This window comes from Alkalibacterium kapii (assembly GCF_007988865.1).
Classification (GTDB): Bacteria; Bacillota; Bacilli; order Lactobacillales; family Carnobacteriaceae_A; genus Alkalibacterium; species Alkalibacterium kapii.
This window is the reverse complement of the sequence record NZ_BJUY01000008.1, coordinates 1-57,671: the sequence shown is the minus strand read 5'-3', so window position 1 is coordinate 57,671 and position 57,671 is coordinate 1. Positions and strand designations below refer to the sequence as shown.

The following is a 57,671-nucleotide window of genomic DNA, read 5'->3' as shown; positions in this document are numbered from 1 at the left end:
AGCGACTTCATTCTGAATAGCTTCATAAAAGTAATGAGCTGTGATACACGGCATGACTGCTACTGTGGCTCCGGCGTTTTCCAAATTCTTTGCTGTTTTAATCATTTCTGAAACGGGAGAAGGTCCATTATAAAGTATAGCCTCTGTCCGGTCAGGTATTTTAGGATTACTGTCAATGATCGTGCGGTAATGATCCTGATCATTTTCGACTTTTGTTTCTTTAATAATCTTCATATAAAAACTTGCTGTTGCTTCTGGGCCCATTCCTCCTAGTATCCCAATAACTCGCTCGTTTTTGTTCATGCTGGCCCTCCTCTTTGGTTATTTATGTTTTATACTGATTTTACTCTATTTTGTTTTTATGGTTAACCATTTTATTCGTATACGCTAAAAGTAGTAAATGTTTATATGTTTGCCGTTTTTATAGAGAGTAGTTCAAAGGTCTCTTTGTCTGAAGTGGACGACAGTTCGAACGCCTGCTGGTAATTTTCATGACCTTTCCCTGACACAACAATAAGTGTCTTTTGTGACGCAGTATTGACCGTTTTTTCAATGGCGCGAGTCCGATCCAGTATGACTTTTATAGTCGCTTCACTATATCTTTGCTGTTGTTTTTCGTATTCAGCTTTCATAATATCAACACTCACGCCGTTCAGATCGTCTAGAGTCAGTATCGTTTCATCACAGTATGATCTGGAAATATCGACCATTTTATCTCTTTTTGTGCTGTCTCGCTGACCTCTGAATCCGAATATATGAATGATCCTGTAATCACCATGCGATTCTCTGATCGTTGTAAAAAGAGCCTGTAATGCTTCCGTCGTATGGGCGTAATCGACGATACCATATACTTTGTTAGAGAGATCATACGTTTCGAATCGTCCAGGCAGTGGACCGATACCTCTCATGATATTGGATATACCAGATAAATCATGCTGCATATCATTTAAAACCGTCAATCCCAGTGCCAAGTTTGCTAAATTATATTTACCGGGTAAAGGAAGTTCGATCTCATAAGTATTATTCTCCATCACACAAACGCCATGGCCATTATTTTTCATATGATACACGACATTCTGGTCATCTTCTCCTACTGTAATTACGCGTTTGTCTTCCTCCCGCAACAGTTTCGACAAGCGTCTACCCCACTCATCCACTTCATTGACTACAGCTGTTCCAGATACTTTAAGTAAAGAGAACAGTTCTTTTTTTGCTTGAAAGTAGTCTTCCATGGACTGATGGTAATCCAGATGATCATGCTGTAAATTAGTGAACAAGGCGTAATCAAAGCTCATTCCTTCCATACGGTATTGTGATAACCCCTGGGAAGAAACCTCAATAACAGCAACTTGATCATCTGATTCAGCTAATGATTTTTGAATCATCAACGAGCTTGGTGTGGTCGTTTGGCTTTTTGTCTCCTCACCGTTTATTTCATTGAAAACAGTACCGAAAAATGAAACACTATAGCCTTTTCTCTTTAGCAGATGTCTGAGAAATAACCCTGTCGTAGTTTTTCTATTTGTTCCAGTAACACCAATGACTACTTTGTTTTTTGAAGGATAACCATAAAAGCTTGCAGCCAGTTGTCCCAGTATTTTCCTTGAATTTTCTACTTTTATATAGGGTCTATTTATCTTATTGATCGATTGCTGGCCGATGACTACAGCAGCGCCTTTTTCGACAGCTTCTTTGATATAATCATGGCCATCCACCGAGAATCCTTCTACTGCAACAAAGACATATCCTTCTCCAACTTCTCTAGAATTGTCTGTGATTCCTTTGATTTCCTTTTTATCCGGAAAAAAAGGATTATTTAACTCTGATATATTACGTATCAGTTTTTTCCATTTCACTATAAAATCTCCTTATTCATGACTCATCTGCTTAATATTTTCAGTATATTCATCACCTGTTGCTTTCTTATATTCCTAAGATTATTCATTGTCCAAGAACGATTCATCAATACCCGCTACACGTTCGCCTAGTGGTTTTAAGACCTCTTTTGCATTCAAGTCCGGACGCTTTTGTACAAGCTGATTCAAAATATATTTTGCCCCAAAATCCATTCCCTGCGCGCCGCCAATCAAAATAACATCGCCTGTTTCTACTTGTTCCAGACTTGATTCAAGCGCATCGGGCATTTCCTTGTGCAATTCTATTTCCACTCCGACTTTATCCATCTCTTCTCTAAATGCAGCCATTTCTTCCGGTAAGACATCATCTTTATCGATGACATGTGACTCGCTCAAAGAAACGATGACTTTTTTTATACCTAAATCAGGGACCCATTTGGCAAGTGTTTGAGCATTCTCCCGATTCGTTGTGACACCGCGGTTGCCTCTGATCGCATAAACGATGTGTAATTTTTTATAATCCATCTTTGTCAATGTTTCCAGAGTGACTTCGATATTTCCGGCATTGGCAAAATGATCATCGACGATTTTGAAATCATTCTCATATATAAACTGAAAACGACGTTCAACACCCTTGAAACTTTCGATTCCAGATTGAATCGTTTCGGTATCCACACCACTGATCAAACCTATAGTGATTGCAGCCATTGAGTTATATACAGAGTGATAACCTGCAACAGACAAGCTGATTTCAAAGCTGGTTTTCTCCACTGTATTACCGTTGATCGTTTTGAATGGCTTATTTATTTCGACTGTGAAATTTCCACGTCCAGTAGACAGATCGACATCTTTACATTGTAGATGTCCTGAGGTGTCTTCGATACCATAAGTAACGACAGAGGCCTCCGTTTCTTCGATAAGCGATCGAGAATACGAATCATCAAGATTCAGTACAGCAAACTGATCCGGTCTGGCTTTTTTGATCAGACTCGCTTTTGCATTGTAATACTCTTCAAAGGATCCATGCAGATCGATATGTTCTCTGCTGATATTGTTAAGAGCCACTATATCAAAAGCAACGTTGCCTACTCTAGAGAGTTCGAGTGCCGAAGAAGACACTTCCATCGTCACATGAGAAACGTTTTCTTCACGCATTTTATCAAAATAACCGTGTAAGTCCAGAGATTCCGGCGTGGTCAAAACACTAGGAACAAGCGTATCGCCAAATTTGACCATGACTGTACCAAGAAGGCCAGTTTTCAGCTTATGGGCTTCCAGGATAGCGTTGGTCATAAAAGATGTGGATGTTTTCCCATTTGTCGCAGTGATTCCTATGATCGTCAAAGCTTTGGATGGATGATCATAATATTCATCTGCAATAGCAGCAAGTGCTTTACGGGTGTCTTCCACTTTGAATTGAGGTGTGCTGACGTCTGGTATAAACTCTTCGACCACAAGAGCAACCGCACCATTGTTAACAGCGTCCTGGGCATACTGGTGTCCATCTGTTTGATACCCTCTGATACACACGAATAAAGACGCATCTTCTGCGTCTTCTGAATGATACGCAATGGTTTTTATTTCAACATCTTTGTTGTTTTTAACTTCCAATACTTCTGTTGATTTTAATAGTTTAGATAATTGCATACGTTTGGTTCCCCTCTTTTAAAATCTTCCATTGATAAATGAAATTTCATTTTTTATCTTTTGATTAGTCTATTCCGAATTTTATCTGCTAAACCGCCAATGTAGTAAAGTCCGGGCTTGGGGTCATTCATTGCCCAAATCGATCCGACTCTTTTTTCGGTATAAGTTTTCAAAATGTTTTTCCAACTGAGTTGACCTGATTTTAAATAAGCTCGAGAAGCATGCAGATCTTCATACATATAATGAAAAGCCAGGTCAGTAGTCTCTTTCAGACTGTTTTGTCCTATTTCTTGTCCTGTCAATTCTCTATACGCGAGCAGTGGCATATTAAAGCCCAGTTCTGTCAGCATTTGATTGAAGTTCGTAGTACGTACATTGATCTCAATTAAATAATAGTCGCCTGTTTGTTCATCTTTCTTGAACTCTATTTCAGCGAATCCCTTGTAGCCGATTGCTTCAAGAAAGGGAGCCCCGATCTCATGAAGTTCTGGAACATATTTTTGTTTAATATAAACAGACGCCCCAAAATTTATCGGATACTGGCGTTCTTTTTGAGCTGTCAGCCAGTGGGTCACTTTGGAGTTCTGATCTAAATATGCATCAAAGGTATACATATGATCATCAAACCCCTGAACCAGTTGCTGGACGACGACCTCGATGCCTGCTTCTTCTGTCTTTTTCAACCCTTCTTCCAGTTCCTTACGGTTCGTCACTTTGAAAAGTTTTTTTCTGAAGGTCGATACAAAACTTGAAGAATCAGATGGCTTAATAATACATGGGTAGCCTAATTCCTGTTCAACTTCCTGGACGATATCAGGCCGGTTTTTGATTTGAATCGTTTTTGGCACCAGGATACCATGGTGTTGGGCCAGAACGTACAATTTATCTTTATCGATCAAATCACTCCAGAATCCTTGTTCTGTCTGATTGATCAAGAAAAATTCTTTCAACTCATCTAAATACTTATCGATAAATAACACGTATGGATCCGCCGTAGGATACAATACCGGCTTATGATCCTGATTTTTCGCATAGCTGATGAGAAAGTCTTTCAACTTATCAGGTTCTTTGCTGTAATGGGGTCCGATCAGTTTTTCAGTTACATACTTGGAGTGCCTGGCATAAGCCCCCTCTTCCTGATAGTCTAAAACTGCTACAGGTATACCGTGTTTACCCAAACTGCGTATGATACTTAATCCAATGTAGTAATTATTCCCCAGTACGACCGCTTTATGTTTCGTTTCCATTCATTCACTCACTCTCTCTTTAGCGTCGCTTATCTTCTTTTGCAACTTCAGTATTTATAGTTTTAGCATACATCAACCTTAGAATTTCTAATTATCACGTAACTAGAATGATCAAAAAAGTTGATCGAAGCATGCTTTTTTACTTGACTATTCACTTTTCTATTATACCGTATTTTCATTACTTATTCTTTACATAAATCAGTTTCTTCTCTGCACTTTTACTTTTACAACAGGTTTAATTTGTTTTTCTTTTCAATAGTCATTCTCTATTTTAAATACTTTAATCGGTAATGTCTACAATCCCGTCTTTACTTTAAGAATACGCTTTTTTTACATTTGAGAATGCGCAGCTGGGGACGCTGACTTTCCTTGGTAGATAAAATTAGCCTATCTAGTTTTAATCATATTCTCATTTTTCATAATTTGTTTACATTTTCAAAAATATCCTGTTATATCAACGAATGGCTCTATTCATGAAATGAAAACGGATAAATATGATTTGATTATTTTTATTCACAAAACCGTCACTTTCACTTGGCGAATTCACTTGCAATAAATTTAAATGTGCCTATACTAGTCCAAAGACTTAAGTATTGAAACTTAATGAAAACACGTCTTAAAAGACATGAACAAGGATTAACGGAGGATTTTATTTATGAATCAAGACATGACAAAAGGTAGTCCCTTAAAACTTATTTTATTATTTGCTTTTCCATTAGTGATCGGAAATATATTACAACAAATGTATCAAATGGCCGATACCTATATCGTCAGCCAGACCCTGGGCGTCAATGCCTTTGCAGCAGTGGGTTCGACACACAGCATCAACACGCTGGTCTTGGGATTGGCTATCGGGTTGACATCCGGCTTATCTGTCATCACTGCCCAGCGGTTCGGGAAAAAGGATGAGAAAGCTATTCGTGAGAACCTTGCAGCAAGTGTGATGATCGCCGGTTCAGTCAGTGTTTTACTGACGCTTTTCGCTGTTTTATTCAGAAGAAGCATTCTGGAATTCATGAATACGCCACATGAACTCGTCGGTTTTGCGAACGATTATTTGACCATGATGTTTATGGGGCTCAGTGGTATCGTATTGTTTAATCTGGTTTCCAATCTGCTTCGTGCCGTTGGAAATACAAAAGCACCGCTCGTTTTTCTAGCCATCGCTTCAGTATTGAATGTTGTTTTGGACTTAGTCTTCATTCTAGTCTTCAATATGGGAGTTGCGGGTGCCGGCTTAGCTACAGTCATTGCACAGTTTATATCTGGTTTGATCGGGCTCGTCTACATCAAGCGCAGCGTCCCCCTTTTCAGAATTCATAAAGAAGACTGGGCTGCAGGTTTTAAACAAATCAAGGAACATTCAGCTATTGCTTTTCCCATGGGCTTTCAAACTTCTCTCATTGCAATCGGTATGATCGTTGTCAGTATGACACTGAATACTTTAGGACCTGAAGCTGTTGCGGCAACCACTGCTGCTCAGAAAATCGATTCTTTAGCTACGAAGCCGATCATGGCTATCGGAGTGACTATGGCAACTTTCACCGCTCAAAATTATGGTGCTGAAAAAATCGAACGTATTTGGGAAGGTGTCAAAAAAGTATTGAAGATCATGACTGTTTACAGTATCGTCATGGGCCTTCTCCTCATTTTCTTTGGGCAATATTTCGCGCTGCTTTTTGTGAGTCCTGAAAATACTGAAATTTTAGAATTGACACGCTTATACTTTATTACCAATTCAGCTTTTTATGTATTGCTATCGTCTCTGATCATTCACCGTTATACGCTGCAGGGACTCGGGAAAAGTACTGCTCCAACGCTTGCCGGTCTGTTCGAACTTTTCGGCCGTGTCGGCGCTGTCCTGCTCCTGTCAAAATCTCTAGGTTTTGTTGGGGTCGGCTTATCCAATCCTATCGCCTGGATCGGCGCATTGATTCCGCTTCTAGGATCGTACTATTCGTTGAAACGCCAGTTGACTGGTAAAAAAATATTCAATCCCTTTAGAAAACTAGCTAATGTTATAAAATAATGAAATGTACTCACCCAACTGTCAACTATCAAGTAGGCAGTTGGGGTTTTTTTGAATATTTTTATTCTAATAGGCTTATATTATTCTTTCATTAACTCACTCTGCGTCTGATTGCTTTTGAGTTGGGGGATACAGTGCTTACGTCACCCTACTCAGCTTCTGGTCACTCCTGAGTCGGAGGATATAATGCCTTCTTCAGTTCTCTCAACTACTATTAACCCTTGAGTTAGGGGATGTGATGCCTGCTTCAGCCCACTTAGCCTCTGGGCGCTCTTGAGTCGGGCGATGTGATGCCTGCTTCAGTTGACTCATCTGCTGTTACACTTGAGTTAGGGGATATGTCACTTATATCAGCCCACTCATCCTCTGGGCGCTCTTGAGTCGGGCGATATACCACCTGTTTCAACTTAACCAGTAAGAGGTGGCTGTATTTCTGTCAAACTAACCCCACCTGGCTATGCCACAGTAATATACAAGAACATCAGTAGTGTTTTCTTTTGATATATAGGGCTATTCAATAAGGGCTTGATCAGGCTGCGGCCTGATCATTCATTTTTGAAGATCATTTTTGTGTTGACAGATAAACTGTATTAAGTATATAATACATCAAAGAGGTGTACTAAGTGAGTAATACACATCTTTTTGCTCTATGTGTACTAAGTGAGTAATACACTTTAGCTTAATCAAATTTCAGAAAGGACTGAACCGTTTGAGCGTATCCTTTAATAAAAGAGATCCGATTTATCTGCAAGTCATACAGCATCTTAAACGACTGATCGTTTCGGGGAAATTACGTCCCGGTGAAGAAATGCCTTCACGAAGACAGCTGGCCAATGATTTTAAAATAAACCCAAACACTGTTCAGCGGGCATACAGCGAAATGGAGGAACAAAGATTGATTTATACAGAACCTAATCGTCCGAGCCATATTACAGAAGATCCTGCCGTGCTGAATCAGTTGAAAAATGAATGGCTCAACAAGGCGATGGCTACTTTTGTTTCAGCTATCGAGCCTCTGGATATTTCTTTGGATGAGCTGGTTCCTCTGCTCGAAGAAAAATTACAAAAAAGAAAGTAGGATGACGAATGATCGAACTGAGAGATGTACAAAAAAGTTACGGACGCAAAAAAGTCCTCGACGGCATTACTTTTACGGCCAATAAAGGGGATATCACCTGTCTCGTGGGAGTCAACGGCGTAGGAAAAACAACGATTTTAAATGCGATAATGAATCTGACACCTATCAAAAAAGGCGATATCCTGATCGATGGAGAAAAAATGACGACCGAACTGTACAATAAGGTAGCCTTCATCCCAGATGTGGCGATCATGCTGCCGGGGATGACTGTAGGAGAAACTATGGATTTTATGAAGGATTATTATGACACTTGGAATGGCAAACGTGCCAAGGATATCGTCCGGTTCTTCAGATTGAACACAACAGACAAGCTGTCGGAATTATCTAAAGGGAATCAGGCCAAAGTGAACTTGCTGATGGGACTGGCTTTAGATGTGGATTACGTCTTGATGGATGAACCTTTTTCGGGAATCGACATATTTACCCGCGAACAAATAACAGAAGTGTTCAGCAGTCGTTTAGTGGAAGACCGCGGCGTACTGATCACGACTCATGAAATCGTAGATATCGAACATCTTATCGACAAGGTGGTCCTACTTGACAACGGCAGGATCTATAAAGAGTTCAACGCTGAAGAAATGCGTGAAACAGAAGGAAAATCCGTCGTTGATGTCATGAGGGAGGTTTATAACGGATGAAGAAATCATTAAATGCTCTACTGAAACTTACTAGTTTTGAACTGGATCGCTTATCTAAATTTCTATTTACTCTGATGGGATTAACTCTGGTAATCAATCTGGCTGGCTATATCTACACACCAATGAGACATATGAATAAGATCAACCAATTTATGACAGAAAATTCTGCAACAGCAGAAGAAGCTCTTCAAACATTTGGACGTTTCTCCTTTTATAACGCGCTGAACAGTTTCTGGATAGTCGGACCCATCGTTATAGGTATCACCGGCATGCTCTTTTACTCAGTGTTTATCTGGTATAGAGAATGGTTTGGAAAGAACACATTCGCATACCGTTTACTCATGCTGCCCGTGTCCAGAATGACTCTATTCTTTTCCAAGTTTATCGTGATATTCATCGGTATATTCACGCTAATTTCCATCCAGATGGTCTCTTTATTTGTAGGCTATCCCATCGTTTCAGCCATAATCAGCGATACCTATGCAAGTGGTTTAAGTTTGATGGAGGCAATCCATGCGCATCCACTGTTCCTGTTTCTTTTCCCGCTGCAGCCGAGCTACTTTATGGTCATCATCACTGCAGGTGCCGTAATGCTTTTGGTGCTGTTCACCATTATTCTTATAGAGCGAAGCTTTTCTGTTCGAGGTATTTTTATTGGTATAGGATACGCTGCACTTTCCTTGGCCATCGTTCTTTTCCCTCTATTTCTGCCTAATTTACTGAAAAACAACTATCTGTTTTATAGTTCAGAACTTCTGATCATTGAACTGATTCTGATGACGGTCGTAGGTATTTGTTCACTCTTTGTGAGCCGGTACTTGATAAACAACAAAATCACTGTATAGAAAGGAAGGATGGAAATCATGAGCAAATATATTAAATTATCAAGCATTATTCTTTTTATTGCTGTCATCATGACTGGCTTTGGAATTTATAAAATCCAAGCAAAGACTCCCCAGCCGGACATGAAAATCGTTACCGCAGAAGGCATGCCAAAGTATATAGGACCTATAGAGTTATATGGTTTTGTTGCAGATTCTAATGGCGGCTTCAATTATCCAACGGTTGAATTAGATAATGGCAACTTTACTTATTTAGAAGAAAGATCATTCTTAAAACGGTTGGATTTTAACTATAATCCTATGATCGATGAATTGATTATAAATTACCGTTCGTTTATGCGCGGAAAAAGTCCTCAACCCAAGCAATTTGCCGAAACAGCACAACATGTTGTATATGTCGGATCAGAAAGCGACGTCCACTGGAGCACATCTCTTTCAAATCAGATGACTATCTCTGTATTGGACAAAGAAACCAAAGAAGAAAAGACATTCTCAGTTAAACTAGAAGATAGCTCTTCTTACAATGATATAAGGGCTGTTTACACTGACTACCCGAGCTTGACTCTTCTTGTCAGTACAGACGCTAATTCGGATAGTATACAGACGCATGCTTATACTTTCGATTTAGAAAATCCAAAAGACACCTTAACTGAGGCAACCAATCTAACTAAGGAGATTGGAACAAATGACTATCTATATGTTGGAGAGACCTACGACAAGACCGAACGGTATGTCACTTTGCAAACAGCAAAAGAAAATATAGATTCCATGTATGGTTACTCTGAAGAAATCACCGGCTATTATGCCTATGACACTATGACACAGGAAGTTATTAAGCTGGATGGTTTTGACGAAGGTACACGCTTATTCACAGATAACGATACACTTTACGTCGGTCAAAAAACGAACAGTGGAATCGAACTTTATGAATTAAATCAGGATGATCAAAAGAAAACGCTGCTTGGAGAAATCACTTTATCTATACCTGATGCACAAGAAGAAATGTCCTATTATGGCACTTTCAATCAAAATATGTCGATTTTGAATGGGAAACTATACGCTTATGGCTATACTGAAGATGGCAGTAAACCAGCACTTCAAATTAGCGACATAAATACTCAAGATGCGCTTTTCAAAGGAACGATCGAGTTGAAGGACGCTAAAAAGAATGATTCCACGAGTGTTGATATTATTGAATATCGATTAAATCCTTTAATCGATTAACGTTTTGCCCTTCTCTTACACTTTTGAGAGGGGCTTTTTTTATGAGTATTATATCTCCCTATTCTGGTAATAAGTAATATAACTTGTTATAATGTGGAAAGTTATCAAGCGATTACGATTTAACTATATAAAGAAAGAATGATTGAATATGACTAATGAAACAAGAAATAAAATCAGAGAAAGTAAACGTATCGTCATAAAAGTCGGTACCAGCACGATCATGTACCCAAACGGTGCAATCAATCTCAAACAGATGGAAAAATTGTCCTTCGTATTGAGTGATTTGAAGAACCAGGGCAAAGAGGTGATCCTGGTATCATCCGGAGCTATAGGAGTGGGCTTGTCGCGGATGAATCTGACTGAACGTCCAGTAACGATCCCTGAACAGCAGGCCATTGCAGCCATTGGCCAAACGGAGCTCATGCGTTTGTACAGCAAGTTCTTTTTCCATTACGGTCACCAGATCGGACAAGTTCTTTTAACGAAAGATGTGACTGATTTTCCAGTCAGCCGGAAGAACACCGTAAACACCTTTGAACAGCTCCTTTACAAGCATATCGTTCCGATCGTCAACGAAAATGATACCGTATCTGTGGAAGAACTCGACCATCTGACGCGCTTTGGCGACAACGATACCCTGTCTGCTATCGTTTTGGAGCTGACGGAAGCTGATCTTTTGATCATGCTTTCTGATATCGACGGCTTTTATGATAAAAACCCGATGGAGTATCAAGACGCAGAGCGCTTTGACATTATTCATGACATTACGGATGATATTTTAGATCTGGCTCAAGACTCAACGACCAAGTTCGGTACAGGGGGTATGATCACTAAACTGAATGCCGCACAAATCGTTCTAGAAGCCAGAAAGCGTATGGTGCTGGCAAATGGATCAGATATCAGTATATTATTTGATGTTTTGAAAGGTAAAGATGTGGGAACATTATTCTCTACAGAATAAATGAGAGGAGAAGGATCGATGGAAACCTTGATAGAACTCGGAAAAAAAGCGAAACAGGCCGAACGGTATCTTGCACAAGCTTCTACAACAGCAAAGAATGAGGCGCTGCTTTTAATGGCCGAAGGTTTACTTGATGATAAAACAGCTATTTTAGAAGCCAATCATAAAGACTTAGAACAGGCTGAAGTAAATAATACGTCAGAATCTTTAATGGATCGGCTGACTTTAACAACGGAGCGCGTAGAAGCGATGGCGCAGGGACTTAAAGACATCGCCAAGCTGCCTGATCCGATCGGTCTGGTGGAAAGTATGTGGACCAATGAGGCGGGACTCAAAATAGGAAAACAGTCGGTGCCTTTAGGTGTCATAGGCATCATTTATGAAGCACGTCCGAATGTTACCTCAGATGCTGCCGGGCTATGCTTTAAATCGGGCAATGCTGTCATTCTACGTGGCGGAAAAGATGCGTTCCATTCCAACCTTGCTGTTGTATCCAGTCTGCAAAAAGCTCTAAGTGCCTGCGACTTACCGGAAACTGCCATACAGCTGGTCGAGGATACCTCACGTCACTCAGCTAATGAGATGATGACGCTGAACCGCTATCTGGATGTTCTAGTTCCTCGTGGCGGTGCCGGGCTTATAAAAGCAGTCGTTGAAAACGCGACCGTTCCAGTAATTGAAACAGGAACGGGAAACTGTCATGTCTACATCGACCAATCTGCTCAACTTGAAATGGCAAAGGATATCATTGTGAACGCCAAGACCGACCGTCCGTCTGTCTGCAATGCCGCTGAGACCCTTTTGATCCATAAAGACGTGGCAGAGGAATTTCTGCCTGAAATCGAAGACGCTTTGAACAAATGGGACGTTGTCCTGCACGCAGATGATAAAGCACAGAAACATTTAAATGACTCCCTGCCTGCTTCAGAGAAAGATTGGGAAAAGGAATATCTTGATTATGAATTAGCTGTAAAAGTAGTGGATTCTTTAGATGAAGCAATCACTCATATCAATAAATACAGTACAGGTCATTCAGAAGCAATCGTGACGAATGATTACTTCTCAGGTCAGCGTTTCCACAAAGAAGTGAATTCCGCAGCCGTTTATGTCAATGCGTCGACCCGCTTTACAGATGGTTTTGCTTTCGGATTCGGTGCCGAGATCGGAATCAGTACGCAAAAACTGCATGCTAGAGGACCAATGGGGCTTCCAGAGCTCACTTCATCCAAGTACATCGTTTTTGGCGAAGGTCAGATACGTTAATATTTGTTTTATAAATCAAATCAACTGGACAGTTTCTCTGCTGTCCAGTTTTTTTATGGCGCAACGCGTTAATCGATTGTGAACAAATGGAAGCATTTACTTCATTTTTGAAAGCGTTATTTTCAACTAAAAGCCGGTTTAATAGTATTTACAGTGTTTAATGACGATATAATATGGTATGATAGTTCTTTATGGGCTCTGTGTTTAATCAAAGCACTGGAAAAAAGGAGAAGATATTATGCAATTGAGTAATAACAACAAAATCAAGTCATTCAATCCCTTGAAAAAGCTGATTGAAAACAAAAAACTTCTGAAAGATGACTTTCTTTCAGGTCTGACAGTCGCCTTAGCTTTGATACCCGAGTCCATCGCTTTTACTTTCGTGGCAGGCGTCAGCCCTATTTTAAGTCTTCAGACAGCCGTTATGATCGGATTTATCGCCGCCATTTTCTCTGGCAGACCTGGGATGATCAGCTCTTCTACTGCTGCCATATCAGTCGTATTCGCTTCACTGATCGCGGTACACGGTCTGGAGTATTTAGACGATTATTCTCGCGTGCGTAATCAACGACTTTATTCAGTAACAGGTCACCAACGCCTTGACCTCTTAATTCATCCTTAACTAATGTATGATCGATGATCATCTGTTTTTCACCATTTAACACGAAGGTCATTTCAGCTTTCGGATCTTCTGGGTTGTCCCCAAAGTAAAGTTTATTATCACCTTTTTTGATTTCCACTTTACTCACTCCTATTTAAATGTATTTTTCTCTAAAAAGTATCAAAATGAAGCGTATCACCATTTTTTCTAACTAGTTGAGGCAGGTATGAAGTTAGTTAAAATAATTGATGCCCATCGCTTCTTTCACTTCAGCCAGTGTTTGAGCAGCAACGGCTTCGGCTTTGAGGCTGCCTTCTTTCAAAATTTCAAGCACAGCTTCTCGATCCTGCGCAAATCTTTCCCGGCGTTCCCGGATCGGTTTTAACTTTTCTTGCAGTACATCGTTCAGATAGCGTTTGATCTTAACATCTCCCAGACCGCCTTGGCGATACTGGTCTTTCAGCTGCTGGACTTTTTCCTTGTCATCATCAAAGACATCCAGATAAGTAAAGACAACATTGCCTTCCACTTGACCCGGATCTTCAACGCGAACATGATTTGGATCTGTATACATTTTCATGATTTTCTTTTGAATCTCTTCTGGACTATCAGATAAATAGATGCCATTATTTAAAGATTTACTCATCTTTCCTTTCCCGTCGATACCAACGAGACGGCCTTGGCCTTTTGGCGGAAGAATGATGTCCGGCTCGATGAGCACGTCTTCACCATATGTGCGGTTAAAGTCACGTGCTACTTCTCGGGTCTGCTCGACCATCGGTTTCTGGTCTTCTCCAACTGGAACGTGGGTCGCTTTAAACGCGGTGATATCTGCCGCCTGGCTCACTGGATACATGAAAAAACCTGCAGGGATACTTTGATTGAACCCTTTTTCTAAAATTTCAGATTTAACTGTCGGATTACGCTGCAACCGTGCAACAGTAACTAAGTTCAGATAGTACATGGTCAACTCTGGTAATTGTGGGATCTGAGACTGAACAAAAATCGTTGTTCTTTTTGGGTCGAGACCCACTGCCAGGTAATCCAGCGCCACTTCGAGTAAATTCTGCTGAACTTTTTCAGGATTTTTTGCATTATCGGTCAACGCCTGCTGATCCGCTATCATGACAAATACTTTATTATCTGGATCTTCTTGTAGTTTTACACGATTCTTTAGAGACCCTACGTAATGCCCCAGATGCAGTTTACCCGTCGGGCGATCTCCCGTTAATATAATTCGTTCCATGTTTAATAATCTCCTCATAATAAATCTTATTATTTTTATTGTATCTTAATTATATAGGAAAAAAAAGGAGAAACCCCCTTTCTCCTTCACATCATATTTATTCACCAAATCCCTTTTTCATCCACCAGCTATTCAAAAAAATGAGAACAATCAAAACGCCCCATTCTGCATATGGAATAAAGGATTGAAACATTACCATAACCAAGGAAATGATAAATACGGGCAGAAAGAAAATCAGGCTGGACATACACCCTTGATTAGCTTCCGAGGCAGCGTATTTTCTAGAAAAAGGCAAATGCTGTCCTGTCCGTTTCATTTCAACATATAAGACGACACTCATGAGTAAAAAACCGTTGATCAGCTGGACACTATGAGTAAATCCTGTCATTATAAGAACCAGAACGCTGATAAATCCATACATCGGCAGCAGGATCTTGATCAGCATGACTTTCGTGACTGCTCTTAAAAAGGGTCCCTTTGCCTGCTTCGGGCTGAGTTCAAAGAGCCATCTGCCTTTGTAGTTAACTGAAAATTGGGTAGCTACCGCGATCATGGGAATTGAAAGCATCGCAAAATACGGTAAGTATAAAAAAGTTTGCATATTCTGGCTTGTTATAGCCTGACTCCCTCTTAAATTTGAGAAAAACATGAAAAGTGGAAAAATCATGGCACTGGCAATCGATGGATACAAACGCGTCTTGAATTCACGCTCATTTTTAGTCAGCTGCCACGTAAAGTGATAATAGGCTTTTTCCAAAGAAGTCAGTCCTAATAATTTAGCTGTGCTTTTTTCTAAAATAGAACGACTGCCTGGCTTAGTTCTACTTTTATTAAGCTTTTGAAGGTTTCCATCTATTTTATCACCATTCAAATGATAAAGGACACCGATCGCTATCGTCCCTGCAATCAAAAACAATGTGTAAATCAGATATACATTGTTGTATCCTTCTTGAAGGAGTCCAAAAGGCGCAACAAACCACATAGGAAATAGCAGGGCGTGACCCAGGGATAAATCCATTTCTACGAGTAGGGTCTCTGGATCAATGATTTCAAACAGCTGTCCTATCAGGTAATAACCTGCGACCATAAACACCGACACACTGATTTGACTATAAGCGATAATATTTTTAAGACGCTCTCCATCAAAATATTTCAATACCGTTGCATACAGGATGATCGTTAATCCCAAGGTCCACAGGGCACTCAGTAAAGTCAGTAAGATAAGGAGCAGGCCGGCAAGGAATCCATTAAAATAAAAGGTGGCAAGCATCACAGGCATCCCCACAGCCAAAGTAAAGGACACAAGGTAAATGCCTATATGGGTAGCTTTTGCTGCTCCAATCGTCTTTCTTGAGACAGGTTTGGATCCAATCAACTCAGTATCTTTGTTATCAAGTAGAATAGTGGAAAAATTAGCCAGCATCGTGGAAAACAGCATAATAAGTATGTAACTGAAATAGGCCGTGTACTGAAAAACCCAATTATCATAGACGAACAGGAAAAGGAGAAAAATACTGATCAGAGTATACACCCACAGACTACCAAAGAAATGATTCTTTTCTTCACCTTCAGTGGTACTATCGCTCATACCGTTCAGAGCTGTTTTTTGGCGACGATCTATAGTCATTTTCATTGCAAGAATGGTTCGCATCTGAACATAATCAACGCCGATTTTTGTGTACATTGGAGCTAGTTTATCGGCAAATCTGAGATAAATCGGCGTTTTATTAAATTCTTCCTTGTCCAAACCACTACGGTCCATGCACAAAGTCCCCTTTCATCCCTTTCAGAAACTGTTCTGCTAGAGCATCGTGTTCATCAAAACCAGTCAATGTATTGAAAAGTTCTTCAAGCGTCCCTGCTGCTTCCTTTTGCAACTCATTGAACGGCCCATCCGCAACGACTTCTCCCTCGTGCAGGATAAGAATACGGTCACTCAGTTTTTCTACTGTATCCATGATATGTGAAGAGTAAAAAATGGTTTTGCCATCTTCCCTTAATTTCAAAAGCAGTTCCTTTATGATCTGTACACTGTTTGCATCGAGTCCGCTCAACGGTTCATCCCAGAACAGTATATCCGGATCATGGATCAAACTTGAAATGATCAGTACCTTCTGACGCATCCCTTTAGAGAAACTTGATAATCTTGCATTAAATGATTCTTTGATCCCTAAAGCATCCATCATTACCAGCGCTTTGTTCATGACTTCTTTTTCTTTCATACCGTAAAGTTCTCCTACAAAAAGCAGGTATTCTCTGGCTGTCAGTGTTTCATACAGCTCTGCATTTTCTGGAACATACCCAATACGCCCTTTATAGGAAACGTCTCCTTCTTCAAGTGGCTGGTTGAAGAGACGCAGGGTACCCGAATCTTTTTTCAGCATGCCCAGTATCATTTTAACGGTAGTACTTTTTCCTGCGCCATTTGGTCCGATATAACCGATGATTTCACCAGGCATAACAGAAAAGGTCACACCTTTCAGTACTTGATCTTGATCGAACCGTTTGGTGACATCGATCAATTCAACAATGGGTTCCATGTAATCCTCCTTTAAACTTGTTTCCCTTATTTTAGCATACATTTATTTGCTGTTTTATCTTCTTCCATAAACATATCGGAGGTTTTCAGCTTTTATCCCACCATTAAAATGATTAAACAAACGACACCAGCTTTCCCCGACAAAAGAGCCGAATCATTCGACTCTTTTGATCCATCATTCAATCGGCTTTTCTTTATAATGCCGGGCAGACATACATAACCAAGACTATACTCTTCTCACTTACCTTCCCATTCTTTAAAGAAAGCTGCAAGGTAATCTTCCATAAAGCGATGACGTTCTTCAGCTATTTCTCGAGCTGCTTTTGTATTCATCAAGTCTTTTAATTTAAATAATTTTTCGTAGAAATGATGAACAGCACTCGATTTTCCTTTACGGTATTCTTCTTCTGTCATAGTTTCTCTAACAGATACTTCCGGATCAAAAATCGGCGATCCTTTACTTCCTGCATAAGCAAAACAGCGAGCGATCCCTATGGCACCAATCGCATCTAAACGGTCAGCATCCTGCACAACCTGTGCCTCGATCGAATGCAGTTTTTTATTGTTTCCACCTTTGAAAGAAATGTTTTCGATTATTTCCAAAATCTTTTCACCATCAGATGAAGAGACGCCTGCACTATCGAGCCAATACCTCACTTCTTCGACTGCTTCATCTTTATTGGAAACAAGTTTATCATCAATCAAGTCGTGTAAAAGTGCTGAAAGTTCAACAACGAAGCAATCGGCGTTCTCCTTCTCAGCGAGAGTGACGGCTGTTTTCCAGACCCGTTCAATATGATACCAGTCATGTCCAGATCCTTCATTTAGTAGTTTATACCGTACCATTTCTTTGGTATCTTCGATGATCATTTCATTATTCATAGTGATCTCCTTAAGTCTTTTTAGTCAGCTTAACACATTTCAAGTCGTTACTTTAGTTATTTAAATGTTTTTGTTTTAGAAAAAAGAGCATTCCTCCTCAAGAGTCAACAACCAAATGAAACTCTTTAAAAAGAATACTCTATTTTTATTTGTTTTGATGTTATAAATTAGATAAGTTTTCGAAGAATCTCAGTAAACTGTTCATGCCTAAACCTAGAGTTACAAGTGTAGCAAGTCCTCCTAAAATATTCTGTACAAAGAAAAAAACAGAAAGTATCCTGCGGAAATTACTGGAAAATAAATCGTACAAGGACATTTATCATTTTATTTCAGTTAGTACCGAAGTATCTCTCTATAACCTTTCTGAAGGTCATCGCCAGGCAATGGACTCACAAAAGATACTGAAAATGGGAGATGCCGTCTCAAACATTGTTTTTTATGAACGTTTAGGGCTTTATCGGCTGTTTATTGAGACGGATAATCTCACATCATTAGAACGCTTTATCCCTGAAAATCTTCAAAAACTTCATAAGGATAATAAGGAATTGCTGAACACCATATACGTTTTTATCAACGTTAACCAGAATTATTCCGAAGCCTCAAAAATTCTTTATATTCACCCGAAAACTGTTCGTTATCACATCAACCGTCTTAAAGAAAGATACGATATTGATTTAAAGAATCCCGAAGAAATACTGCAGTACAGTATTGCATTAAGGATATTGAAGTATTTACCTTTAGAAAATAACTGAAATTAATAAAAGGAGGCAGAATGTACAAGCACTGTCTGCTTCCTTTTATTTTTATCCTCATTTTCTGTTTTATGATCTATTCTTCTAGTACGACAGTTGTTCCGCCATCATTTTCCAAGGCATTTGCAATATTTTCCAATGAAGTAATAACTGTTTTACCATTTTTGACATTTTTTACAAATTCGATTGCTGCTTCTACTTTAGGAAGCATGCTGCCAGGAGCAAATTGATCTTCTTTGATGTACTGTTCCAATTCAGCAACAGTCACTTCTTCTAATTTTTTCTGATTAGGCTTATTGAAATTGATATAAACGTTATCTACACCCGTCAGAATAATAAATGTATCTGCTTTAACGAGTTCAGCCAGTTTGGCAGAGGCAAAGTCTTTGTCGATGACTGCTTCTACCCCTTCAACGCCGTCCTTTTCATTGATAACTGGGATACCGCCGCCTCCAGCTGCAACAGTAATAAATCCAGCTTCCACCATACTTTCTATCACTTTAGATTCTTTGATGTTGACAGGTCTTGGGGACGGCACAACTTTTCTCCATCCACGACCAGCGTCTTCAATGTAAACATCTTCATCAGATGCATTATTTGCTTCTTCTTCTGTTAAAAATGGTCCAATCGGCTTAGACGGGTTGCTGAACGCTGGATCATTTTCGTCAACGACAACTTGAGTCAAAACGGTCGCCACTTCTTTGTCGATATTTTTTCTTTGAAGTGTTTTCTGCAACGCATTCTGCAACCAGTAACCGATACTTCCCTGGGTCATTGAGACCAAAGTATCCAGAGGCATAGCAGGGTTCTCCGGGGAATCCGCTGCAAGTTGTTGAAGGAGTAAGTTTCCTACCTGTGGACCATTACCGTGTGAGATGATTACCTCGTGTCCAGCTTCAACTAAAACACTTAATTTTTCTGTCGTATCTTGTAACGCTTTTTGCTGTGCTTTTGCACTTGGGTCATCTGTTAAAATAGCATTGCCGCCTAATGCGACGATAAAACGTTGTTTTTCCAACTTTTCATTCCTCCATCTCATTTATCAGTGATTGTAAGCCTAAATACATAGCCAACAGTGTATCGTAACCGGACGTATGTCCATATTTACCGATCTGTCTTATAAGCTGATTGATATCAAGTGTTTCTCTACTCTCAAAAAACGTTATTTAATAATGGATCAAAGATAACGGCAGATAACAATAAGATCGCGGATATGATCATTCCGAACAGTTTACCTAATGAGAGATTGCCGTATCCTTCAGACTCATCTCTCTTGAATCCGATATCTCGTCTTTTTGTTCCCAAAAATGCTATAAGTGCTGCAAAAGCTAATGGGGGGATAACAATCGCACTTCCACCACCAATTCCGGACATATAAGTCGCTGCGGCTAATAGAATAACCAAGAAACGGGAAACGAATTCCACTTTTCCTTTTGTCCCTCTCTTTGCTAACTTTAAGGAAGCCGAATGTCCAACAAATTTGAAAACTGCCACGGCACCCGCTGAGTTGATAATGGGAACAGTGATCATCAGCATCGTAGGTGTAGCATTAAGGAGTCCTGTGTTGACTTCAGGTATCGCGATATCGTCGAAAATTATGTCAACTTTTAAGAAAAGAAATTAAGTATCAAGTTAAAGGAACAAGAGCTGATAATGCATTAAACCCTGAGGGCGCTTCGATCATTTCGCTCCCCTACGCAAAAGACAGTGGCATCTGAAACAATAAGTGCATCAAAAAGCGCGATTAGCCATGTCAAATAATTGATTTTTTTCAACGTACATAATTCCCCCTCACTTTTAGTAATTATTTTTTTACCCCTTATATTTTAACCTTGACTTGTAACGATGAGAACATTAAGGGCTGCTTCTTCTCATCCTCACATCCTTTAGTTCCGAGTTGACCCATCCTTAATTTCTCAAGACGGACAAAGTGTGGGATCACAATAGTAGATAAAGCGTTAACAAATTAATGCGTTCTTTCTACTAACAATCATACCATATACATTGATTCCTAAAAAATTAAAGACTTTTTATTCCTGATTTAAAAATCCAACACTGACTACTTAGTAACCAAATACTTATAGTCAATCATATTTATATTGAAAGAAAAAGTGGTACGACCAGAAGACCAGAGCAATTTACAGGATCAAGCTAAACAGCCCACCCCAGCTGAAGATGAAAACGCAAACAACATTTCTCTTAAAGCAATCTTTGGTAACAAGAGTTTGCTTGCCGCTTTTATCTTATGTTTTGTAAGTATCTACGCTAACTTCGTTGTTCTTACTTGGTTACCGACTTTCCTGATTGAAGAACGCGGATTCGTCGGTTCAAGTGTTGGTTTCATTTCTTCATTGGTTCCATGGGCTTCAATTCCTGGTGCTTTATTCTTTGCAAGTCGTGCAGACAAAATGGGAAGCACTAAGAAATTAGTTTATATCCTTATGCCACTAGCTTTGATTTCTGTATTCTCAATTGCTTTCGTAACAAATCGTACACTTTTAATTGCTATGCTTATTTTATACGGGTTTACCGGTAAGTTGGCAATGGATCCTATCTTGGTTGCTTATGTTAGTAAACATGCTCCACGAAAAGCGTTAGGTACTGCTTTGAGTGCATACAACTTTGTTGGTATGTCGGGAGCTATCACAGCACCATATATTACTGGTTTCTTAGCAGATACAGTTGGATCAATGCAAATCGGATTTTACGTTGCTTCTGTCATGATGATTATTGGTTTGATCGTCTTTGCAGTTATGGCGACAGAATCAACTAAAAACGAAACGCTTTAAACATTTGTTCACCAATAGATTAAATTAACACTGAAACGAGCGAGTGAGACTTTCCGTCCAACTCGCTCGTTTTGTATACAAAACACTCGATAATTATCGTAATGCGTGCTGGTGAGTTCGGTCGGTCTATTCCCGAATATATGTTAAAGCAGCCGAAGTTCTCGGTCTTTGACATATTCAGAGATACCACATCAGCGAATCAACCGAACCGAGAAGAACTTAGAAGAATTGATTTTGTCTTTTTCAAAAGTACGCAACAAAAAAGAGTGCAGTTCGAGTGACTGCACTCTTTTTTAATTAAAGCTTGTGTTAGTACTGTTTAAAGGACATCACCTGACAATGCATCGATCGTCTGATCATTGCCGCCGCCTTCAATATCAATGTCGTAAATTGTTTGATCATTTTCTACTTCAAGTTCCCATTCTTCCACGTAACCTGAACCACTTGCTTCAAGCGCCGCATCCATCGCTTCTTTCGGCATGATAACTTCTTCTAAATTTATCATGTTTTCTTGTTCAGTATCTTCTTCCTGTTCCTGTTCGAACGTTTCACTCGTATCAGCATCAATGCTCAATTCGTAATGAAACTCTCCATCCCAGCCGTCAATTGAGTATACATGACGTCCGTCGTCGGCATCAAACTGGACAGAGTCGATATTTATATTTTCACAACCGAAAGTTTCATAGAAAAGATCAACGGCATCATTTAGCGAAACGGATAAATCAAGATCCTGTATCCCTTTATTTTCCGTTTGATTCATATCGTTGTTTGTCATTGAGTCATCCGTCGTCTCAGTGTTTTCTGTTGTTCCACTGTCTTCAGTCATGCTCGTATCATCCGTAGTATCCATGGTATCTGTCGTATCTTCCCCACTACATCCGGCAAGTACCAGTCCTGCTGATAAAGAAAGCATTCCATACTTTATTATTTTTACGTTAGACATCTCTATCTCCTCCTAATAAATCTCTCTTCCTCTTTAACCATCTTACCAAGAATTTAGTCGAGATTCATGTTTAACGGTTTTAATAGCAAGCATGTTCTTTCTGTAGTAAAAAAATAAATAAGTTATTTATTTTTTTACTATCAATTGAATCGCTTTTTCTATTTCCCGGTCCTGTTCTTCAGGATCACTTGAAGGATTCTCAATGCATTGCTTCAAGTTTTCAGCAACGATGACACCCATGATACGATCTATACTTGACCGAACAGCAGACAATTGAGTAATAATATCTGAACAGCTCTTTTCATCTTCCAGCATACGCTGGACTCCTCTTACTTGTCCTTCCGTTCGTTTTAGTCTATTTTGAATACTTTTGTCGCATTTCATAATGTTATTCGATATCTCCTCTCCAAGCAGACATACCACCCATAACATTGGTCACCGTGTATCCGTTGTTTCCTAAATAATCGCTTGCTACAGACGAGCGCGCACCAGTTAAACAGATAATATAGTTTTCTTTGTTTTTATCGATCTTACTTAAATGTTGCGCAAATTCACTTAAAGGTGTATTGACAGCTCCTGGGATATGATCAGCAGCAAATTCATCTGCTTCTCTCACATCTATGATGTTTATGTTTTCTTTTTTCTGTTTTTGCTGAAATTCATCCATACTTATCGATCTATACATGTTCAATCTCCTCTGGTTTAATAGTCTGGTACAGTTCAAAGGCACCATCCAAGTTTTTCACTTTATAACCTAATTGTTTGAGCAGTCTTTCAGCAATATAGCTTCGCTGGCCACTGCGGCAACTGGTAACGTATGTTTGGTCTTTGTCCAGTTCGTCTATACGGTCGCGTAAGTCATTTAACGGAATATTGATTGAATCAGGGAAGCGTCCGGATTCTTCCAGTTCTGCTTCACTTCTTACATCCAGTAACACAGCGCCCGCTTTGATTTCATCATCTAATTCATGCCACTGCACGGATTCACTCAGACCTTCAATAATATTAAGCGCGGCATAACCAATCATGTTAACTGGATCCTTGGCTGAACCAAACGGTGGTGCATAGGTAAATTCAAGTTCTGGCAAATCATGAACTGTCAGTCCCGCTTTTATAGCTGTTGAAAGGATGTCGATACGTTTATCAACGCCTTTGACTCCAACGCCCTGTGCCCCATATATCGTTCCATCTTCTGGGTTGAATACTAGTTTCAGAGAAATATCTGTTGCGCCTGGGTAATATCCTGCATGATCTTTACTTAAAGTGTGTACGGAAGCGACGTTTAAATCATTCATTTTTGCCATGCGTTCATTTAGACCGGTCGACGCAGCTGTAAGGCCAAATGCACGAACAATGGCTGTCCCGATACTTCCATTATTTTTACGTTCCATTCCTGCAATGATATCAGCCACTTGACGCCCTTGACGGTTAGCTGGTGAAGCGAGCGAAATCAGTGCATCATCACCTGTGATCTGATTTTTGACGATTATCGCATCACCTACAGCATAAATATCCGATATGCTTGTTTCGTAATTCTCATCAACTAAAATGCCACCTCTGAGACCCAACGCGATACCTGCAGATTCAGCTAAAGCATTTTCCGGCTGGACTCCAACAGACATGACTGTCATATCAGTTTCTATTTCACTACCATCTTCAAGTACCACACGCTGACCTTTATCCTTAAACGCAACCGCTGATTGAGATGTCAATACTTCAATGCCTTGCTCTTTTATTTCATTCTCAATATAAACAGCCATTTCCTCATCTAATGTCGGCAAAATTTGAGGAACTTTCTCGACGATGACAACGTCTATTCCTCTTTGTTTAAGATTCTCTGCCATCTCGATACCAATATATCCCGCACCGATAACCACTGCTTTTTCAGGATTTTTATCATCAATGCGCTTCATGATTTTATCTAGATCTGGTACGTTTCTCAGCGTATAAATATTTTCAGCTGCTTTGACTCCTTCAATAGGCGGAACAAAAGGCTTGGCTCCCGGTGAAAGGATCAGTTTATCATAGCTTTCAGTTGTTGTTTCCCCATTACTTTTGACTGTAACGGTTTTATTCTCTACATCGATCGACACCACTTCATGGTGAGGTCTTACATCTAGACGAAAGCGATCATGCAGCGCTTCTGGTGTCTGCAATAACAAGTCACTGCGGTCCTCTATTTCTCCAGATACATAATAAGGTAATCCGCAGTTTGCAAAAGATACATAGGGTCCTTTTTCAAAAACAATAATTTCAGCTTCTTCATCTAACCGACGCAGACGGGTTGCAGCTGACATTCCACCAGCTACTCCTCCAACAATAACTACTTTACTCATTTTATAGTTTTCCTCCTCTGACTTTACCCTTCCATTGACTCATTCCACCGCGCACATTGATGACGTCATAACCTTTTTTCTCAAGCTCTTTAGCTGCGCGTTTACTTCTCATTCCCGATTGACAAATAACATATAATGTCTCATCAGTATTGTTTTTATACTTATCCACTTTGTTTAAAGGAACATTTTTCGCTCCCGGTATATGCCCCTGGCGGTATTCTCCAGGTGTTCGAACATCTAATAAAGTCGCTTTTTTACCCAGTTCTACTTCCAATTGACTAGTTGATATACTTGGAATACGCTTGAATAAATTAAACATAATCAGCCTCTTTCATTTATCTTTTTATATACCCCTATAGGTATATTAGTGCTTCTCGTGCTTATTGTCAAGAAGGATAAATAATCTTCGCATTTTTTTCACCTTTATCCGGTATACTAGTATTGAAGTCAATTTCGAAAAAAGGAGGCCGTTTTATGAAAAAGAGCACAAAATGGGGCTTGTTGGGATTAACTGGCTTGACCGCAAGTTTACTTACATATGCCAGTGCTTACTTTTACAAAACCGCTGTAGGTATAAGCAAAAAAGAATTCGTTGCTGAATATAGTATGGAAGAAATTTATCCGGATGATCCGTGGGAAAAAGAAAAACGATGGTATCAGACTGTTGAAAAAGAGATGTTAGTTCAACGTGCAACAGATGGTTTACTTCTTTCAGGCTTTTTCATTCCAGCCAGCAAGCAGTCGAAAAAAGTTGCCATCATTGCACATGGGTACAGCGGCAGCAATCGTGACATGGCACCCTGGGCAAAATTATTTCATGATCTTGGGTTTCATCTCCTTCTTCCAGATGCTAGAGGCCACGGTGAGAGTGAAGGGGATTATATCGGTTTTGGCTGGCACGAAAGAAAAGATTATACGCTGTGGATCGAACGGATGATCGAAAAAATAGGTGAAGATTCAGAAGTCGTACTGTTTGGATTAAGTATGGGAGGCGCCACAGTCATGAATGTCAGTGGTGAAAATCTACCTGATAATGTTAAAGCCATCGTGGAAGACTGCGGGTACAGTTCCGTGTCAAAAGAAATGGCCCATCAGTTGAAAACGATGTATAAACTTCCACAGTATCCGCTCATTCCACTGACCAGTTTTGTAACAAAATTAAAGGCAGGTTACTGGTTTGGGGAAGCAAATCCCAGCGTCCAAGTACAAAAAAGCCAGACACCTATCCTTTTTATCCATGGTGACGAAGACCAATTCGTCCCTACAGAAATGGTTTACGATGTTTATAAAGCAGCTGACGTTTCAAAGGATCTTTACATTGTTCCCGGAGCAGGTCACGCTTATGGATATGTCACTGACAAAAAAGAATACCGCAAACGTATTACACATTTTTTGAACAAGCATCTTTCTTGATAAAATGAAAAAAGATACCCAGACGTACTACCGGCTGGGTATCTTTTTTATCTGACAATACTTGGATCAGTTCATGAACGATTTTTAAATTTCTTTCACCCTGTACACTTCCCTGTTTATTTATTTCTTATACATGCATTCGTTTTTCCAGTTCACTGATTACAGCCTGTCGATGTCTGAAAAAGACAGCAATCGACATAAGAAGGCTCAGCAGAATAGACACAAGACTCGGCAGTATGAAAACGACCCAGTTCATCACTAGAAAGACTGCCGGTATCAAGCCCATGATGGCTGCCAGCTGCAGATAAAGAACGTAGTCTTCAGCCTTCAATTTCACCACTTGAATGGAAATGAACATTGAAAGCAGTGCCGAAACACAGAGTATGGGGATGACAAAAGTTAAAGACCAGCCCAGCCAGCCATTAATGTAATCAAAATACAGACTAATTAGCGAAAACAAAAACAGGATATAGACGATCCCCTTCACTATATTTCGGCGTTTTCTTATGATAACAAGCATCATCAGCCACATGATCATGATGCCGAATAATACATATTCAAGATCAAAAAATTTAAAACGCCAGATAAAGTGAGCTACGAAGTATAAAAAGATAATCAGTACTGAACTGAAACTAAGGATCCGTCTGATTTTTTTGCGATTAAATTTTAAAGGAGCTTTTGGAAAGTCAGTCTCTTCTGGCTGTGTGCTTTGGTTTGTTTCCAATTTCGTCTGGCACAGCGGACAAGTGGACCAGTCTCCTTTAAAATCCGCATGACATGCAGGACAATGTTTCATTACTCATTGATCTCCTCTCTGGATACTTTATTCACGTCCATCATCACATCGATCTTTCTCTCTGTCAGTAAACAAACAAATTCCCGGTGAATATCTGTTTCGATAAATGGACTCGTGAAGCTTATCGATAAAATGTTTCTGTAACTGATCAGACAAAACTGTGGACGTATCGCTGAGGTGTAGAAAAAGGTTCGCTTGACGTATTGTTCCATTCCATCAGGTAGACGAACCCGACCTAGGTTAGACATTGCTACTGTGATATTTTTATTGTTGAAGTAATTCACCAGTTTCAACATGCCATCCTTGAGTGGCCTGGGAGCGATACGTATCAGTGGATGAAATTCAAATTTTATGAGTCTTTTTAACCGTTTCTCCAATGCCTCTTTTTTCAGCTGCGCTTTGAACTGATGGGCTAATGTGTCATATAAATCATCTAAATACTCATTTTTTTCAGGTTTGAACGTGTAAGCAACAACTGTCGTACTGAAGAAATTTCTTACCGAAACTGAGGGGAAAAATTGTCTTAAATTGATAGGGATCGAAGTCGTCACTGTTACATCTCCCGTTTTATCTTCACGCGCCCGGTAAACTGCCAGCATGTATAATGCAGTCATGTAAAGGGTCAACGAGACCTTTTTAGCGCGTGCTAATGCCAGTACCTCATCTAGTTGTGTACTCAGTTCAATGACACGTTGTCTGTGATCCGGTGTTTTGTCTCCTTTGACATGGTAAACAGAAGATGCTTTAGGTTTTAAAATGCCTGAATAGCCGTCATCCTGTGTTTCTATTTCTTTATATTTTTCTAGAGGCGCCATGCTCGCTTCGATCGCTGCGTATTTTTTCTTTTGACTGAAATACCGTTTGAAACTGTCTTCCAAGTCGGCTTTTTCTCTTTTCTTTGGTTTATCCATGGAATCAAGGCGTTTAGCCTGTCTTAACCTAACATACTCACTCAGCAGGTCTTCAAAAAACCACAACGCTCCCGTCCCATCAGTCAAGGCATGAAATACCTCTAAATGAATACGGTCTTTGTAATAAAGGACGCGAAATAAAAACTCCCGCTTATCGTAGTGGTAAAGGGGTGAACAAGGCGGATCGGTTTCCTGTTTCACCTTAGGCATCCCGTCGTATTCTTCCAGATAATACCAGAAGATCCCCCGTCTTAAAACGTTATGAAATAACGGGTATTCTTTGTATACCGCTCTAAGAGCAGACTGGAGTAGAACAGGATCGACTATTTCCGTCATTTCAGCCGATAATCGGAACACTTTCGTATCCGTCTCATTTCTTGCAGCTAAAAAGATGTTGGATGCATTGTCTAATCTGACCCACTTTTTTTTCTCCATAGCTGCAGCTCCTCTCTAATTTTTCAAAAAATCAGCTATCTCTTTCAATGTTTCTTCCACCGGTTCAGTAAATGCCGGATAATTGATGAAGCCGTGGACACTATCTAACACTCGATGGATTTTCACCTTGTTCCCCGCTTTTCTCAATGCTTTACCATAAGCTTCTCCCTCATCCCGCAAAGGATCGAATTCTGCTGTTATGATAAATGTTTCTGGTAAATGTGTTAAGTCTTCAGCCATCAAAGGGGAAATCATTGGACTTTTCCGCTCACTCATATCCGGACCGTACAATTCCATGAACCCCTGTATTTTCTTTATCGTCATACCATAATCATAACCATTTGTTCTCACCGATTCAAAAGGTGAATTTTCTGTATGATCCCAGTAAGTTAAAGGATAAATCAGCACTTGTTTTTTGGGCATTGCTTTTTTGCGGTCACGTAAAAGCATCGATACCACGGCAGCCAGATTCCCCCCAGCTGAATCCCCCATGATTACCCAGTCTTCTTCCTCGCTATCCTCTAAAGGTGTAAGCAGAACTTCTGCCACTCGGTAAACATCATCCAATCCGGCAGGAAAAGGATTTTCGGGTGCCAGCCGATAATCGACTGAGTAAACGACCCTGCCGAGATGGTCCGCTATGTTGACGCATGCCCGTGTGTAGTAGTCGATGTCGCCTATGACCCAGCCCCCTCCGTGAACATAGAGAATAGGCTCCGGGTGTTTTTTAATTTTAGGATAAAAAATACGAACAGGTATTTCATGTTCATTCTTAACTGAATAAATCTTTTCGTCCAGTGTCCGGTAACGGGCGGTAGGAACGCCGGAAAAGAATTTCTGTATTTTCCTCACCCACTGGTAGTCTTCTTGTATATCGATGCGCGGTGAAGAAGCCAGGCGCAATAAAAATTTAAATACTGGATTCATTGTTTTCCCTCATTATCATCAGACATCTTTCTCAAGTGACTTCTATTTACTATGAAGTATACCAAAAATAAGCAGCTGGGTTCCTGGTCAAACCTAATTAATCTACATTTTTCATAAGTTTTCTTAGGTACTCATTTTCATGAAAAGTTATAACCTTTACGCCGTAGCTGTTTTTCAGTATACTAATATTTACAAAAAAGATAAGCGATACTGCTTTTGCAATTTTTAATGTTATAAAATGGAGGTCATTATATTGGAAAAAAATACGCAAAACCATACCATAGAAACCGAAATAGATACAGAAGTTTTGACTCGTGTTGCTCAGACGTTTAAAATACTGGGTGATCCGACGCGCATCCGTATTCTTAAACTTCTTTCTAAAGAAGAATTATCTGTTAATGAAATCGTTGAACGGCTGGATCTCAAACAATCCAATGTTTCTCAACAGCTCAAATCATTGAAAAATGTACAACTAGTGAAATACCGCAGAGAAGGAACCACTGCGTACTACACTTATGATGACGATCATGTTATCACCACGCTTGAAGAGATGATCGACCATGTCAGCCATTCTTAAAATGATCTAAGATTTCGTTGATCATTTGCTTATATATTAGTATATTGTAATATATTAATGTATACTGTCCTTAGAAAGCACTACAGCGAGTGATCTCGTTTAAAAAATATCAGAAAGTGTTTTGAAAGCAAAAAAATTACTGGAGGAGAAAGTAAATGAATCAGTTGAAGACAGAAAATCCCGATATAAATACCCATGATCATGACGAACATGATCACGATCACGGCAAGGCCCCCGTCATTTTATATTTCATTGGCCTGGCATTAGCTGTCATTGCTTTATTTTTGAGCGATGACTTCACATTGGTAAAAAGCATCCTCTTTTCTCTGGCAACTATATCTGCGGGCTATCACGTCATCATACTTGAAGGTATAGGAGAGACGATCGAAAATACGAAATCAAAAGGAAAGTTTTCTCCAAACTCGCACATACTAATGGGCTTAGCTGCACTGGGAGCTTCTTTGATAGGCAGTTTCTGGGAAGGAACTTTGCTGATCCTGATTTTTTCCGGTGCTCATTTTCTGGAGGAATATGCAGAAGGGAGAAGTAAACGGGAAATATCCAGTTTACTTGAAATGAATCCCACAACAGCGCGATTGATCAAAGATGATGGAGAGACTGAAACCGTTGATGTAAGTGAACTGGAACCCGGTGATCGCCTGAAAGTCTTAAATGGCGACCAAGTACCGATCGATGGAGTCATTCTATCTGGTTCAACGTCGATCGATGAATCATCTATCAATGGAGAAAGCATGCCTAAAGAGAAGACCGAAGGAGACACAGTATTTGCCAGTACGATCAATGGCACAGGAAGCTTTACTATGGAAGTCACTAAGGAAAGTAACGAAACGGTTTTCTCCAAAATCGTGGAGTTAGTGAATCAAAATCAGAGCAACCAGACAAGAGCAGCGAGTATTATCCAAAAATTCGAACCTAAATACGTTAACTTTGTCTTGCTTGCAATACCACTCTTTGTCTTACTGGCTCCTTTTCTGTTTGACTGGACTTGGTCAGAAAGCATTTACAGAGGATTAGTTCTTTTAGTTGCTGCATCGCCCTGTGCTCTTGCCGCGGCGACAGTTTCAGTTACCTTGTCGACCACATCCAATCTGGCAAAAAGGGGTGTTTTATCTAAAGGAAGTACGTATTTATCCCAACTCGGCAATATTAAAGCTATCGCTTTTGATAAAACTGGAACACTGACTAAAGGAAAACCTGAAGTGACCGATTATTATTTTTCTGACACAATCAATGAAGAAATGATGATCGATATTATCGTCTCTTTAGAAAGTGAATCGAACCATCCCCTGGCAACTGCGATAATGGAAAAATTTGAAAGCAAAAACAAGCTGGACATAACGGTTGAAAATCAGATCGGAAAAGGGATAAAGGGTGAATACGATCATAAAATCTACCGGATAGGTAAACCGACTTCATTCAAAAATGTGCCTTTAGAATACAGACAGAAAAATGAGACATGGGCGTCTGAAGGAAAAACAGTTGTCTATGTGTCAGAAGATGAGCACGTTATTGGTCTTATTGCATTAATGGATGTCCCTAAGAAAGATACAAAAGAAGCCATTGAATATTTCAAAGCCCAGGGTATCCACACTACACTCATAACAGGAGACTCTGAAATGACCGGAAAGGCTGTTGCCAAACAATTAGGTCTTGATGAAGTGATCGCTAATGTCCTGCCCGAAAATAAAGCCGCCATCATAAACGAGCAAAAAGAAAAATATGGAATCACTGCGATGGTTGGCGATGGTGTAAACGATGCGCCGGCTTTGGTTAATGCAGATGTCGGCATCGCTATGGGAGAAGGGACAGATGTCGCAGTGGATGTATCTGATGTTGTTTTAATGAAAAATGAACTACCTAAACTAGTGAGTTCCCATAAAACTTCCAGAAAAATGAACCGAGTCATCTGGCAGAATATCGTTTTTTCAATGGCCGTTGTCGCCTTCCTGGTCCTTGTAAGTCTGCTGCAGTTAACTGACATTGCGCTCAGTGTCATTATTCACGAAGGAAGTACATTAGTCGTCATACTAAACGGTTTGAGACTCTTGACATCCAAGTAATCTCTAAAAATTTTAATGATTATGACATCACATTTTCAAAAGACACGAAAGGAAGGTTGCCTGTGCACAATTTTAATCGACGAGCAAAACAACTGGAAACTGTGACATTGGGAATGGGCTGCTTTTGGGGACCTGAAAGCCAGTTTGGTCAATATCCCGGAGTGATCCGTACGCAGACGGGGTTCTCAGGAGGTACTTCTCCTGATCCTACTTACAGAAATATCGGTGATCACACAGAGGTGGTTCAGATCGTTTTTGATGCCTCACTGATGACCTACGAGGATATTTTAAATATCTTCTGGGACAGTCATGACGCTTTTAAAGACCGCTATTATAAGGAACGTCAATATATATCACTGTTAATTGTTCATTCGACTGAGCAATTAGGCAAAGCAGAGAAAGTAAAGAAAGAGAGAGAAAACAGATACGGTAAGCAAATAAAAACAGATATTCAATATGATCTGCCTTTTTACCCTGCTGAAGACCGTCATCAAAAATATTTCCTGAAACGCTTTGATAAAGCAACAGCTTCGCTTTTCCCTTTATTTTCTGATCATAAAAGCTTCGTGCACTCAACGATCGCAGCACGGTTGAATGGCTTTGTCAGAGAAAACGGTCGACTGGATAACATCAAAGATGAGATTTCAGACTGGCAACTCACTAAAGAGGCAGAAACCATTCTCCGAGAAACTTTGAGGGATATACGCTGGTGACAAAAGGACTTTGACTTCTCTTTTTTAAATTTCACTATGAAAAAACCTGTTGAGTCAGAGGATACACTCCTGTGCTTCAACAGGTTTTTCGCTGTTATTTTAAAACGATCAGTCAAACCAGCCTTTTTTCTTGAACCAGTAAAACAGAGACAGACCAATAAACAGCATCATCCCTAAAACGATAAAGTAACTGTACCGATCGTCCAGTTCAGGCATGTAACGGAAGTTCATGCCGTAAATACCGGAAATGAGTGTCAACGGTGTGAAAATCGAGGTGATGATAGTCAAGACTTTCATGACTTCGTTGGCTTGATGAGAGGTCACGGAGAGGTAATTATCTCTGATATCCGAGGTGATTTCCCGGTTTGAACTGACCATTTCTGACACTTTTAGTAAATGGTCGTAAATATCAGAGAAGTACTCACGGCGTTTTTTTACTCCTGTCAGATGCTGAGAATTCAGCATGCGATAAAGTAAATCACGCATAGGATTGACCGTTTGACGAATATGCAGGAGCATATGACGAATATCGAACAGTTCATCCATCAATTCATCCATTGACTGATTCTGCTTATTGTCTTCTATATCATCCAGCTTCTCTTCAATGTCATAGATCACTGGGAAATAGGCATCCACCAACTTATCTAATGTCTGATAAAAGACATAGTAAGGATCCCATTTCTCTACGATTGTTTGAGAGGTAATTCTATTCCATACCTGTTCGACTTCTTTGGATTTTTCAAAATGGAAAGTAATAATATAATTATCGCCGACAAAAAAATCAAGTTCTTCTTTTACGATCTCTTTTCCTTCCTGCTTAACGGTATGCGTAACATAAAAATCATATCCATCGTAGTAATCCAATTTAGGACGCTGCAGTATAATGCCGGAGTCTTCAATAGCCAGAGGATGAAAATGAAAAACTGTATCCAGTAATTGAAACTCATCCGCGGTAGGTTCACTGAAATCCACCCAATACCATTTGTATCTCTTTAAATTTTCCTCCGTTACTTTAACGTCTGTTTCTATTGTGTCATCCGGCAAAACGCCTATAATATTGATCATTGATTAAAACATCCTTTAATAAAACTCGTGATACTTTATTATACGATAATTCATGAAAGTATTCTAACATTCTAATTGTTTACTCGACTGCAGAAAATAAATCGTTTGGTATAGAAACCTTTAATAGAAAAACAGCAGCCTTTTAATGGGCTGCTGTTTTTCTATTATTCAGCTGGTATAAACATAAATTTCTCACCATTACGCAGATTATCCAGTAACAGATGATACTTTTCATCTAAACGACCGATGACATTTACCCGTTCATCTTTTGGGTAATCTGTTTTCGTTATCTGAACTTCTCCCGAATAACGTTTATACTTTCTGTTATCCATTGTGACAGAGCCTCTATAACGCTCATCTACTTGTTTGGGTTCGACCGATCTGCCGACTTGGGCATATTGTCTGGACTCCTGTACTCGAATGAGCGTGCCCGGAGAGTCTACTCGTACAGTAAAGGGCTGGTTGTACAAGTAAGTCAGTGGTTCAGACAAAGCAACTGGAAGACGTATGAGTCCATCCTTTGTGTAGTCTAAAATCAGGCTCAACTCAAAATCAGAGAGCTTGATGTCGCCAAGGAAGACTTTGTCCGCACTGTAACGCTTTTTTAAATCAACATATTGAGCATAAGGCGACAGATAGCGATGGGATTCCAGCGTAGGCAGCCCTTCAAATAAAGGGCCGCGCTTTTTTTCATCACCTGATATAAACGCTAAAACCTGTCCTGATTTTTCTTTGATTTTATCGTTTAAAGTAGTAAAGAACAGCTCATCAAGTCCTGTTTCCGGCCTTGGATAAAAATTATGCATGTATAAACAATTTGCTTCTGCTGGGCTTTGATCAAGCAGGGTTGAAGCATTGTAGGTAAAGCTGACATCTAATGCTTCAGTTTTCACTTTTTCCAAATCAAAGCCAAAATCGAGTCTTAGATTATTTAAATGCAAGCGTCTGGACAAAGAAGCTAAAGACCTTTCTTCGAATCGATCCAGAGTCAAAGGCGAGACATCTGCCATGATCCAGAATCCATTTTGATGCAGCCACTCACACATTTCCTCAACATCTTTAACGTACGACTCTGACACTTCTTCTGATATATGCAGTGAAGTGAAAACGGGGGTGTTAGAGTTTTTCAGTTTCTCGAGTATCAGCTGCTGACTCTTGAACGCAGAGACATAAACAGCCAAACCGAATGTATTAGATGTTTGCATTTCTTAAATCGTCCTCTTTGATAAATAGACGTGTAATGATAAATCCAGCGATATAAGAAATGATGATCCCTATAGCATAGTGGATCATACCATCTTGCATAAGTGGAAGTGCGACCCATCCGGAAGGCCCCCAGGCGTTAGCCATAACACCCATCATCATGACGTATGCACCGCCAAATCCAGCACCAAGTCCAGCTGTAATGAATGGTTTCCCAAGCGGCAGTGTGACACCGTAAATCAGCGGTTCACCGATACCTAAAATACCCGCAGGCAATGCCCCTGATATTACACCTTTCAGTCTATTGTCACCGGCTTTTTTTGCAAGGAAATAAATCGCGATCGCTGCTCCGACTTGTCCGGCACCAGCCATAGCCAGTACTGGGAAGAGTGATACCCCACCAAAAGCTTCGAGTTGAATCGCATAAATCGGAATTAGACCGTGATGCAGACCTACTAATACCATCGGCAAGAAAACGGCAGCCAATATATAGCCTGATAAAATACTTACAAATGTGTTTTCAGAGCCAATGATCAAGCTTAGTCCTCTTACTAGCCAGTCAGAAAGGAAACCTGAAACAGGCATGATAATGAATACGAAAAGCAGTGTAGTGATGAGGAGAGTAACGATCGGAGTGACCATTAGATCCAATACATCCGGAATACGTTTACGGACAGCTTTTTCTATCTTGGCAAGGATGAACACACCAAAGATAACGCCGACGATTCCACCTTTACCTGTGGTTAAGATAGAATTAAGTGGCTGTTCAGCATCATATAGACCAACTAATGTAGATAAATCGATAAGCGGTGCTGCAATAGACATGGCACCGATCATCCCACCTAACGCTTCGGTTGCACCAAAACGCTTAGCGGCATTAACACCAGTGAAGATAGCAAAATAGCCAAGGAACGAGTTACCGATCAAAGCGAATGTAATGCGAATACCTTCCCAGATATCGCCACTTATCGTTTCTTCACCAATCATTGTTCCAAGAAGGCCGCTGATACCCTGGAAAATCCCTGCAGCAATAATAGCCGGAATCATAGGAATAAAGATATTAGCAATGGTTGCTAGAGCCTGTTTGAACTTGCTTTGCTGCTGCTGACCTTTGATTTCCTGTTTATTCTGCTGCCAGTTGCTTGCGCTGTTTGATGATTCAGTAACGTTATAATTTTCTACTAAAATATCATTGATCTTTTTAGCCGTGCCGGGACCGACGATGACTTGGTAGGTGTCTGCATCGTTTACGCCCATAACCCCTTCAGTACTTTTAAGTCTTTCTTCATCTATAATACTTCGGTCTTTCACGTTCATTCGCACACGTGTCATACAATTCGTAGAGGAGTAAATATTATCTTGACCACCGACAGCGTCGACGATTTCTTGAGCTAATTTTTCATTATTTTTAACCATCTGATTTTGCTCCTTTTTATAATTTAACTTATAAAGCTTTTCTTATATGTCCTTCTGATTCCTCAAGCTTTTTGATAGCCTCTTCTTTGTTGATATCTAATAAAATCATAATAATAGCTACTTTGACTTTTCCGTCACTTCCTGCCAAGGCTTTCTTAGCTGTTTCTCTTTCAACATCAGTGGCTTTCATGACAATATTTTCAGCTCGAGTAACGAGTTTCTCATTCGTTGGCTGAACATCCACCATCAAGTTTTTGTATACTTTACCAATGCCGACCATAGATATCGTGGAAAGCATATTCAATATCATTTTTTGAGTAGAACCAGCTTTCAAACGTGTTGAACCTGTTAGTACTTCAGGGCCAGGCACTGCTTCAATAGCAATATCCGCTGCATGACCGATCTTAGTGTTTTTGTTACATGCGATAGCGACCGTTGGCACGCCTGTTTCTCTAGCATAATCCAAGGCTCCGATAACATAAGGTGTACGTCCGCTAGCTGCTAAACCAACAACAATATCATTTGTATTTAATTCCAGTTTCACTAAATCTTCTTTTCCTAATTCCTTACTATCTTCAGCGCCTTCAATAGCTTCAGTAAATGCTCGTTCTCCTCCGGCAATCAAACCAACAACTTTTCCTTTAGGTGTCCCAAACGTCGGTGGACACTCTGAGGCATCAAGAACACCTAAACGTCCACTCGTTCCAGCCCCTGTGTAAATCAATCGCCCTCCTTTTTTCAGTTGTTCAATAATTTTATGCACAGCACTTTCAATTTCCGGTATCACCTCCTCGATTGCTTCGGTTACCTTTCTATCCTCTTGATTCATAACAGTGAGCGCTTCTTTTACACTCATTTGATCAAGATTCATTGTGTTTGGATTTTGTTTTTCAGTTGACATTTTTTCTAATTCAACCATTTATTCCCGCTCCTTTTTGATTTGTGTTTTTTCCAGTATTTCGATAGATTCTTCATACATTTTATTGATATAGGCAGTAAAAAGGATATCAATGACGTTAAGCTGAGCTATACGTGAAGACATGGCTCCACTTCTAAAACTGAACTCGTTAGAGGATACGTAAATAGGATGGTCCGCTAATCTATTAATCGGAGACTCCTCAGTTTTCGTGATCGACAAGATGGTAGCACCATTTTCTTTGGCAACTTCAGCACAAGTGATCATTTCTTCTGTCTGACCGGAATAGGAAATCACTAGGGCAACATCTTTTTCACTCATATTCTTTGCCATTAAAAGCTGTGTGTGCCAGTCTTCGCTGACATAAGACATTTTATCGATGCGAGTGAATTTCATCTGCGCATCCTTGGCTACCAGAAGTGACGCTCCGATTCCAAAAATTATTAGTTTCTCACAATTATAAAGCTCTTGAACGCACATTTTTATTGTCTTTGTATCGATCAATTTTTCTGTTTCTTCCAAAGAAAGAATATTTTTATGAGTTACTTTGTTGATTACTTCTTCTATCTCATCTGTTCGTGTCAATTCAGCAAGGTGTTTCTGCTTATAACTTGAACGAACAGCTTGCTCGTAAATCAAATCTTTCAAAAAGTCTTTGTATCCTTTATATCCTGTTTTTTTGCAAAGACGGATAATTGTAGAAGGAGACGAAAACGTTTTCTCTGACAAGTCATAAATCGTCATCTGACTTGTTTCTTCCACATTCTTCAAAATATATTCGATAATAGTCGCTTCAGTAGGACTAGCATTCTTTTTATATTCTTTTAAATTCAAAGTAGCTATGGCCATAGTTTATCTCCTTCTTGATTATTATAATATCAGTATAAAATAAAGTGTCAACAAAACGCTTACTTTATGAAACATAGTACCACACACTGGTTCTAAACGCTATCATACATCGTTATTTTGAAACATATTCTATTGAATGTCTTTATAAAAGTATCAAAAAATAGATACAGCCAGTGCTTTTACACATAAAAAACCCTAAAAAACATATAATAATAGATGCTTTTCAGGGTATTGTTTTACATTCTATTTTTTATCTGACTCTTAATGTGACGTGAAAAATGTCTTTTTGGAAAGAGCAGATACTACTATTGAAATAATCAACAAGACTAGAGAAAGGATCACTATATAGTAGACTGAGAAATTACTTAATAAAGCACTCCCGACTGCACTTCCCACGACGATGCCCGTATTGAAAATGCTTGACTGCAGAGACGTGGCAATATCTTTTGCCTTGTCGACTTGTCTGGCCACCGCATCCTGAAACAAAGTAACCAGTGGGCCGAAGGCGACTCCCCATAAGAAGAAGGAAATATGGGCAATAATAAAGGTCCCCTTAAACACAGCAAAGAGAATCATTGCTGCTAAACCAGTAGAGAGTATGAATAAATTTAACCCGCCTAAGTGCTTATCAATAACTTTTGCCGTTAGTATAACCGACAGGATCGTTCCTATCCCAAAGATGAGCGTTGCTATATTGACACCGCCTGAGAGGTTGAAGGATTCTACCAAAGGTGATAGATAGGTATATAAACCATAGTGTGCCATCATAGTAAAGAAGGTCACGACCAAAACGATCAAGACAGATTTATTTTTAGCAACCTGAAAGGGAGAGGTTTCCTTTGTTCTCTTTTCTCCCTCAGCAGAAGGTAAAACCAAACCAACCAGTAACGCGATCAGGAAAAAAATGCCAGCCAGCACGCCGTATTCAATGCGCCAGCCAAATGTAGTTCCTATCGTCGTCATGATCGGGAGACCAACTCCCAGACCGACGGTACTTCCTCCCATGACAACAGCGATCGCTCGACCGTTATAACCTTTAGGAACCAGGCGAATAGCATACGCCGTCATCATCGGCCACACGATCCCTGCTGATGCCCCTCCGAGAATACGTGCAAAGGCAGTCAAGTAAAAGTTAGAAGAAAAAACAATAATCATGTTGGAAATACCGAAGACGATCAAGACAATGATCAGCAGTTTTTTTCGATTCATTTCCATCGTCCAAGTTATCAAAGGAATCGTCCCTATCGCTGAAGCAACACCATAAGCTGTAACAAGTAAACCAACTTCTGAAGTAGGCACATTTAATCCTTCTCCCATTTGAGGTAAAACACCCGAAGGGACCAATTCTGATAGAATCGCCATAAAGGTCACACTGGACATGAGCAGCATATAGATCCAGGGAAAGTGTTTCGCTTGTTCTGAATGTTGTGACACAATTATTCCTCCTTGTATTATTTTAACTACCACTCATTATAGCCCTTATTTTATTTAGTTTAAATTATGCGTTTTACTCCCAAAATCTAGATAAAGCTTAACAATTGATAAACAAAATTTTTAATAGTAAGGTAGATTAAGATTAAACTAGGAGGTCATGGAAAATGAAGAGTTAATTTATCAATGCTGTTGTTTACAAACACGAAGATGCGTCTGAAATCTTAGTGGAAGACGGTAAATTTTCAGCCATCGGCAACGATTTAGGTGAAGCTGATGAAACGATCGATTTAAACGGTCGACTTGTTTTACCGCCTTATGTAGACTCTCATGTACATTTAGATTATTACTTCATTGGACAGAATGACAAAGTGAAAAATCAGTCTGGCACATTATTTGAAGCGATCGATCTTTGGAACAGTTACAAAGAAGGAACAACCAAAGAAGAAATGAAAGATCGTATTAGAGATGCTGTCAATGAGGTGGCTTCTTACGGAACGCAATATATTAGAGCACAAACAGACTGTACGGATCCTAATCTAGCCGGCATCAAAGCAGCCATAGAAGTAAGGGACGAGTTAAAAGACAACATTACGATTCAAGTTGTCGCTTTCCCACAGAATGGAATGTATTCATACAATAAAGATGGAAAATCAGGCCGCGATTTAGTCGAAGAGGCTTTAAAGCTGGGTGCTGACTGTGTAGGGGGTATCCCTCATAATGAATGGAGTCCTGAAGACGGGAACAAATCGATCAAAGAAATCGTCCGACTTGCAAAGAAATATGACAAGCTGATAGACGTTCACTGTGATGAAACAGATGATGTCCAAGCACGTTTTGTTGAAGTGTTGAATGCAGAAATCATGCATCAGAATTATGGTAAGCAAACAACTGCTTCACATACCTGCTCATTCGGTTCTGCTGATGACGCCTACGCTTTTCGCATGATGGGCTTATTCCGTCAGTCAAAAATGAACTTTGTTTCGTGTCCTACAGAAAACCTATTTTTACAAGGACGTCAGGATACTTATCCAAAACGTCGCGGATTGACCCGTGTCAAAGAATTTGTTGATAAGGGGATCAACGTGGCATTTGGACAGGACTCCATCGTTGACTTATGGTACCCTGCCGGTTCAGGTAATTTGATGAACATTTTAGATAATGGCCTGCACGCTACCCAGTTGATGCGTGAAGAAGACTTCCCGCGTAACTTCGATCTGGTCACTTATAACGGTGCAGAATTAATGCGTCTAGACGATGTCTACGGTTTAGATGAAGGTAAGCCCGCCAACTTTATTGTGCTGGACGCACCTACCGTCTTTGAAGCTCAACGACGTCGCGCAGAATGTCTGGCATCTGTTAGAAATGGTGAATATCTGTTCAATAAAAAACCACGTGAATATGAAACAGAGCTGGATGTTGACAGAAAAACAAAATAAAAATGATTCAAAAGGATGATCTCATATACGAGATCATCCTTTTTTATATTTTGCTGTTAAGCTTTTCGCTGATCCATAAACCAGCTGGCTGATTCGGACGCCAGCTGATAGGTCAGAGGGGCATCGTTATTTCCGTGCTGCGTTCCTCCAACTAACAGGCCATAGAAAAACAAGCCATTCATCGTGCCGTACTCCTGGTTCAAAACCTGCGCTTGAGGCCAATCGATCAATACGTATCGTCCATTTTGATCAGGTATAATGATTTTTTTATTGACTAAGTTATAAATCAGCGGGGAACGATCACCCAGTTCAAGCAGACGGGTTTCAAATCCTGTGGCATTGATAAGCCGGTCTGCCGTTTCTTCTTCATTTGCATGGAGAATAAACGACCCGTCTTTTAAGGCAGTGATTTCTTCTAACCCATAAACGAGTTTCACTTTTCCTCTTTTCATTAAATCAAGCAGCCAAATCATTGTTCTATAAGGTACCCGGGATTTAAAAAATAGCAGTTTATTGTAATAATTTGATAAATAAGCTTTTTTGTCATGACCACTTAGACTATTGAAAAGACTTGGGAGCAAAGAAACAAGTTTGCTGGTATAAGTTTGAATCAATGCTAAATCCTGATCATTTGTGTCTATAGCTTTTTTAATAGCACCTAAATCTCCTTTTTTGTACCGGTCATAAACGGTCAAGACATCCACGCCTTCTGCTTTGATATCTTGTATAAAAGTAGATAAGATTCTTGTAAAAGGTATAAGTCCATTACCATTCGCTTTTTCTTCAGCGATCCATTCTTTTGAAAAAGTAAACTTGAAAGGTTTATTTTCATAGGGGATATCCACAAAGTAAAAGCCCTGATCCTGTACATAAAAGGTCAATGGATGCTTCAGGTCATAATTTCTACTGAAAAAGCGCATCAAATCGATCCCTGTAGCCCCGCTTCCGATAATGCCGATACGTTCATCAGGATCGATCTGTGATAATTTTTCATTCACAGGATATGGATTGGATACATAATGCACTTTCCCTTTTAGATTATAGTAATCCGCATATTCAGGGTGACCCAAGGCTAAAAAGACAGCGTCATAGTGATCTTCGACTGCTCCCTCTCCTGTCTGCAGCCGGTACACATATTGACCAGTTTTTTTTCGCTGGACCTGTTTTTTCGTATCGGCATCCAACACATCTATATCTAACACGGTAGTTTGGATATGCGTGACCTGATCATGTTTAAAATACGGCTCAAACCGTTCAGCCAGGTAATAACCGAACTTAGGGCGTGAGACCAGCCCTTCATCATTTAACGGCTTCTCATAGTTGGCTTTTAGCCATTTCAGAAAATCCAGGGGATCATTCTCATCAACACTTAAATAATCCGGACTGACATTCAGCATCAGCGACTCATCGTCCGGACCATAAGGAAGTCCTACACCCCAGACTTCTCTTGGCTCATAGACATCGATTCGGTCTTCTTTTTTTAAATTAGGATGGCTCAACAGTGTCTTCAAAGCAGTAGCTCCTGAAAGGCCTCCTCCAATAATTGCGATTTTCAATTCTATTCCTCCTGTTAAAATCCACACCTCATTTAAACCACTGAGTGTTGAGTGTGGTATGGACTCTCTTAACACATACTGATTATTTTTTTCTTCATTTTTTGCACTAAAGTTAATTATAACGCAGAAACATCTTTTTTTGTTGAAAAAATTTTTTATTGTCAAGTTATATCAGTAGAAGCTTCTTTCCTGCTGAAACCGGCTACTAAAAATGTGTTATACAGGCACCAGAACAAATGACTTCAAAAAAACGGGCTTGTGTCTGTTATACTTATGTCAGCTCTATTGACCGCAACAAAAGGAGGATACTATTTTGAAAACAGCAGAACAATGGATCCAGGAACTCGATTTGAAACCACATCCTGAAGGTGGTTACTTCAAGCAGACCGATTTAAAAAAGGATCCCTATACAGTTGATGGAAAAGAATCAGTACTTTACACAAATATTTATTTTTTACTGACCGAAGACAGCCCCTCTCATTTTCATAAGCTGGTTTCTGATGAATTATGGTTTTACCATACCGGCAGCCCACTGACCGTTCATTCGCTTTTGCCGAATGGAGAGTATGAAAAAACGATCTTAAGCTTAAATACAGAACAGGGGCATCAGCCGCATTATACTGTCCCGGCAGGCGATATTTTTGGCTCGACGGTAGAGTCGGGATATGCGTTAGTCAGCTGTACGGTCGTTCCTGGCTTTGATTTTTCTGATTTCAAGTTGTATACAAAGAATGAACTTTTGGGACATTACCCAAAACACTCTGAAATAATCAATAAACTGGCTTACGATACACTGCCAGAATAAACATTTCTAAAGTCAACTTATTTATTTAATCAAAGCCCGGTTGATTCAAACGACATATAGGGTATAGTAAGAAGAGAACATCAGTCTCAAAGTAAGGAAGTGTCCGTCATGCGTATCAATAAATTTATCAGTGAAGCAGGAAAAAGCTCCCGTCGCGGCGCAGACAAACTGATTGAAGAAGGCCAAGTTACAGTCAATGGTAAAAAAGCCAAAATCGGCAGCCAGGTAGAGCCTGGTGATGACGTACGCGTCGCCGGTAAACAAATTTTCATTGCACGAAACAATGTCTATATTGCTTTAAATAAACCTGTAGGCATTACAAGTACGACTGAAAAAGACGTCAAAGGAAACATTGTAGACCTAGTTAATCACCCTTTTCGCGTCTTTCATATTGGACGTCTGGATAAGGATTCAGAAGGTCTGATCCTTTTGACGAACGACGGCGATATCGTCAACGAAATCCTGCGTTCAGAAAATAAACATGAAAAGAAATATGTTGTATCTGTCGACCGACCGATTTCTCCTGAATTTCTAAAAGATATGTCAGAAGGCGTCGATATCCTTGGCACAACGACTCTCCCCTGTAAAGTGACGCAACTTTCAAAATATGAATTTGAAATCATTTTAACACAGGGACTGAACCGACAGATCCGCCGTATGTGCGAAGCATTGGGCTACAATGTCTATCGTCTACAAAGACTCCAGATCATGAATATCCATTTAGGCAACTTACCGATCGGCCAGTGGCGTTATTTATCCAAGAAAGAAAAGAATCAGCTCTTTAAAGAACTGGACTATACGCCTAGAGAATGGTAAAAAAATTATGCAACCCCCTTACTTACTGCGAGTAAACAACTCAGTAAGCAAGGGGGCTTTTTTTAGAAATCGTCGCGCGCATCTCTCAGTTTTTTGAATTCATCCAATGTTTCTGCTTTGAGAAACACGTTGATTTCTTTTTCCCTACCGATCGTCGAAGGCAGGGTCGGCCGTCCTTTTTTCTGAAGCTTTTCAGCTTGCTTCAGGGCTTCTGAAATAGACTCGTTTTCCGGGTCGATCGTCTGAGCAAAGTTTAAATTCTTTTCCGTATATTCATGACCGGCATAAACCATCACATGATCATTGAGTTGCTTAAATTTCTGCAAAGCGATAAATTGTGCCTGATAATCACCTGTAAAGACGCGACCGCAGCCGCCGGAAAATAATGCATCCCCGCAGAACAAAGCGCGACGGGTCAATAAACTGATATGACCGTTTGTGTGTCCGGCTGTAATGAATACTTCAAAGGTATCCCCTAATAGATCGAAGGTATCTCCATCTCTTAAGGTTTCTGTATTAAAATCATCGGTTTCTTCAGGCCCGTAAACCGGTGTGCTCGGATAGCTTGCGACAAGCTTGTTTACTCCTGCCGTATGATCATCATGCTTATGGGTGAGGAGGATAGCCGCCAAATTCAGTTCGTTCTCTTTCAAGTAATTTAGTACACCTTCTGCTTCCCCGGGGTCGACCACAATAGTGTCTATGCCTTTTTTCATGATCCAGATATAATTATCAGATAATGCTTTGATTGGATGGATGGACATTTTAGCACTCCTTATCTATGGATTGAACTTTTTCTCTTCACCATTAAGTATAGCAAACATTTCAGTTATTCTGTCTTATCTTGATTATTAAGTCAGGGTATTATAGTTTCTTTAAAAAGAAAATACTTTGACATTCAAAACAATTTCATTTTCTGCTATGATAGTCTTATCACTCATTCATTGGAGGAAAATCATTATGGATTTCAAGCAAAATATCCGGGGAAACGTGGCTATAAGCGTTAATCCGCTTGGACGCAAACAACAAGTTTTAAATCATATCAACTATATAAAAAGTAAAGGCAGTTATGAAGGGCCTAAAAAAGTTTTGATCATTGGTGCATCCTCAAGTTACGGCTTGGCCACCCGGATCAGTTTGGCTTTCGGCGCCGGTGCAGATACGATCGGTGTGTCTTATGAGAAAGGACCGAAAAGCGAACGTAACCTGGGAACGGCAGGCTGGTACAATAATATATTTTTTAAAAAAGCTGCTGAAGAAGAAGGTCTGGTCGCCAAAAACTTCGTCCAGGATGCCTTCAGTCATGAAACCAAGCAGGACGTCATCGATTATATAAAAACCGAATTCGCCGGCAAAGTCGACCTTGTCGTTTATAGTCTTGCAAGCGGCAGACGGACCGATCCGGAGACTGGAGAAACTTATACCTCTTCAATCAAAGCGATCGGTGATCCCGTCGTCGGTCCAAATATAAATATGGAAAAAGAAGAGTACTACACGGAAACGCTGGAACCGGCAACGGAGCAGGAAATCGCTGATACTGTCAAAGTCATGGGCGGTGAAGACTGGGAACTTTGGATGAAAGCATTGAAAGAAGCGGATGTGCTGGCTGACGGGGTCTTGACAACGAACTATTCCTACCTGGGCACCGAATTGAATCATCCCTACTACGGGCACGGCACATTGGGTCGGGCGAAAGCGGACTGTGACGTGAAAGCAGATACTATTAACAGTTTGCTGGCAGATATCAACGGTAAAGCGCAGATCGTTGTTGCTACAGCCGTGACCACCAAAGCCAGCTCGGTCATTCCCTTCTTCCCGGTCTACTGCGTCGGTCTTTATAAAGTGATGACCGAAAAAGGAACGCACGAAACGCCGATCATGCACATGGATCGCATTTACCGGGATATGATTTATGGTGAAAAAGCTGAATACGACGATGAGGGACGTTTGAGACCAGATAGTCTGGAACTGGATGCTGATACGCAGGCAAAAACAAAAGACCTGATCGAGAAATTGGACGAAAATAACTTCAATACCAGTCTCGCTGCTTATGACATCTTTTATAAAGAGTTCTCCAACTTAAACGGCTTCATGGTCGATAATTATGTAGAGCAGGACGTCACGATCGAAGAGTTGAAAGCACTGGACTACTAAAATTAATTAAAATGAGTAAGGCCCTAAAGAGAAGACTGAACGTTTCTGCTTAGGGCCTTTTTTGTTTCGTAATATAAGTCGTATTATCTTGAAAAAGCAGGCTGCTTTTGTCTTTCTTCAGAAGTTTCTAGAAATATAGACGCAACTTCTTAAGCTAATCAATTTGCTTAAGAAGTATGTCACTCAACTTGTCTCACTACTTAAGATAAGCGCTTATCTTAAGTAGTCGTTCACGTTTTTGGTAAAACTGCTCAAGATAAGCCGTATTTTTCACTTTATTTTGATGAAAATCGTCTCTTCAGACGATTTCCTTTCATCTCATCAGAGAATTTGACCTTTAAAACGGGTTAAATTGGATATGCATTCATTCTTCGCTAGTTATTTTACTTAAATTTCCCATTGGCATCTTTTTATATCGACATAGCCTTCTTTTTTCATGACGGCGCCCTCGCCTATTAAAAGCTCTTTCTGTTCGGTCCAGCCCGGCACCAGTCGTCCGGCATGATTCACAACTCTGTGATAAGGATAGCTGCCATAGAATTCAGCCATACTCATTACACGACCTACTAATCGGGCATTACGTTCCCGGCCAATCAATCTGGCGATCTGACCATAAGTCGCGACTTTTCCCTCAGGAATCTCATCAACTACTGATAAAATTTCATAAATCAACGCGTCGTCTAGTATACGAGCCATAATTATCACCTCAATATAAATAATTGATGTTACACATTAATCTCTGATCCTTATTATAAATAACTTCCTATCAGTATTACAATATTTAACGAAAAACTAGTGATAGCCTCAGTGTGATCATTGTATTAATCACCCTAATTAATCTGTTTACAGCGTTTATAATCGATCAAATAAGCCTTCAGAATTTACTCTGAAGACTTCCAATCGATTTACATATTTTCTTTTTCCATAAAGAACAGTGACAGACCGCCTAAGCCGACATGCGTGCCGACAGCAACACCCATCTGCATGATATGGATTTTTCCTAAAAAGTCTGTTTTCAGTTTTATTTTCTCTTTCAGATCATTAGCGATGCCTTTATCGTTTGAATACCCAATAATAATAAAATCTGTCCACTTCGAATCGTACCGCTTTTGAAATTCTTCTACATAATACTTCAATGCTTTATTTGTGCCCTTTACTTTAGCAACGATGGCCCCTTTTGTATCTTTCATAGACATGATCGGTTTTATACGCAGTAGATTACCGATCAGTGCTCCAGCATTTGAAATGCGTCCGCTCTTAGTTAAATTGTATAAATCATCCACGCATAAAAAGTGTTTCACGCGTCTTTTATGTTTCTCAATAAAGTCCACTAATTCTTCGAAGGTATACCCTTCTTCCAGTAATTGTACTGATTTCAGTATCAGCCAGCCGCTCCCATGACTCATTGACCAGGAATCAACAACATGGATTTTTATTTCAGTATCCTCATGCTTATCATAAAAGGAATCCCTTGCCATTTTGGCCGTTTGATAAGATGCACTCGTGCCACTAGACATACAGATACATAAAAACTCAGTATAGCCTTCATCGATTGCTTGTTCGATAATCTTTGAATAAGCGTCTGGACTGGGGGCTCCGGTTTTAGGTAGTTTCTCCATTTCAGGTAAGCGTTCAAAAAACTCATCGAAATATTCTTCACCAAAGTTACGCATTTCTTTCAGTCGTTCATCATCCATCGTAAATCCTTTAATGAGATATTCATTCAATCTCTTCGTAGCCCATTGGCGAAATTGGGTGCCACGGTGAGAGCGCACACGAAATCCTACAGCAATAATGACTTCAAGATTATAATACTTGATATCCTCTTTTACTTCTTTTGCATCTTCATTTTGAACGTATTGATGTATATTGCACGTTGACTGTTTTTCAAGCTCACCTTCTTCGTAAATATTATTAATATGTAAGGTGATATTATAAGGTGAAGTTTGATACAATTCTGAAATTGTTTTTGTATTCATCCATATCGTTTCATTTTCTAGTCGTACATCTATTTTGGTATTTCCATCTTCTGTTTGATAAATTAAAATATCCTCATTAGGTGCCATATAGTACTTCTCTCCTAAAGTTAATATGCTTTTTATCTCAATTTTTATTTTCCTTTTTTCTTTAATAAATCTTTTATAATAAGATTTAATCCTTTCATTTCTTGACCTTCTTTAACTCTTATGAACTCAACTTGTAACTTTTCTTCAATTACTTTTTGTCTTAGTTTATCTTTTTCAATTTGCTTAACATGATGTTTTTCATCATATTCAATGACTAATTTTAACTGTGGTATATAAAAATCTACGTAATATTTATCTATATTAAACTGTTGATGAATTTCCACAATATCAATTAAAGAGTCTTTCAACATTTCTTCGAAATTTTTTTCTTTTATTGGAAAAACTTCAAGATATTCTTTTTTTAATCCATGTATTTTTGCAAATGAAATTAATTTATTAATTTTCTCAAAATATTGACCTCTGATAGCTATATTATAAATTATATCAAGATTGTAATAAATCAATTTTCTTCTTATATTTCTTAATCCTTCTTTCTTTATTATAGAAAAGTAACAAGAATATTTTCTTTTATCTGCGTATTGAAGTATGTTTCTAATATGCAATGTAATATTTTGAGGAGTAGTTTGGTACAACTCAGCGATTGCTTTTTGAGTCATCCAAACCGTTTCATTTTCTAGTCGTACATCTATTTTGGTATTTCCATCTTCTGTTTGATAAATCAAAATATTCGATTCAGCTGGCATCTTGATCACTCTCCGCTCTTTTTAAGTTACGTTTATTATACCAGTTTATGAGGCTTAATAAAACATATAGGGAACTCTAGTTCTTTTTTTATGCGCATAAATTAAAAAACCTCTTAAACTTTTAATTTGTCTAAGAGATTTTTCTTAAGTGATTACTATTTTATTTTCGCGCTTTGTTGACTTTCAGTTTTTTACCTTTAACTGTTCGGTCTTTCATCTGAGAAATAACATATGGTCCTTTGCCATTCAGGATATCGATATAAGTAACATTTTCCTGAATGGTAATAATACCAATGTCTTCAGCTGATATGCTTTTAATACTTGTCAAAGTTCCAACAAAATCAATTGCACGCAGTTTTTTCTTCTTACCGCCGTTGAAGTAAACCTTTGTAATGTCTTTATTCAACTCTTTATTGCGAGCGATTTTTGGTTTCACTTTGGTATTTATTTTCTTTTCAAAGGCAACTTTTGAACGTTTGACTAAGCGTTCGCTAGGAGCAAACACTTCCGTAAACTCTTGGCTGTCATCAAAGCTATAGTCACGAACTTCATCCCAGCGTCTTTGATCCGAATGACTTACTATAGTTAATGCTAATCCTGTTTTTCCTGCACGTCCTGTCCGGCCAGTACGATGCGTGTAACTTTCTTTCTCAAAAGGCACATCATAGTTGATCACGTGAGTCACATTGTCGATATCTATCCCGCGTGCAGCCACATCAGTCGCTACCAAATAACGAAGTTTTCCAGACCGGAAGTCCTCCAAAACAGCTAAACGATCTTCTTGATCCATGCCACCATGTAGCTTGTCGATCGGCAAACCCGCTTTATTTAAAAACGCGTCAACTGCATCCACCACATCTTTGGTATTACAAAAAATGATACAAGCATCTGGATTCTCAACGGTCAGTAAGTCTAACAATACTTTTTCTTTAGATGTTTTATCCACGTTGATGTATGCATGTGAAATCTTCGGTGTGTTCTTCTCTGATTGTTCCATTTTGAAAGACACACGATCTGGGTTCATATAAAAACTAGCCAGTTCTTCGATTTGTGCTGACATCGTAGCAGAAAACAGCATTGTCTGGCGTTCTTTTGGTAAGTAGTCAATAATCTCTTCTACCTGATCAATGAACCCCATATTCAACATTTCATCCGCTTCATCCAGCACGAGACTATTCACTTTATCTACGACCAATGTTCCTTCTTTTAAATGTTCCAAGATCCGTCCCGGCGTGCCGACAACGATATGACTTTTTTGTTTTAGTTCAGATTTTTGCGTTTTGAAAGAAGATTTTCCAAATACAGCCGTCACTTTGATACGTTTCAATCGTCCGATATTCATAATGTCATTCTTGACCTGCAGCGCCAGCTCACGTGTTGGCACTAGAATCAAAGCTTGTGGTTTATTCTCTTCCCATTCGACCTGCTCACAAAGGGGAAGGCCAAACGCAACGGTCTTTCCTCTGCCCGTCTGGGATTCCACCATAATATCTTGTTGTTCTAAGGCCAAAGGGATAACCCTTTTCTGGACCGTTGTCGGGTGAAAATAACGCAAACTCGTCAGTGCTTTTACTATTTCGGGACTGATCCCAAATGATTCAAATAATTGCTTAATACTACTCTCCTGCTTTCTTTTTCTACGTTTAGTCATTATAACAGATATCAAAGAATTTATTGTTTTTATATTGAAGAAACCATGTTCAGAGGATACTGAAGTCTATTATTCTGTTGAGTTTATTCTTGATTTTATATTTTGTATTTTTATTTTTTATTTTTATTTGAATTTTGAAGAATTTTGAACAATGTATTAAATTGTCCTTTAAAAGACATCACATTATCAAATATATCTTCCCCGTCATTCAACATCTTTACTGTTACCCATCCTAACGCCCCAGTAATAGTACTAGCAACAGCTCCATTTACTGCTGCTCCAGCTACTGTTCCAACTACCGGAACTAGCTTAAGTAAATTTCCAACTGCACTTCTACCTAAACCTACTACTATTAATTCTTTTGATAAAGCAGATCCTAAATTTTCTGACCATGACTGACCGAAAATCTTATGCAAACGTCCCATCATAATTAATTGTACTGGAACTAATAAGAGAGCATCTGAAAACGGAATAGGAGAGCAACCAATAATAGCTGCTGTTAATGTAGCAGCATGTATAGTTGAATAGCATTTTTTTTTAATCGCTTGATCAACTCCAACTAAAAACTCATCAAAAACATTCTCGTATTGTTCTTTACTGTTTGCCATTATTTTTTCGGCTTGTGCTTTTGAACTATCGAAAGTTTTTAAAATTATAGTAGAAATTTTTTTTGGTAATTTTTTTAATACTTCGTTAAAGAAAGATATAAATTCTTTTTCTTCATCAGATTCTTGGTCATTTAAGATTAATTGATCTACATCATATTCATTATTATCCTCTACTTTAGATTTTTTCATTCTTTTAGGCTTTTTATCTTTCTGAGATTTATCTTTATTAAATAACTTTTTCATAATAAATACCTCCCAATATAGTCGTTGATATTATTGCATTTTTTTATAATAACATTCATTTAATTTTTTAAAATACTTAGAAAAATATTAGTAGTAATTCCAATTAAAGCGCTTTATAAAATAATAACATAGTTAGTCAATAAATTGATATTAGCATCCAATAAATTATCTTATATTATTGATATTTATAGACTGATTTTTATTCTTTTCATCGAATATTCTATTAGAAGTAATTTGATAAAAAACTGAAGTGAAAAAATGCCTATATAGACGATTCATGATAGAATGAAGATAGTATAATAATTGGAGGATGATATTATGAACCAAGAACTAGTTGAGATTTGCCTGCGCGTGAGAGATCTTGAGGCGACGTTGGACTTCTATACAAACCTGTTTGATTTTGAAGTGGCCAGCCGCAGAGAATTTCCTGAAAATAAATTTGATCTGATTTACCTGAATTCTCCCGGTTCTTCAGTACAAATCGAGCTTACCTATAATTATGATGCCGAGCCTTATACGATTGGAGACGGCTTCAGTCACTTGGGTGTGACCGTTGATGATTTGGAAAAAATGCATGAGATCTGTAAAGATTCTGATTATAAAACAAGTGAGTTAAAAGGCTTATCAGGCGGCACCCCTAGTTATTTCTTTGTGACCGATCCAGATGGCTACCGCATTGAAGTAAAACGTAAGAAATAAATTTCAAATAATTTAAGTGTAAGCATATTGATTATTGCCAATGTGCTTACACTTTTTTACAGACAACCTTCTATTTATTCACCTAGCAGTTCTCTAATTTTTTCTATCGGTAAACCTTCACTTACAATATTTCTATGAAGTTCTAATGGAGGTGTCTTTTTAGTATTAAATCCTGGTTTAGTTGTAAAAGCTAACTTGAAATTTAAATCAGCCAATGTTTTAACGTTACTCTGATCGTACATTCCAAAAGGATAAGCAAAAACATCCTGTTCTTCCACATACTGATTACATTCTTTTAAGTCTTGAACAAATGTTGCTTCTGTTTCCCACATGATTCGGCTTTTCTGCATTCCTTCGCGTTGATGAAAATGATGTGTATGGTTAGCATAGGTAAAAACATCGGACATTTCTTCTAATTCTTTGAAACTCAGTACTTGAGAATATTCTTCTCTGTAAGCATCCTCCTTATTAAAAACCCATCCTGATGGCACAAAAGATACTGCAGGAATTCCCATTTCTTTAAGTATGGGATAGGCATATTTTTTCTGTGACTGATAGCAGTCATCAAAAGATATCAAAGCGGATTTTTCTGGTAACGTCTGGTCATTATAGTAAAAGCCTTTTATTTCATCAAGACTTAGAAAATGATACCCTGCTCCTTTTAAATAAGTCATTAATTCATGGAAATAATCCGTACTATTGTATAAGGGCATCGGCAAACAATCCTCATACCCATCTGCTACACAAATAGGACGCTGCCCCTTAGATATTTCTGCTTTTGGACGGATTTCGTGAAAGACTAGTGTTGTAAACAATTGTTTTACTCCTTTTTCATTCAATTTTTGTATAATTGAAAGCTATTTCGATAAATAAAAAAGTTTGAATTCAAATATTATAATAACTAAATGGATGTATTATTAAATTTAAAATGACTCTACATAGCGAATTTTCTGAAAATAATTTTGATTTCTCTAAATTCTCTGAAGATTTTTGGAATAATTGAACTCGCTTATAATTATGAAACTAAGATATACAGCATTGAAGATGGTTTCAGTCATGAGGAGGTAATTTTTATTGATTCTTAAACAACGCAGAAATCTGTAAAACTTTTAATATAAATCAAGGGAGTTGAAAGAACTTTCCAGCAGCAAGACGGATTATTTCTGAGTAACAGCTCTTGATGGCTATCGCTTAAAGGTTAAATTTACGCTTTTTAAGTGGAGCTGTTTTCTCAGTTTAATTATTTAAAAAACCCACTATAAGGTTTATTCAATTACTGTGAAATAGAGAAAACACTTAATAAATTGTCTATACACCCATGCTACTTATCATTTTTCAAACGTTTTTCAGTAATCTTATACACTTCTTTATTTGATCTTTTTCCAATTGTAATGATGTCTATAATTTCTATACTATTCTCCGATTCTTTAAAGACAACACGCAATCCTGCTCGTGTATGTTTGATCTTTTTGCAATCTGATAAGCTACCATGTAACCATTCACCTGCTTGCATCCCCTGCAGCTCAAGTTTCTTTAAAGACTTATCTATAAGTTTTTTCTGTGATCCATCTAATTTATTGTAATCTTCCTTAGATAATTTATTTAATTTTATATGATATGTCATTTATTCCCACTCATCATCTTCTGGGTCATAGTCCACTTCGCTTAAAGGTCGACCAATTACTTCTTCGACAGTATAGGTTTCAATATCAGGATTTCGTTTTATATATTCTAATCTTTTTTCTGTTTCGGCATAGAGCACTTGATCCTCTAATCGTTCTATTAATTCGGTCATCTGTTCATATTTTTCTTTATCCATAACAACAGCCACAGGTTTATTTCTATTCAAAAGATAAACGGCATGATTTAACTCTTTACTTTTTTCGATAACATTCATAGGATTTGCTTTTAAATCAGTAATACTTGTGGTGGGAGTACTTCCGATCATTTCCATACTCATCATTAATCATTCCTCTCACTTTTATTAATTCTATTATAAAACTTTTAAAAGTTTTTAACAAGTTTTTATAGAAAGTAAAACAAAAATCTACGTAATTAAAATTCCCTTTTATTTTCAACGATATGAATTACCCGTTCTTAAAAGTTACAGCTAAATCACAAATGCTATAACACTGATAGTATTACTTTATTCAATTATGTTAATAGTCCGGCCATCATTTATGATAAGGTTCATTCCGCATAATCCGCAATGCTCTGTAAATCTGTTCAACTAAAATTAAGCGCATGAGCTGGTGGGGGTAGGTCATTTTTCCGAATGAGATGGTGGTGTCGCTGCGGTTCATGACGGCTTGGCTTAGACCTAGTGAGCCGCCGATGACGAAGACGAGTTTGCTTTTTCCGTGGATCATGAGTTGTTCGATTTCTTTGGAGAAGGATTCGGAGGTGCGCTCTTTGGACTGGATAGCTAACGTGAAGACGTAAGCCTGGTCGGGAATTTTTGAAAGCAGCCGTTCGCCTTCTTTTTCTTTTACTTGTTCCATTTCTGCTTCACTCAGGTTTTCTGGTGCTTTCTCGTCAGGTACTTCGACGACTTTTATTTTTGTATAGGCACCCAGACGCTTGGTGTACTCTTCAATGCCTTTTTTTAAATATTTCTCTTTCAACTTCCCTACTGACAAAATAGTAATGTCCATAATCGTCTCCTCTACTTAAACTTGATCGAGTATTTTTGTTAATAATCTTTTCAGTTCTTTAGCTTCTTCGGTTTCTAATTGTATTTCTTTAGAGAATTTATTAGGGATTGCTTCGGCCTGTTTTTCAATTCCTCGTCCTTTTTTGGTCAGGCTTACTTTTACGACGCGTTCATCTTCACTACAGCGTTTTCGTTCCACTAGTCCATGTTCTTCCATACGTTTAAGCAAAGGGGTCAGTGTTCCAGAGTCCAGATACAGACGTTCTCCCAAAGCTTTGACCGTAACTGTCTCATCTTCAAATAAAACAAGCAAGACCAAGTACTGCGGGTAAGTTAAACCCAGTTTTGTAAGCAATGGACGGTAGAGCTTCGTGATCTGTCTTGAAGCAGCATATAAAGGAAAACAGATTTGGTTATTTAATTTTAAAATGTCTTTAGTCACTCAGCTCACTCCTCTTTTTTATTATTATAACAAGTTACTTGGTAAGTTCATACCACCTTGAATAAGGTTTATTCTTCGTTTTCTTCAATATGCTCGTACGTGACCGTTAAACTTATTCACAGTCTCCACAAGGTTTTTTCTGCATATTTAAGGGGATTACTTTCCTAGATTAAATATATTTCCACAGTTACCCACAAAGTTATACACATATCCACAGTTTTTTGTTCCCGTTTCAGTTTTGAAAGCTTGAAAAGTGGCGAGAATGTTAACTAATATCTTTTAAAGTTATACACAGTTTTCCACACGCCATGTTATTTCTTCATAATGTTGATATCCCTTTACCTATAACGTTTATGTGGATTATAATATGTACAACCAAAAAGTTGTTCACAGTTTTTAACACGTTTGTGTATAACTTTTTACACCAAATGCCCGGTATTATCGATTTTTAAAAATACTTATCCACATACGAACAAATTGAAAAATACTATGAAAAAATGCACAGCCTGTTTAAGACTGTGCACATGTTTATTTATTTACAATGTCTGTTCTGCTGTACTGCGCATCGTAAGTGTTGCAGTCTGTAGTTCGCCATCTCGGTAATATTCAATCTCTACTTCATCCCCGATTTCGGTATCATAAATTTCCTGTCTCAGTTCGATACCATTAGCTACTTCCTCACCATTGAATGAGACGATGACATCATTTGTTTCTAATCCAGCTTCAGCTGCTGAACTATCTGGCTGTACTTCTGCAATCACCACACCGCCTTTAACATCGTCTGGAAGATTCAATATAGCATCTTGCTGTTGAGGCGAAACGAGAGACAAGTCGACCATTGCTACACCAATGACAGGTCTAACGACTTCACCATTTTGTTCAAGCTGATTGATGATATCCAAAGCATCATTACTTGGTATGGCAAAGCCCATACCTTCGATAGTTGAAGAAGAAATCTTCATTGAGTTGATTCCGACAACTTGTCCAGCAATATTGATCAGCGGTCCACCTGAGTTACCCGGGTTAATGGCTGCATCGGTTTGGATAGCGGTCATTTCCCAATCGTTTTCTCCGTCCATATTGGTGTCGACGGGGACGGTTCTACCCGTTGCTGAGATGATACCTGACGTTACTGATGATGCAAAGTTAGTTCCAAGAGGTGATCCTATGGCAATAGCCGGCTCGCCAACAGTTAGATTTTCTGAATCGCCGAATTCAGCTGTAGCAGATACTGCTTCTGAATCTATCGATAACACTGCCAGATCTGTCCACAAGTCTGCTCCCACTATGGATGCTTCAACACGTGAACCATCTTTAAATAAGACTTCAATAGCGTCTGAACCGTCAACCACATGATTGTTGGTGAAGACGTAAGCTGTGTCACCATCAACTTTGTAAACAGCACCACTACCTGTGCCCACCTGCTGCAGTTTATCCTCATCGCTCGCTTGTGAGCCCTCATACCAGCCGTATGGGTTCTGCCCAACACGCTGCATGTTTATGATGGATACGACTGCTTCATCTGCCTCTTGAACTGCATCGGTAATGTCAGAGGTGACATCGACGCGTACTTCAGAGATTTGGACATCTCCTTCTTCAGTAGGCGTGTCTTCCACTGTTTCTTCATTATCTGCGCCGGAGTCAGGATCGCTTGTATCACATCCCGCTAAGACAGCACCTGATAAACTTAATGCTAACATCATTTTATATAATTTACTTTTCATGATTTCTTTCCCCCAATAAACTTATTTACATTGTCTATTCTACTCATCAATCATGACATTTTTATGTCTTTTGATTAATTTTATCATGATACAATTCTACCATATTCTATTTTTTTATCGTATTATTAAGCTTTTTGAAGGAAGTTTGAGTATTGTGTGATAAAGTTTTTTGCTTTAAATATTTATTTTTTCTCTGTAACTATAACTCACTAACGCTCTAATTTATCGAACTGTGCTACCTTCGGCTCTTTCTAGCTCTTTCCCATCTTTTTCGCGCCGAACCTCTCACACCTTCGGCTCTTCCTAACTCGTTTTCATCTTTTTCACGCCGAACCTCTCACATCTTCGGCTCTTTCTAGTTCGTTCTCATCTTTTTCCTGCCAAACCTCTCACATCTTCGGCTCTTCCTAACTCTTTTTCAACTCGTTCACGCCGAACCTCTCAC

The 57,671-nt window shown here is 39.1% G+C and carries 55 protein-coding genes and 2 pseudogenes (1 of these 57 running past the window's edge); 19 read left to right on the top strand and 38 right to left on the bottom strand.

The window, feature by feature from the left end; translation table 11 throughout:
• The 4 genes from cuyB to AKA01nite_RS04485 form a co-directional block, all read right to left on the bottom strand.
• A protein-coding gene (gene cuyB, locus AKA01nite_RS04500) for a cysteate racemase (protein WP_146924123.1) crosses the window boundary here: on the bottom strand, positions 1-303 show its beginning. Its footprint begins 396 nt before the window's first position; 303 of the gene's 699 nt are visible here — the first part of the coding sequence; its start codon is at positions 301-303; the stop codon falls past the left edge of the window.
• Positions 304-404: 101 nt separating this feature from the next.
• Positions 405-1,856 carry a UDP-N-acetylmuramoyl-L-alanyl-D-glutamate--2,6-diaminopimelate ligase gene (locus AKA01nite_RS04495; protein ID WP_186805092.1) on the bottom strand — a complete coding sequence of 484 codons (1,452 nt, stop codon included), beginning with the start codon at positions 1,854-1,856 and terminating at the stop codon, positions 405-407.
• Between the two features lie 81 nt (positions 1,857-1,937).
• On the bottom strand, positions 1,938-3,503 hold the full coding sequence (locus AKA01nite_RS04490; protein ID WP_146924121.1) for a Mur ligase family protein: 1,566 nt from the start codon (positions 3,501-3,503) through the stop codon (positions 1,938-1,940).
• 53 nt (positions 3,504-3,556) lie between these two features.
• Entirely contained in the window at positions 3,557-4,750 is a 1,194-nt protein-coding gene (locus AKA01nite_RS04485; protein WP_146924120.1) for a carboxylate--amine ligase, read from the bottom strand.
• A 655-nt stretch (positions 4,751-5,405) separates the two neighbouring features.
• On the opposite strand from AKA01nite_RS04485, the gene AKA01nite_RS04480 reads away from it, so the two are divergent.
• The 8 genes and pseudogenes from AKA01nite_RS04480 to AKA01nite_RS04445 all read left to right on the top strand — a co-directional run.
• A complete protein-coding gene (locus tag AKA01nite_RS04480; RefSeq protein ID WP_146924119.1) occupies positions 5,406-6,779 on the top strand; it encodes an MATE family efflux transporter in 1,374 nt (457 codons plus the stop codon).
• Between the two features lie 709 nt (positions 6,780-7,488).
• Positions 7,489-7,857, top strand: a complete 369-nt coding sequence (locus AKA01nite_RS04475; RefSeq protein ID WP_146924118.1) for a GntR family transcriptional regulator — start codon at positions 7,489-7,491, stop codon at positions 7,855-7,857.
• Positions 7,858-7,865: 8 nt separating this feature from the next.
• Positions 7,866-8,555 carry an ATP-binding cassette domain-containing protein gene (locus AKA01nite_RS04470; protein WP_146924117.1) on the top strand — a complete coding sequence of 230 codons (690 nt, stop codon included), beginning with the start codon at positions 7,866-7,868 and terminating at the stop codon, positions 8,553-8,555.
• Complete coding sequence (locus AKA01nite_RS04465) at positions 8,552-9,400, top strand: hypothetical protein (RefSeq protein ID WP_146924116.1); 849 nt, start codon at positions 8,552-8,554, stop codon at positions 9,398-9,400. Before AKA01nite_RS04470 ends, AKA01nite_RS04465 begins: the two co-directional genes overlap by 4 nt.
• Positions 9,401-9,418: 18 nt before the next feature.
• Positions 9,419-10,621 (top strand): hypothetical protein, encoded by a 1,203-nt coding sequence (locus AKA01nite_RS04460; protein ID WP_146924115.1) that lies wholly within the window; start codon positions 9,419-9,421, stop codon positions 10,619-10,621.
• Positions 10,622-10,769: 148 nt separating this feature from the next.
• Positions 10,770-11,582 carry a glutamate 5-kinase gene (gene proB, locus AKA01nite_RS04455; protein WP_146924114.1) on the top strand — a complete coding sequence of 271 codons (813 nt, stop codon included), beginning with the start codon at positions 10,770-10,772 and terminating at the stop codon, positions 11,580-11,582.
• An 18-nt stretch (positions 11,583-11,600) separates the two neighbouring features.
• The gene (locus AKA01nite_RS04450; RefSeq protein ID WP_146924113.1) at positions 11,601-12,845 is read left to right on the top strand and encodes a glutamate-5-semialdehyde dehydrogenase; all 1,245 of its coding nucleotides are present in this window, start codon (positions 11,601-11,603) and stop codon (positions 12,843-12,845) included.
• Positions 12,846-13,083: 238 nt separating this feature from the next.
• Positions 13,084-13,353 (top strand): annotated as a pseudogene (locus AKA01nite_RS04445) (SulP family inorganic anion transporter); the annotation flags it as partial.
• On the opposite strand, the gene AKA01nite_RS09465 reads toward AKA01nite_RS04445, so the two are convergent.
• The 5 genes from AKA01nite_RS09465 to AKA01nite_RS04420 all read right to left on the bottom strand — a co-directional run bounded on the left by AKA01nite_RS09465 (position 13,325) and on the right by AKA01nite_RS04420 (position 18,119).
• A complete protein-coding gene (locus tag AKA01nite_RS09465; RefSeq protein WP_371860856.1) occupies positions 13,325-13,489 on the bottom strand; it encodes a GNAT family N-acetyltransferase in 165 nt (54 codons plus the stop codon). The pseudogene AKA01nite_RS04445 and the gene AKA01nite_RS09465 overlap by 29 nt on opposite strands.
• 189 nt (positions 13,490-13,678) lie before the next feature.
• The gene (trpS, locus tag AKA01nite_RS04435; RefSeq protein WP_146924112.1) at positions 13,679-14,692 is read right to left on the bottom strand and encodes a tryptophan--tRNA ligase; all 1,014 of its coding nucleotides are present in this window, start codon (positions 14,690-14,692) and stop codon (positions 13,679-13,681) included.
• A 97-nt stretch (positions 14,693-14,789) separates the two neighbouring features.
• Positions 14,790-16,454 carry a hypothetical protein gene (locus AKA01nite_RS04430; protein WP_146924111.1) on the bottom strand — a complete coding sequence of 555 codons (1,665 nt, stop codon included), beginning with the start codon at positions 16,452-16,454 and terminating at the stop codon, positions 14,790-14,792.
• Complete coding sequence (locus AKA01nite_RS04425) at positions 16,444-17,232, bottom strand: ABC transporter ATP-binding protein (protein WP_146924110.1); 789 nt, start codon at positions 17,230-17,232, stop codon at positions 16,444-16,446. The genes AKA01nite_RS04430 and AKA01nite_RS04425 overlap by 11 nt, the downstream gene beginning before the upstream one ends.
• 236 nt (positions 17,233-17,468) lie before the next feature.
• Positions 17,469-18,119: an HD domain-containing protein gene (locus tag AKA01nite_RS04420; protein ID WP_371860855.1), complete on the bottom strand. Its 651-nt coding sequence runs from the start codon at positions 18,117-18,119 to the stop codon at positions 17,469-17,471.
• A gap of 197 nt (positions 18,120-18,316) precedes the next feature.
• On the opposite strand from AKA01nite_RS04420, the gene AKA01nite_RS04415 reads away from it, so the two are divergent.
• The gene (locus AKA01nite_RS04415) at positions 18,317-18,865 is read left to right on the top strand and encodes a PucR family transcriptional regulator (protein WP_146924108.1); all 549 of its coding nucleotides are present in this window, start codon (positions 18,317-18,319) and stop codon (positions 18,863-18,865) included.
• Positions 18,866-18,941: 76 nt separating this feature from the next.
• Here the strand turns inward: AKA01nite_RS04415 and arcC are convergent, their stop codons facing one another.
• Both arcC and AKA01nite_RS04405 read right to left on the bottom strand, forming a co-directional pair.
• Entirely contained in the window at positions 18,942-19,883 is a 942-nt protein-coding gene (gene arcC, locus AKA01nite_RS04410) for a carbamate kinase (RefSeq protein ID WP_222592480.1), read from the bottom strand.
• A gap of 134 nt (positions 19,884-20,017) precedes the next feature.
• Positions 20,018-20,359 carry a hypothetical protein gene (locus AKA01nite_RS04405; RefSeq protein WP_146924106.1) on the bottom strand — a complete coding sequence of 114 codons (342 nt, stop codon included), beginning with the start codon at positions 20,357-20,359 and terminating at the stop codon, positions 20,018-20,020.
• 602 nt (positions 20,360-20,961) lie between these two features.
• Here AKA01nite_RS04405 and AKA01nite_RS04400 point away from each other — a divergent pair.
• A pseudogene (locus AKA01nite_RS04400) lies at positions 20,962-21,654 on the top strand (MFS transporter); the annotation flags it as partial.
• A 319-nt stretch (positions 21,655-21,973) separates the two neighbouring features.
• Here the strand turns inward: AKA01nite_RS04400 and AKA01nite_RS04395 are convergent.
• From AKA01nite_RS04395 to AKA01nite_RS04375, 5 genes are all read right to left on the bottom strand, one after another.
• On the bottom strand, positions 21,974-22,597 hold the full coding sequence (locus AKA01nite_RS04395) for a PepSY domain-containing protein (protein WP_146924104.1): 624 nt from the start codon (positions 22,595-22,597) through the stop codon (positions 21,974-21,976).
• 126 nt (positions 22,598-22,723) lie between these two features.
• Positions 22,724-22,981, bottom strand: coding sequence for a metal-sensitive transcriptional regulator (locus AKA01nite_RS04390; RefSeq protein WP_186805090.1), 258 nt, complete (start codon positions 22,979-22,981; stop codon positions 22,724-22,726).
• 4 nt (positions 22,982-22,985) lie between these two features.
• Positions 22,986-23,282 (bottom strand): rhodanese-like domain-containing protein, encoded by a 297-nt coding sequence (locus tag AKA01nite_RS04385; protein WP_146924103.1) that lies wholly within the window; start codon positions 23,280-23,282, stop codon positions 22,986-22,988.
• On the bottom strand, positions 23,275-24,933 hold the full coding sequence (locus tag AKA01nite_RS04380; protein ID WP_146924102.1) for an FAD-dependent oxidoreductase: 1,659 nt from the start codon (positions 24,931-24,933) through the stop codon (positions 23,275-23,277). The genes AKA01nite_RS04385 and AKA01nite_RS04380 overlap by 8 nt, the downstream gene beginning before the upstream one ends.
• Position 24,934: 1 nt before the next feature.
• Entirely contained in the window at positions 24,935-25,252 is a 318-nt protein-coding gene (locus AKA01nite_RS04375) for a rhodanese-like domain-containing protein (protein WP_146924101.1), read from the bottom strand.
• 155 nt (positions 25,253-25,407) lie between these two features.
• Here AKA01nite_RS04375 and AKA01nite_RS04370 point away from each other — a divergent pair, with 155 nt between their 5' ends.
• Entirely contained in the window at positions 25,408-26,346 is a 939-nt protein-coding gene (locus tag AKA01nite_RS04370) for an alpha/beta hydrolase (protein WP_146924100.1), read from the top strand.
• 127 nt (positions 26,347-26,473) lie between these two features.
• Here the strand turns inward: AKA01nite_RS04370 and AKA01nite_RS04365 are convergent, their stop codons facing one another.
• The 3 genes from AKA01nite_RS04365 to AKA01nite_RS04355 are packed head-to-tail and all read right to left on the bottom strand — an operon-like array spanning position 26,474 to position 29,415.
• Entirely contained in the window at positions 26,474-27,142 is a 669-nt protein-coding gene (locus AKA01nite_RS04365) for a DUF6320 domain-containing protein (protein WP_146924099.1), read from the bottom strand.
• Positions 27,142-28,488 carry a condensation domain-containing protein gene (locus AKA01nite_RS04360; protein ID WP_146924098.1) on the bottom strand — a complete coding sequence of 449 codons (1,347 nt, stop codon included), beginning with the start codon at positions 28,486-28,488 and terminating at the stop codon, positions 27,142-27,144. Before AKA01nite_RS04360 ends, AKA01nite_RS04365 begins: the two co-directional genes overlap by 1 nt.
• Positions 28,489-28,503: 15 nt before the next feature.
• Complete coding sequence (locus AKA01nite_RS04355) at positions 28,504-29,415, bottom strand: alpha/beta hydrolase (protein WP_146924097.1); 912 nt, start codon at positions 29,413-29,415, stop codon at positions 28,504-28,506.
• A gap of 253 nt (positions 29,416-29,668) precedes the next feature.
• On the opposite strand from AKA01nite_RS04355, the gene AKA01nite_RS04350 reads away from it, so the two are divergent.
• The 3 genes from AKA01nite_RS04350 to AKA01nite_RS04340 all read left to right on the top strand — a co-directional run bounded on the left by AKA01nite_RS04350 (position 29,669) and on the right by AKA01nite_RS04340 (position 32,786).
• Positions 29,669-29,992 carry an ArsR/SmtB family transcription factor gene (locus AKA01nite_RS04350; protein WP_246116985.1) on the top strand — a complete coding sequence of 108 codons (324 nt, stop codon included), beginning with the start codon at positions 29,669-29,671 and terminating at the stop codon, positions 29,990-29,992.
• Between the two features lie 155 nt (positions 29,993-30,147).
• Positions 30,148-32,073, top strand: a complete 1,926-nt coding sequence (locus AKA01nite_RS04345; protein ID WP_146924096.1) for a heavy metal translocating P-type ATPase — start codon at positions 30,148-30,150, stop codon at positions 32,071-32,073.
• A gap of 62 nt (positions 32,074-32,135) precedes the next feature.
• The gene (locus AKA01nite_RS04340; RefSeq protein WP_146924095.1) at positions 32,136-32,786 is read left to right on the top strand and encodes a peptide-methionine (S)-S-oxide reductase MsrA; all 651 of its coding nucleotides are present in this window, start codon (positions 32,136-32,138) and stop codon (positions 32,784-32,786) included.
• 108 nt (positions 32,787-32,894) lie between these two features.
• Here AKA01nite_RS04340 and corA read toward each other — a convergent pair whose 3' ends face one another.
• The 6 genes from corA to AKA01nite_RS04310 all read right to left on the bottom strand — a co-directional run bounded on the left by corA (position 32,895) and on the right by AKA01nite_RS04310 (position 39,669).
• Positions 32,895-33,851, bottom strand: coding sequence for a magnesium/cobalt transporter CorA (gene corA, locus AKA01nite_RS04335; RefSeq protein WP_146924094.1), 957 nt, complete (start codon positions 33,849-33,851; stop codon positions 32,895-32,897).
• Positions 33,852-34,015: 164 nt separating this feature from the next.
• Positions 34,016-35,056 (bottom strand): MupG family TIM beta-alpha barrel fold protein, encoded by a 1,041-nt coding sequence (locus tag AKA01nite_RS04330; RefSeq protein ID WP_146924093.1) that lies wholly within the window; start codon positions 35,054-35,056, stop codon positions 34,016-34,018.
• Positions 35,043-36,470, bottom strand: coding sequence for a PTS transporter subunit EIIC (locus AKA01nite_RS04325; protein ID WP_146924092.1), 1,428 nt, complete (start codon positions 36,468-36,470; stop codon positions 35,043-35,045). The genes AKA01nite_RS04330 and AKA01nite_RS04325 overlap by 14 nt, the downstream gene beginning before the upstream one ends.
• Before the next feature lie 28 nt (positions 36,471-36,498).
• Positions 36,499-37,389: an N-acetylmuramic acid 6-phosphate etherase gene (murQ, locus tag AKA01nite_RS04320; protein ID WP_146924091.1), complete on the bottom strand. Its 891-nt coding sequence runs from the start codon at positions 37,387-37,389 to the stop codon at positions 36,499-36,501.
• Positions 37,390-38,235, bottom strand: coding sequence for a MurR/RpiR family transcriptional regulator (locus AKA01nite_RS04315; RefSeq protein ID WP_146924090.1), 846 nt, complete (start codon positions 38,233-38,235; stop codon positions 37,390-37,392).
• 261 nt (positions 38,236-38,496) lie between these two features.
• Positions 38,497-39,669 carry an MFS transporter gene (locus AKA01nite_RS04310; protein WP_222592479.1) on the bottom strand — a complete coding sequence of 391 codons (1,173 nt, stop codon included), beginning with the start codon at positions 39,667-39,669 and terminating at the stop codon, positions 38,497-38,499.
• A gap of 224 nt (positions 39,670-39,893) precedes the next feature.
• Here AKA01nite_RS04310 and AKA01nite_RS04305 point away from each other — a divergent pair, with 224 nt between their 5' ends.
• A complete protein-coding gene (locus AKA01nite_RS04305) occupies positions 39,894-41,105 on the top strand; it encodes an amidohydrolase family protein (RefSeq protein WP_246116984.1) in 1,212 nt (403 codons plus the stop codon).
• A 56-nt stretch (positions 41,106-41,161) separates the two neighbouring features.
• Here the strand turns inward: AKA01nite_RS04305 and AKA01nite_RS04300 are convergent, their stop codons facing one another.
• The gene (locus AKA01nite_RS04300; protein ID WP_146924089.1) at positions 41,162-42,661 is read right to left on the bottom strand and encodes an FAD/NAD(P)-binding protein; all 1,500 of its coding nucleotides are present in this window, start codon (positions 42,659-42,661) and stop codon (positions 41,162-41,164) included.
• Positions 42,662-42,971: 310 nt separating this feature from the next.
• On the opposite strand from AKA01nite_RS04300, the gene AKA01nite_RS04295 reads away from it, so the two are divergent.
• Entirely contained in the window at positions 42,972-43,466 is a 495-nt protein-coding gene (locus tag AKA01nite_RS04295; protein ID WP_186805094.1) for a cupin domain-containing protein, read from the top strand.
• 108 nt (positions 43,467-43,574) lie between these two features.
• Entirely contained in the window at positions 43,575-44,282 is a 708-nt protein-coding gene (locus AKA01nite_RS04290) for a pseudouridine synthase (RefSeq protein WP_146924087.1), read from the top strand.
• A 62-nt stretch (positions 44,283-44,344) separates the two neighbouring features.
• Here AKA01nite_RS04290 and gloB read toward each other — a convergent pair whose 3' ends face one another.
• Positions 44,345-45,046 (bottom strand): hydroxyacylglutathione hydrolase, encoded by a 702-nt coding sequence (gene gloB / locus AKA01nite_RS04285; protein WP_146924086.1) that lies wholly within the window; start codon positions 45,044-45,046, stop codon positions 44,345-44,347.
• 196 nt (positions 45,047-45,242) lie between these two features.
• Here gloB and fabV point away from each other — a divergent pair, with 196 nt between their 5' ends.
• Positions 45,243-46,436 carry an enoyl-ACP reductase FabV gene (gene fabV, locus AKA01nite_RS04280; RefSeq protein WP_146924085.1) on the top strand — a complete coding sequence of 398 codons (1,194 nt, stop codon included), beginning with the start codon at positions 45,243-45,245 and terminating at the stop codon, positions 46,434-46,436.
• 387 nt (positions 46,437-46,823) lie between these two features.
• Here the strand turns inward: fabV and AKA01nite_RS04275 are convergent, their stop codons facing one another.
• The 5 genes from AKA01nite_RS04275 to AKA01nite_RS04255 form a co-directional block, all read right to left on the bottom strand.
• Positions 46,824-47,132 (bottom strand): MGMT family protein, encoded by a 309-nt coding sequence (locus AKA01nite_RS04275; RefSeq protein ID WP_146924084.1) that lies wholly within the window; start codon positions 47,130-47,132, stop codon positions 46,824-46,826.
• 209 nt (positions 47,133-47,341) lie between these two features.
• Positions 47,342-48,502: a DegV family protein gene (locus tag AKA01nite_RS04270; RefSeq protein ID WP_146924083.1), complete on the bottom strand. Its 1,161-nt coding sequence runs from the start codon at positions 48,500-48,502 to the stop codon at positions 47,342-47,344.
• Positions 48,503-48,546: 44 nt separating this feature from the next.
• A complete protein-coding gene (locus tag AKA01nite_RS04265) occupies positions 48,547-49,206 on the bottom strand; it encodes a DUF559 domain-containing protein (RefSeq protein WP_146924082.1) in 660 nt (219 codons plus the stop codon).
• A 160-nt stretch (positions 49,207-49,366) separates the two neighbouring features.
• Complete coding sequence (locus AKA01nite_RS04260) at positions 49,367-50,857, bottom strand: DEAD/DEAH box helicase (RefSeq protein ID WP_146924081.1); 1,491 nt, start codon at positions 50,855-50,857, stop codon at positions 49,367-49,369.
• 110 nt (positions 50,858-50,967) lie between these two features.
• Positions 50,968-51,708: a YcjF family protein gene (locus tag AKA01nite_RS04255; RefSeq protein ID WP_146924080.1), complete on the bottom strand. Its 741-nt coding sequence runs from the start codon at positions 51,706-51,708 to the stop codon at positions 50,968-50,970.
• A gap of 318 nt (positions 51,709-52,026) precedes the next feature.
• Here AKA01nite_RS04255 and gloA point away from each other — a divergent pair, with 318 nt between their 5' ends.
• The gene (gene gloA / locus AKA01nite_RS04250; protein WP_146924079.1) at positions 52,027-52,407 is read left to right on the top strand and encodes a lactoylglutathione lyase; all 381 of its coding nucleotides are present in this window, start codon (positions 52,027-52,029) and stop codon (positions 52,405-52,407) included.
• Positions 52,408-52,481: 74 nt separating this feature from the next.
• On the opposite strand, the gene AKA01nite_RS04245 is transcribed toward gloA, so the two are convergent.
• The 6 genes from AKA01nite_RS04245 to AKA01nite_RS04220 form a co-directional block, all read right to left on the bottom strand.
• The gene (locus tag AKA01nite_RS04245) at positions 52,482-53,222 is read right to left on the bottom strand and encodes a polysaccharide deacetylase family protein (RefSeq protein ID WP_146924078.1); all 741 of its coding nucleotides are present in this window, start codon (positions 53,220-53,222) and stop codon (positions 52,482-52,484) included.
• A 506-nt stretch (positions 53,223-53,728) separates the two neighbouring features.
• Entirely contained in the window at positions 53,729-54,031 is a 303-nt protein-coding gene (locus tag AKA01nite_RS04240; RefSeq protein WP_146924077.1) for an addiction module toxin RelE, read from the bottom strand.
• Positions 54,032-54,370 carry a type II toxin-antitoxin system Phd/YefM family antitoxin gene (locus tag AKA01nite_RS04235; RefSeq protein WP_146924076.1) on the bottom strand — a complete coding sequence of 113 codons (339 nt, stop codon included), beginning with the start codon at positions 54,368-54,370 and terminating at the stop codon, positions 54,032-54,034.
• 211 nt (positions 54,371-54,581) lie between these two features.
• The gene (rlmH, locus tag AKA01nite_RS04230; protein WP_146924075.1) at positions 54,582-55,061 is read right to left on the bottom strand and encodes a 23S rRNA (pseudouridine(1915)-N(3))-methyltransferase RlmH; all 480 of its coding nucleotides are present in this window, start codon (positions 55,059-55,061) and stop codon (positions 54,582-54,584) included.
• A 15-nt stretch (positions 55,062-55,076) separates the two neighbouring features.
• A complete protein-coding gene (locus tag AKA01nite_RS04225; protein WP_146924074.1) occupies positions 55,077-55,502 on the bottom strand; it encodes a MarR family winged helix-turn-helix transcriptional regulator in 426 nt (141 codons plus the stop codon).
• A gap of 536 nt (positions 55,503-56,038) precedes the next feature.
• A complete protein-coding gene (locus AKA01nite_RS04220; protein WP_146924073.1) occupies positions 56,039-57,226 on the bottom strand; it encodes a S1C family serine protease in 1,188 nt (395 codons plus the stop codon).
• Positions 57,227-57,671: the final 445 nt, after the last annotated feature.

Excerpts from the sequence above, each read along its gene's own strand:
- AKA01nite_RS04345 (WP_146924096.1), top strand. The coding sequence starts at position 30,148 with ATGAATCAGTTGAAGACAGAAAATCCCGATATAAATACCCATGATCAT.
- AKA01nite_RS04220 (WP_146924073.1), bottom strand. The coding sequence starts at position 57,226 with ATGAAAAGTAAATTATATAAAATGATGTTAGCATTAAGTTTATCAGGT.
- AKA01nite_RS04360 (WP_146924098.1), bottom strand. The coding sequence starts at position 28,488 with ATGGAGAAAAAAAAGTGGGTCAGATTAGACAATGCATCCAACATCTTT.
- AKA01nite_RS04490 (WP_146924121.1), bottom strand. The coding sequence starts at position 3,503 with ATGCAATTATCTAAACTATTAAAATCAACAGAAGTATTGGAAGTTAAA.
- AKA01nite_RS04365 (WP_146924099.1), bottom strand. The coding sequence starts at position 27,142 with ATGAAACATTGTCCTGCATGTCATGCGGATTTTAAAGGAGACTGGTCC.
- AKA01nite_RS04425 (WP_146924110.1), bottom strand. The coding sequence starts at position 17,232 with ATGGAACCCATTGTTGAATTGATCGATGTCACCAAACGGTTCGATCAA.
- AKA01nite_RS04415 (WP_146924108.1), top strand. The coding sequence starts at position 18,317 with ATGCCTAAACCTAGAGTTACAAGTGTAGCAAGTCCTCCTAAAATATTC.
- AKA01nite_RS04235 (WP_146924076.1), bottom strand. The coding sequence starts at position 54,370 with ATGATGAGTATGGAAATGATCGGAAGTACTCCCACCACAAGTATTACT.
- AKA01nite_RS04390 (WP_186805090.1), bottom strand. The coding sequence starts at position 22,981 with ATGAAATGCGACAAAAGTATTCAAAATAGACTAAAACGAACGGAAGGA.
- AKA01nite_RS09465 (WP_371860856.1), bottom strand. The coding sequence starts at position 13,489 with ATGATCATCGATCATACATTAGTTAAGGATGAATTAAGAGGTCAAGGC.
- AKA01nite_RS04315 (WP_146924090.1), bottom strand. The coding sequence starts at position 38,235 with ATGGCCATAGCTACTTTGAATTTAAAAGAATATAAAAAGAATGCTAGT.
- rlmH (WP_146924075.1), bottom strand. The coding sequence starts at position 55,061 with ATGGACATTACTATTTTGTCAGTAGGGAAGTTGAAAGAGAAATATTTA.
- fabV (WP_146924085.1), top strand. The coding sequence starts at position 45,243 with ATGGATTTCAAGCAAAATATCCGGGGAAACGTGGCTATAAGCGTTAAT.
- AKA01nite_RS04265 (WP_146924082.1), bottom strand. The coding sequence starts at position 49,206 with ATGCCAGCTGAATCGAATATTTTGATTTATCAAACAGAAGATGGAAAT.
- AKA01nite_RS04380 (WP_146924102.1), bottom strand. The coding sequence starts at position 24,933 with ATGAGTAAAGTAGTTATTGTTGGAGGAGTAGCTGGTGGAATGTCAGCT.
- AKA01nite_RS04290 (WP_146924087.1), top strand. The coding sequence starts at position 43,575 with ATGCGTATCAATAAATTTATCAGTGAAGCAGGAAAAAGCTCCCGTCGC.
- proB (WP_146924114.1), top strand. The coding sequence starts at position 10,770 with ATGACTAATGAAACAAGAAATAAAATCAGAGAAAGTAAACGTATCGTC.
- gloB (WP_146924086.1), bottom strand. The coding sequence starts at position 45,046 with ATGTCCATCCATCCAATCAAAGCATTATCTGATAATTATATCTGGATC.
- trpS (WP_146924112.1), bottom strand. The coding sequence starts at position 14,692 with ATGGAACGAATTATATTAACGGGAGATCGCCCGACGGGTAAACTGCAT.
- AKA01nite_RS04270 (WP_146924083.1), bottom strand. The coding sequence starts at position 48,502 with ATGGCACCTAATGAGGATATTTTAATTTATCAAACAGAAGATGGAAAT.
- AKA01nite_RS04470 (WP_146924117.1), top strand. The coding sequence starts at position 7,866 with ATGATCGAACTGAGAGATGTACAAAAAAGTTACGGACGCAAAAAAGTC.
- murQ (WP_146924091.1), bottom strand. The coding sequence starts at position 37,389 with ATGGTTGAATTAGAAAAAATGTCAACTGAAAAACAAAATCCAAACACA.
- AKA01nite_RS04375 (WP_146924101.1), bottom strand. The coding sequence starts at position 25,252 with ATGTTTAATTTATTCAAGCGTATTCCAAGTATATCAACTAGTCAATTG.
- AKA01nite_RS04275 (WP_146924084.1), bottom strand. The coding sequence starts at position 47,132 with ATGGCTCGTATACTAGACGACGCGTTGATTTATGAAATTTTATCAGTA.
- corA (WP_146924094.1), bottom strand. The coding sequence starts at position 33,851 with ATGATCAATATTATAGGCGTTTTGCCGGATGACACAATAGAAACAGAC.
- AKA01nite_RS04480 (WP_146924119.1), top strand. The coding sequence starts at position 5,406 with ATGAATCAAGACATGACAAAAGGTAGTCCCTTAAAACTTATTTTATTA.
- AKA01nite_RS04330 (WP_146924093.1), bottom strand. The coding sequence starts at position 35,056 with ATGCAAACATCTAATACATTCGGTTTGGCTGTTTATGTCTCTGCGTTC.
- AKA01nite_RS04460 (WP_146924115.1), top strand. The coding sequence starts at position 9,419 with ATGAGCAAATATATTAAATTATCAAGCATTATTCTTTTTATTGCTGTC.
- AKA01nite_RS04450 (WP_146924113.1), top strand. The coding sequence starts at position 11,601 with ATGGAAACCTTGATAGAACTCGGAAAAAAAGCGAAACAGGCCGAACGG.
- AKA01nite_RS04430 (WP_146924111.1), bottom strand. The coding sequence starts at position 16,454 with ATGGACCGTAGTGGTTTGGACAAGGAAGAATTTAATAAAACGCCGATT.
- AKA01nite_RS04395 (WP_146924104.1), bottom strand. The coding sequence starts at position 22,597 with ATGTCTAACGTAAAAATAATAAAGTATGGAATGCTTTCTTTATCAGCA.
- AKA01nite_RS04325 (WP_146924092.1), bottom strand. The coding sequence starts at position 36,470 with ATGGTTAAAAATAATGAAAAATTAGCTCAAGAAATCGTCGACGCTGTC.
- AKA01nite_RS04385 (WP_146924103.1), bottom strand. The coding sequence starts at position 23,282 with ATGTATAGATCGATAAGTATGGATGAATTTCAGCAAAAACAGAAAAAA.
- AKA01nite_RS04240 (WP_146924077.1), bottom strand. The coding sequence starts at position 54,031 with ATGACATATCATATAAAATTAAATAAATTATCTAAGGAAGATTACAAT.
- AKA01nite_RS04370 (WP_146924100.1), top strand. The coding sequence starts at position 25,408 with ATGAAAAAGAGCACAAAATGGGGCTTGTTGGGATTAACTGGCTTGACC.
- AKA01nite_RS04260 (WP_146924081.1), bottom strand. The coding sequence starts at position 50,857 with ATGACTAAACGTAGAAAAAGAAAGCAGGAGAGTAGTATTAAGCAATTA.
- gloA (WP_146924079.1), top strand. The coding sequence starts at position 52,027 with ATGAACCAAGAACTAGTTGAGATTTGCCTGCGCGTGAGAGATCTTGAG.
- AKA01nite_RS04465 (WP_146924116.1), top strand. The coding sequence starts at position 8,552 with ATGAAGAAATCATTAAATGCTCTACTGAAACTTACTAGTTTTGAACTG.
- AKA01nite_RS04485 (WP_146924120.1), bottom strand. The coding sequence starts at position 4,750 with ATGGAAACGAAACATAAAGCGGTCGTACTGGGGAATAATTACTACATT.
- AKA01nite_RS04255 (WP_146924080.1), bottom strand. The coding sequence starts at position 51,708 with ATGAAAAAGTTATTTAATAAAGATAAATCTCAGAAAGATAAAAAGCCT.
- AKA01nite_RS04355 (WP_146924097.1), bottom strand. The coding sequence starts at position 29,415 with ATGAATCCAGTATTTAAATTTTTATTGCGCCTGGCTTCTTCACCGCGC.